At 68.1% G+C, this 56,885-nt stretch carries 54 protein-coding genes (1 of these 54 only partly in view); 30 read left to right on the forward strand and 24 right to left on the reverse strand.

Annotation, left to right across the window (positions count from 1 at the left end):
• Together LTV02_RS31055 and serS are read right to left on the reverse strand one after the other, a co-directional pair.
• Nucleotides 1-1,041, reverse strand: the 5' portion of a protein-coding gene (locus LTV02_RS31055; protein ID WP_233035297.1) for a putative bifunctional diguanylate cyclase/phosphodiesterase. It extends 810 nt beyond the left edge of the window; only the first 1,041 of its 1,851 coding nucleotides appear in the window; the start codon lies at nucleotides 1,039-1,041; the stop codon falls past the left edge of the window.
• Between the two features lie 65 nt (nucleotides 1,042-1,106).
• Entirely contained in the window at nucleotides 1,107-2,366 is a 1,260-nt protein-coding gene (serS, locus tag LTV02_RS31060) for a serine--tRNA ligase (RefSeq protein ID WP_233035298.1), read from the reverse strand.
• 311 nt (nucleotides 2,367-2,677) lie between these two features.
• On the opposite strand from serS, the gene LTV02_RS31065 reads away from it, so the two are divergent.
• From LTV02_RS31065 to LTV02_RS31090, 6 genes are all read left to right on the forward strand, one after another.
• Entirely contained in the window at nucleotides 2,678-4,267 is a 1,590-nt protein-coding gene (locus LTV02_RS31065) for a GMC family oxidoreductase (protein ID WP_233035299.1), read from the forward strand.
• A 125-nt stretch (nucleotides 4,268-4,392) separates the two neighbouring features.
• The gene (locus LTV02_RS31070; RefSeq protein ID WP_408639282.1) at nucleotides 4,393-5,535 is read left to right on the forward strand and encodes a septum formation family protein; all 1,143 of its coding nucleotides are present in this window, start codon (nucleotides 4,393-4,395) and stop codon (nucleotides 5,533-5,535) included.
• A 31-nt stretch (nucleotides 5,536-5,566) separates the two neighbouring features.
• Complete coding sequence (locus LTV02_RS31075) at nucleotides 5,567-5,920, forward strand: metallopeptidase family protein (RefSeq protein WP_233035300.1); 354 nt, start codon at nucleotides 5,567-5,569, stop codon at nucleotides 5,918-5,920.
• Between the two features lie 52 nt (nucleotides 5,921-5,972).
• Entirely contained in the window at nucleotides 5,973-6,284 is a 312-nt protein-coding gene (locus LTV02_RS31080) for a PE family protein (protein WP_233035301.1), read from the forward strand.
• A gap of 15 nt (nucleotides 6,285-6,299) precedes the next feature.
• Nucleotides 6,300-7,481: a PPE domain-containing protein gene (locus LTV02_RS31085; protein WP_233035302.1), complete on the forward strand. Its 1,182-nt coding sequence runs from the start codon at nucleotides 6,300-6,302 to the stop codon at nucleotides 7,479-7,481.
• A complete protein-coding gene (locus LTV02_RS31090) occupies nucleotides 7,478-8,317 on the forward strand; it encodes an ESX secretion-associated protein EspG (RefSeq protein ID WP_233035303.1) in 840 nt (279 codons plus the stop codon). The genes LTV02_RS31085 and LTV02_RS31090 overlap by 4 nt, the downstream gene beginning before the upstream one ends.
• A gap of 4 nt (nucleotides 8,318-8,321) precedes the next feature.
• Here the strand turns inward: LTV02_RS31090 and LTV02_RS31095 are convergent, their stop codons facing one another.
• From LTV02_RS31095 to LTV02_RS31105, 3 genes are all read right to left on the reverse strand, one after another.
• Nucleotides 8,322-8,984 (reverse strand): histidine phosphatase family protein, encoded by a 663-nt coding sequence (locus LTV02_RS31095; protein ID WP_067718013.1) that lies wholly within the window; start codon nucleotides 8,982-8,984, stop codon nucleotides 8,322-8,324.
• A complete protein-coding gene (gene pheA / locus LTV02_RS31100) occupies nucleotides 8,981-9,898 on the reverse strand; it encodes a prephenate dehydratase (RefSeq protein ID WP_233035304.1) in 918 nt (305 codons plus the stop codon). Before pheA ends, LTV02_RS31095 begins: the two co-directional genes overlap by 4 nt.
• Nucleotides 9,899-10,034: 136 nt before the next feature.
• Nucleotides 10,035-10,448, reverse strand: a complete 414-nt coding sequence (locus LTV02_RS31105) for a hypothetical protein (RefSeq protein ID WP_233035305.1) — start codon at nucleotides 10,446-10,448, stop codon at nucleotides 10,035-10,037.
• Nucleotides 10,449-10,552: 104 nt separating this feature from the next.
• On the opposite strand from LTV02_RS31105, the gene LTV02_RS31110 reads away from it, so the two are divergent.
• From LTV02_RS31110 to LTV02_RS31125, 4 genes are all read left to right on the forward strand, one after another.
• Complete coding sequence (locus tag LTV02_RS31110) at nucleotides 10,553-11,326, forward strand: DUF2470 domain-containing protein (protein WP_067718007.1); 774 nt, start codon at nucleotides 10,553-10,555, stop codon at nucleotides 11,324-11,326.
• A gap of 56 nt (nucleotides 11,327-11,382) precedes the next feature.
• Nucleotides 11,383-12,174, forward strand: a complete 792-nt coding sequence (locus tag LTV02_RS31115; protein ID WP_067718005.1) for a CPBP family intramembrane glutamic endopeptidase — start codon at nucleotides 11,383-11,385, stop codon at nucleotides 12,172-12,174.
• 84 nt (nucleotides 12,175-12,258) lie between these two features.
• Nucleotides 12,259-13,824, forward strand: a complete 1,566-nt coding sequence (locus tag LTV02_RS31120; RefSeq protein ID WP_456299810.1) for an LCP family glycopolymer transferase — start codon at nucleotides 12,259-12,261, stop codon at nucleotides 13,822-13,824.
• Between the two features lie 93 nt (nucleotides 13,825-13,917).
• Nucleotides 13,918-14,466, forward strand: coding sequence for a ferritin (locus tag LTV02_RS31125; protein ID WP_067717998.1), 549 nt, complete (start codon nucleotides 13,918-13,920; stop codon nucleotides 14,464-14,466).
• A 344-nt stretch (nucleotides 14,467-14,810) separates the two neighbouring features.
• Here the strand turns inward: LTV02_RS31125 and LTV02_RS31130 are convergent, their stop codons facing one another.
• The 4 genes from LTV02_RS31130 to LTV02_RS31145 form a co-directional block, all read right to left on the reverse strand.
• Complete coding sequence (locus tag LTV02_RS31130; RefSeq protein ID WP_233035306.1) at nucleotides 14,811-15,728, reverse strand: DUF5926 family protein; 918 nt, start codon at nucleotides 15,726-15,728, stop codon at nucleotides 14,811-14,813.
• Nucleotides 15,729-15,920: 192 nt separating this feature from the next.
• Nucleotides 15,921-16,688, reverse strand: a complete 768-nt coding sequence (locus LTV02_RS31135; protein ID WP_233035307.1) for a glycerophosphodiester phosphodiesterase — start codon at nucleotides 16,686-16,688, stop codon at nucleotides 15,921-15,923.
• Complete coding sequence (locus LTV02_RS31140) at nucleotides 16,685-17,875, reverse strand: DUF4328 domain-containing protein (RefSeq protein WP_233035308.1); 1,191 nt, start codon at nucleotides 17,873-17,875, stop codon at nucleotides 16,685-16,687. Before LTV02_RS31140 ends, LTV02_RS31135 begins: the two co-directional genes overlap by 4 nt.
• A 31-nt stretch (nucleotides 17,876-17,906) precedes the next feature.
• On the reverse strand, nucleotides 17,907-18,272 hold the full coding sequence (locus LTV02_RS31145; protein WP_408639434.1) for a rhodanese-like domain-containing protein: 366 nt from the start codon (nucleotides 18,270-18,272) through the stop codon (nucleotides 17,907-17,909).
• A 309-nt stretch (nucleotides 18,273-18,581) separates the two neighbouring features.
• Between LTV02_RS31145 and LTV02_RS31150 the strand changes: the two genes are divergently transcribed.
• From LTV02_RS31150 to LTV02_RS31165, 4 genes are all read left to right on the forward strand, one after another.
• On the forward strand, nucleotides 18,582-19,193 hold the full coding sequence (locus tag LTV02_RS31150; protein ID WP_233035310.1) for a hypothetical protein: 612 nt from the start codon (nucleotides 18,582-18,584) through the stop codon (nucleotides 19,191-19,193).
• Nucleotides 19,194-19,448: 255 nt separating this feature from the next.
• Nucleotides 19,449-20,069 (forward strand): superoxide dismutase, encoded by a 621-nt coding sequence (locus LTV02_RS31155; protein WP_233035311.1) that lies wholly within the window; start codon nucleotides 19,449-19,451, stop codon nucleotides 20,067-20,069.
• A 295-nt stretch (nucleotides 20,070-20,364) separates the two neighbouring features.
• Nucleotides 20,365-20,886 (forward strand): peptidase, encoded by a 522-nt coding sequence (locus tag LTV02_RS31160; RefSeq protein WP_233035312.1) that lies wholly within the window; start codon nucleotides 20,365-20,367, stop codon nucleotides 20,884-20,886.
• 293 nt (nucleotides 20,887-21,179) lie between these two features.
• Entirely contained in the window at nucleotides 21,180-21,926 is a 747-nt protein-coding gene (locus tag LTV02_RS31165; RefSeq protein ID WP_233035313.1) for a TMEM165/GDT1 family protein, read from the forward strand.
• On the opposite strand, the gene LTV02_RS31170 is transcribed toward LTV02_RS31165, so the two are convergent.
• Nucleotides 21,867-22,517 carry a TetR/AcrR family transcriptional regulator gene (locus LTV02_RS31170; RefSeq protein WP_067717981.1) on the reverse strand — a complete coding sequence of 217 codons (651 nt, stop codon included), beginning with the start codon at nucleotides 22,515-22,517 and terminating at the stop codon, nucleotides 21,867-21,869. The two genes, LTV02_RS31165 and LTV02_RS31170, sit on opposite strands and share 60 nt — an antisense overlap.
• Nucleotides 22,518-22,547: 30 nt before the next feature.
• A complete protein-coding gene (locus tag LTV02_RS31175) occupies nucleotides 22,548-23,477 on the reverse strand; it encodes an SDR family NAD(P)-dependent oxidoreductase (RefSeq protein ID WP_067717979.1) in 930 nt (309 codons plus the stop codon).
• Between the two features lie 153 nt (nucleotides 23,478-23,630).
• On the opposite strand from LTV02_RS31175, the gene LTV02_RS31180 reads away from it, so the two are divergent.
• Nucleotides 23,631-24,398, forward strand: a complete 768-nt coding sequence (locus LTV02_RS31180) for an SDR family NAD(P)-dependent oxidoreductase (RefSeq protein ID WP_067717976.1) — start codon at nucleotides 23,631-23,633, stop codon at nucleotides 24,396-24,398.
• Between the two features lie 348 nt (nucleotides 24,399-24,746).
• On the opposite strand, the gene LTV02_RS31185 is transcribed toward LTV02_RS31180, so the two are convergent.
• The 3 genes from LTV02_RS31185 to LTV02_RS31195 form a co-directional block, all read right to left on the reverse strand.
• Nucleotides 24,747-24,947, reverse strand: coding sequence for a cold-shock protein (locus LTV02_RS31185; protein WP_067717973.1), 201 nt, complete (start codon nucleotides 24,945-24,947; stop codon nucleotides 24,747-24,749).
• A gap of 296 nt (nucleotides 24,948-25,243) precedes the next feature.
• A complete protein-coding gene (htpG, locus tag LTV02_RS31190; protein ID WP_233035314.1) occupies nucleotides 25,244-27,196 on the reverse strand; it encodes a molecular chaperone HtpG in 1,953 nt (650 codons plus the stop codon).
• The gene (locus LTV02_RS31195) at nucleotides 27,193-28,842 is read right to left on the reverse strand and encodes a TM0106 family RecB-like putative nuclease (protein ID WP_233035315.1); all 1,650 of its coding nucleotides are present in this window, start codon (nucleotides 28,840-28,842) and stop codon (nucleotides 27,193-27,195) included. The genes htpG and LTV02_RS31195 overlap by 4 nt, the downstream gene beginning before the upstream one ends.
• A gap of 254 nt (nucleotides 28,843-29,096) precedes the next feature.
• On the opposite strand from LTV02_RS31195, the gene LTV02_RS31200 reads away from it, so the two are divergent.
• The 8 genes from LTV02_RS31200 to LTV02_RS31235 all read left to right on the forward strand — a co-directional run bounded on the left by LTV02_RS31200 (nucleotide 29,097) and on the right by LTV02_RS31235 (nucleotide 34,034).
• On the forward strand, nucleotides 29,097-29,735 hold the full coding sequence (locus LTV02_RS31200) for a DUF6474 family protein (protein ID WP_233035316.1): 639 nt from the start codon (nucleotides 29,097-29,099) through the stop codon (nucleotides 29,733-29,735).
• A 7-nt stretch (nucleotides 29,736-29,742) separates the two neighbouring features.
• Nucleotides 29,743-30,282 (forward strand): hypothetical protein, encoded by a 540-nt coding sequence (locus tag LTV02_RS31205; protein WP_233035317.1) that lies wholly within the window; start codon nucleotides 29,743-29,745, stop codon nucleotides 30,280-30,282.
• A gap of 42 nt (nucleotides 30,283-30,324) precedes the next feature.
• Nucleotides 30,325-30,978 carry a YcnI family copper-binding membrane protein gene (locus tag LTV02_RS31210; RefSeq protein ID WP_233035318.1) on the forward strand — a complete coding sequence of 218 codons (654 nt, stop codon included), beginning with the start codon at nucleotides 30,325-30,327 and terminating at the stop codon, nucleotides 30,976-30,978.
• Nucleotides 30,975-31,511 (forward strand): copper resistance CopC family protein, encoded by a 537-nt coding sequence (locus tag LTV02_RS31215; RefSeq protein ID WP_067717961.1) that lies wholly within the window; start codon nucleotides 30,975-30,977, stop codon nucleotides 31,509-31,511. Before LTV02_RS31210 ends, LTV02_RS31215 begins: the two co-directional genes overlap by 4 nt.
• The gene (locus LTV02_RS31220) at nucleotides 31,508-32,470 is read left to right on the forward strand and encodes a copper resistance D family protein (RefSeq protein ID WP_233035319.1); all 963 of its coding nucleotides are present in this window, start codon (nucleotides 31,508-31,510) and stop codon (nucleotides 32,468-32,470) included. The genes LTV02_RS31215 and LTV02_RS31220 overlap by 4 nt, the downstream gene beginning before the upstream one ends.
• Before the next feature lie 82 nt (nucleotides 32,471-32,552).
• Entirely contained in the window at nucleotides 32,553-33,014 is a 462-nt protein-coding gene (locus tag LTV02_RS31225) for an SRPBCC family protein (RefSeq protein ID WP_233035320.1), read from the forward strand.
• A 71-nt stretch (nucleotides 33,015-33,085) separates the two neighbouring features.
• Nucleotides 33,086-33,466, forward strand: a complete 381-nt coding sequence (locus tag LTV02_RS31230; protein ID WP_233035321.1) for a DUF5313 family protein — start codon at nucleotides 33,086-33,088, stop codon at nucleotides 33,464-33,466.
• A gap of 97 nt (nucleotides 33,467-33,563) precedes the next feature.
• Nucleotides 33,564-34,034, forward strand: coding sequence for a DUF1707 and DUF4190 domain-containing protein (locus tag LTV02_RS31235; RefSeq protein ID WP_233035322.1), 471 nt, complete (start codon nucleotides 33,564-33,566; stop codon nucleotides 34,032-34,034).
• Here LTV02_RS31235 and LTV02_RS31240 read toward each other — a convergent pair.
• On the reverse strand, nucleotides 34,027-36,249 hold the full coding sequence (locus LTV02_RS31240) for a serine/threonine-protein kinase (RefSeq protein ID WP_233035323.1): 2,223 nt from the start codon (nucleotides 36,247-36,249) through the stop codon (nucleotides 34,027-34,029). The genes LTV02_RS31235 and LTV02_RS31240 overlap by 8 nt on opposite strands.
• Before the next feature lie 135 nt (nucleotides 36,250-36,384).
• On the opposite strand from LTV02_RS31240, the gene LTV02_RS31245 reads away from it, so the two are divergent.
• Together LTV02_RS31245 and rraA are read left to right on the forward strand one after the other, a co-directional pair.
• Nucleotides 36,385-36,891 (forward strand): nitroreductase/quinone reductase family protein, encoded by a 507-nt coding sequence (locus LTV02_RS31245; RefSeq protein ID WP_233035324.1) that lies wholly within the window; start codon nucleotides 36,385-36,387, stop codon nucleotides 36,889-36,891.
• Between the two features lie 4 nt (nucleotides 36,892-36,895).
• Nucleotides 36,896-37,384: a ribonuclease E activity regulator RraA gene (gene rraA, locus LTV02_RS31250; RefSeq protein WP_233035325.1), complete on the forward strand. Its 489-nt coding sequence runs from the start codon at nucleotides 36,896-36,898 to the stop codon at nucleotides 37,382-37,384.
• A 280-nt stretch (nucleotides 37,385-37,664) separates the two neighbouring features.
• Here the strand turns inward: rraA and LTV02_RS31255 are convergent, their stop codons facing one another.
• Entirely contained in the window at nucleotides 37,665-37,886 is a 222-nt protein-coding gene (locus tag LTV02_RS31255) for an RNA-binding S4 domain-containing protein (RefSeq protein WP_067717944.1), read from the reverse strand.
• 130 nt (nucleotides 37,887-38,016) lie between these two features.
• Between LTV02_RS31255 and lysX the strand changes: the two genes are divergently transcribed.
• The 4 genes from lysX (at nucleotide 38,017) to LTV02_RS31275 (ending at nucleotide 42,776) form a co-directional block, all read left to right on the forward strand.
• On the forward strand, nucleotides 38,017-41,346 hold the full coding sequence (gene lysX, locus LTV02_RS31260; protein WP_408639283.1) for a bifunctional lysylphosphatidylglycerol synthetase/lysine--tRNA ligase LysX: 3,330 nt from the start codon (nucleotides 38,017-38,019) through the stop codon (nucleotides 41,344-41,346).
• Nucleotides 41,347-41,460: 114 nt separating this feature from the next.
• Nucleotides 41,461-41,679, forward strand: coding sequence for a hypothetical protein (locus tag LTV02_RS31265; RefSeq protein WP_067717940.1), 219 nt, complete (start codon nucleotides 41,461-41,463; stop codon nucleotides 41,677-41,679).
• A gap of 51 nt (nucleotides 41,680-41,730) precedes the next feature.
• Nucleotides 41,731-42,348, forward strand: a complete 618-nt coding sequence (locus LTV02_RS31270) for a histidine phosphatase family protein (RefSeq protein ID WP_233035326.1) — start codon at nucleotides 41,731-41,733, stop codon at nucleotides 42,346-42,348.
• 128 nt (nucleotides 42,349-42,476) lie between these two features.
• Complete coding sequence (locus LTV02_RS31275) at nucleotides 42,477-42,776, forward strand: hypothetical protein (RefSeq protein ID WP_233035327.1); 300 nt, start codon at nucleotides 42,477-42,479, stop codon at nucleotides 42,774-42,776.
• 128 nt (nucleotides 42,777-42,904) lie between these two features.
• Here the strand turns inward: LTV02_RS31275 and LTV02_RS31280 are convergent, their stop codons facing one another.
• The 6 genes from LTV02_RS31280 to LTV02_RS31305 form a co-directional block, all read right to left on the reverse strand.
• On the reverse strand, nucleotides 42,905-43,801 hold the full coding sequence (locus LTV02_RS31280) for a cutinase family protein (RefSeq protein WP_084535298.1): 897 nt from the start codon (nucleotides 43,799-43,801) through the stop codon (nucleotides 42,905-42,907).
• 250 nt (nucleotides 43,802-44,051) lie between these two features.
• A complete protein-coding gene (locus LTV02_RS31285) occupies nucleotides 44,052-45,062 on the reverse strand; it encodes an alpha/beta hydrolase (protein ID WP_233035328.1) in 1,011 nt (336 codons plus the stop codon).
• Nucleotides 45,063-45,097: 35 nt separating this feature from the next.
• Nucleotides 45,098-45,796, reverse strand: coding sequence for a hypothetical protein (locus LTV02_RS31290; protein WP_233035329.1), 699 nt, complete (start codon nucleotides 45,794-45,796; stop codon nucleotides 45,098-45,100).
• 157 nt (nucleotides 45,797-45,953) lie between these two features.
• Nucleotides 45,954-46,991, reverse strand: coding sequence for an adenosine deaminase (gene add / locus LTV02_RS31295; RefSeq protein WP_233035330.1), 1,038 nt, complete (start codon nucleotides 46,989-46,991; stop codon nucleotides 45,954-45,956).
• A complete protein-coding gene (locus LTV02_RS31300) occupies nucleotides 46,984-47,958 on the reverse strand; it encodes an isopenicillin N synthase family dioxygenase (RefSeq protein WP_332909542.1) in 975 nt (324 codons plus the stop codon). Before LTV02_RS31300 ends, add begins: the two co-directional genes overlap by 8 nt.
• Nucleotides 47,955-49,346, reverse strand: coding sequence for a purine-cytosine permease family protein (locus LTV02_RS31305; RefSeq protein WP_233035331.1), 1,392 nt, complete (start codon nucleotides 49,344-49,346; stop codon nucleotides 47,955-47,957). The genes LTV02_RS31300 and LTV02_RS31305 overlap by 4 nt, the downstream gene beginning before the upstream one ends.
• A 127-nt stretch (nucleotides 49,347-49,473) precedes the next feature.
• Here LTV02_RS31305 and LTV02_RS31310 point away from each other — a divergent pair, with 127 nt between their 5' ends.
• Nucleotides 49,474-50,067 (forward strand): helix-turn-helix domain-containing protein, encoded by a 594-nt coding sequence (locus LTV02_RS31310; protein WP_233035332.1) that lies wholly within the window; start codon nucleotides 49,474-49,476, stop codon nucleotides 50,065-50,067.
• Nucleotides 50,068-50,117: 50 nt separating this feature from the next.
• On the opposite strand, the gene LTV02_RS31315 is transcribed toward LTV02_RS31310, so the two are convergent.
• Together LTV02_RS31315 and gltB are read right to left on the reverse strand one after the other, a co-directional pair.
• On the reverse strand, nucleotides 50,118-51,587 hold the full coding sequence (locus LTV02_RS31315) for a glutamate synthase subunit beta (RefSeq protein ID WP_233035333.1): 1,470 nt from the start codon (nucleotides 51,585-51,587) through the stop codon (nucleotides 50,118-50,120).
• A gap of 89 nt (nucleotides 51,588-51,676) precedes the next feature.
• Complete coding sequence (gltB, locus tag LTV02_RS31320) at nucleotides 51,677-56,326, reverse strand: glutamate synthase large subunit (protein ID WP_233035334.1); 4,650 nt, start codon at nucleotides 56,324-56,326, stop codon at nucleotides 51,677-51,679.
• Nucleotides 56,327-56,885 lie beyond the last annotated feature (559 nt).

Below are 56,885 nucleotides of genomic sequence, written 5' to 3' on the forward strand. Positions count from 1 at the left end.
GGTGCCGCGATCGATGGCCTCGCGCAGCTCGACCGCCAGCGGCAGCTGCCGCGAGGACTCCAGCACGGTGCGATTGCGGCCCGCCTGCTTGGCGCGGTACAGGCCGACATCGGCGCGCGAGACCAGCAGCGAACCGGATTCGCCCGGCTGCCAGGACGTCACGCCCGCCGAACAGCCGGTGGTGACGGCGGCCCGCAATTGCTCGGTGAGCAGGATCGCGGCCTGCTCGGTGGTGTTGGGCAGCAGCACCGCGAAAGCGTCACCGCCGTAGCGGGCCAGGCGCTGATCCGGGGAGAGCAGTCCGGCCCAGGTGTCGGCCACCCGCTGCAGCACCGCGTCGCCGGCGCGGTGGCCGAGGTGATCGTTGATCTTCTGGAAGCGATCGAGGTCGACCAGCACCAGCGCCATGCCCTGCCCGGTGCGGGTGGCATGGGCGATGGCATTGCTCAGCACCCGGTCGAAACCGCGCCGATTCAGCAATCCGGTGAGCACATCGATATCCGCATTCGACGCCATACGCGTCAAAATGCCGACCACAATGCCGATTCCGACGGTGATGCCCGCCGGAATCAGACCCGACCACCACGGCAGTCCGCGGGAAGGCACCACCCACAGGCAGCACACGATCGCGAATGCCAGATGGGCGCCGAGCCAACGCCAGGAGAAGAAAATGGCGGCGTCGCAGGCGACGAACACATAGAACGCCGCCAAACTGATGGCGCCCACGGTATTCGGAAACCAATGCACCGCAATGGTCACCAGCACGGTGGCGGTTCCCACATACAGGTGATGCGCCCAATGCGGCAGGCGTGGACCCCAGATGAGCAGACTGAGACCCAACAGCAGCGCCACGAACGCAGCCGAACCCACCAGCGGTCGATTGCCCTCATCACCTGGCGCGACAGCGGTGAGGATCAGCCCCAGCGCACCGCCCATGACGTAGAACGCCCCGGTGGTCCGAGCCATGACCATTGCCGTCGCCAGCGCCGATGCCGCCCGCACCCGCGTCCGGGTATCGCCGCGCGACCCGATTCCTCGCACGCTGCCTAGCCTAAACGGTCTGCTGATTTTTGCCTCCGCTTCGCCGCGGCCGGTGTCACCGGAGCTCAGCGCGGTTCGAGAACTTCCGTACCCACGAAAGGCACCAGGGCGGCAGGGACTTTGACCGAACCGTCGGCCTGCTGGTGGTTTTCGAGAATGGAAACGATCCACCGCGTGGTCGCCAGGGTGCCGTTCAAAGTCGCGGCGGTCTGCGGTTTGTTGTTCTCGTCGCGGTAGCGCACATTCAGGCGGCGGCCCTGGAAAGTGGTGCAATTCGAGGTCGAGGTGAGCTCGCGGTAGGTCCGCTGGGTGGGGACCCAGCCCTCGCAGTCGAACTTGCGGGCGGCCGAGCTGCCCAGGTCGCCCGCGGCCACGTCGATGACCCGGTAGGGCACCTCGACGGCGGCCAGCATTTCCTTCTCCCAGGCCAGCAGGCGCTGATGTTCGGCGGCGGCGTCCTCCGGCTTGGTGTAGACGAACATCTCCACCTTGTCGAACTGGTGCACGCGGATGATGCCGCGGGTGTCCTTGCCGTAGCTGCCCGCTTCCCGGCGGAAGCACGACGACCAGCCGGCGTAGCGCTTGGCGCCGCCGCTCAGGTCCAGGATCTCGTTCGAGTGGTAGCCGGCCAGGGGCACCTCCGAGGTGCCGACCAGGTACAGGTCGTCCTCTTCCAGGTGGTAGACCTCGGCGGCGTGCTGGCCCAGGAAGCCGGTGCCGGCCATGATCTCCGGGCGCACCAGCACCGGCGGGATCATCATGGTGAAACCGTTGGCGACCGCCTTCTGCGCGGCCAGCTGCAGCAGGCCGAGCTGCAGCAGGGCGCCGTAGCCGGTGAGGAAGTAGAAGCGCGCGCCCGAGACCTTGGCGCCGCGTTCCATGTCGATGACGCCCAGCGATTCACCCAGTTCCAGGTGGTCCTTGGGCTCGAAATCGAATTCGCGCGGGGCGCCGACCGTTTCGAGCACGATGTAGTCGTCCTCGCCGCCGGCGGGCGCGCCCTCCTGCACCACGTTCGAGATGGCGCGCTGGGCGGTGTCCATGACGGCGTCGGCGGCGTTCTCCGCGGCCTCGGCTTCCTTGACCTTCGCCGACAGCTCCTGGCCGGTGGCCAGCAGGGCGGGGCGCTCCTCGGCGGACGCCTTGCCGACCTTCTTGCCGAGCGCCTTCTGTTCGGCGCGCAGACCGTCGGCCGTGGCGACCGCCGCGCGGCGGGCCACATCCGCCTCGAGCAGGGAGTCCACCAGGGCCGGGTCCTCGCCACGAGCGCGCTGCGAGGCGCGGACCACGTCTGGATTCTCCCGCAGGAATCGAAGGTCGATCATAGGTAACCAGCCTAATAGGCCCGGGGGCTGTGCTTATTTTGCCCTCCGCTTCGCTCCGGGCGGGTTCGCGGCCTTCATGTCTCGTTCTTCCCTCCTTCCGCTCCCCCGCTTCGCTCCTCCGCTCCACTCAGTCCAGAACGAGACGGCCGCGAACTGGGGCGTGGGCGTTCCGGGGGAGTTTTCGTGCGGATCCTCGCATTCCGGGGCGCGGGGACGTGCTCGCCGCCATAGTCTGTGGTCATGGGGACCGAGGCGGGCGCTAGGACGACGGCCGCTGTCCCCGTTCAGCACCTCTCCGAGGAGTCATCATCATGCCGCAATACACCCCGAGCACAACGGATTTCGTCGTCGTCGGTGCCGGATCGGCGGGAGCCGCCGTCGCCGCACGGCTGAGCGATCGACCGGGCGTCAGTGTCGTCGTCCTGGAGGCGGGCGGTGAGGACAGCGACAAGATGGCGCATATCCCCGCCGCGTTCCACACCCTGTTCCAAGGGCCCAACGACTGGAACTACCGGACCGAGCCGCAGCCGGAACTGAGTGGGCGGCAAGTCTATTGGCCGCGCGGGAAGATGCTCGGCGGCTCGTCGTCCATGAACGCCATGATGTGGGTGCGCGGGTTCGCCGCCGACTACGACGAATGGGGTCGCTACGCCGGGCCCGAATGGTCGTTCGAGCAGGTGCTGCCGTATTTCCGGCGGATGGAGAGCGTCGAGCGGGCCAGCGGGCCGAGCGAGGGCGCCGACGGGCCGCTGCACATCTCGGCGCAGCGCAGCCCGCGGCCCATCACCCACGAATACCTGCAGGCGGCCAGCCAGGCCGGTTATCCGCTGGAGCGCGCCAATCTCGATGAGCCGCAAGGGTTCACGCAGACGATGGTGAACCAGAAGCGGGGGGCGCGCTGGAGCACGGCGGACGCCTACCTGCGGCCGGCGCTGCAGCAGCACCGCGATCTCACCGTGGTCACCGACGCGCACGTGACGCGGGTGCTCTTCGAGGGCAAGCGGGCGGTCGGGGTGGAATTCCGGATCGGCGACGAGATCAAGACCATCAAGGCCAAGCGCGAGGTGGTGCTCTCCGGCGGGGCGATCAATACCCCGCAGCTGCTCATGCTGTCCGGTATCGGCGACGGGGACAAGCTGCGCGAACTGGGAATCGCGGTGCTGCAACATCTTCCGGAGGTCGGGCAGAACCTGCGCGATCACCTGGCGGCGCCGATCGTGTACCGCACCCGGGGCGGCAGCCTGTTCGGGGCCGACAAGAATCTGCTGGAACTCGGCAACTATCTGCTGCGGCGGCGCGGACAGCTCACCTCCAATGTCGGCGAGGCGTACGGATTCGTGCGCAGCCGTGAGGATCTGGACCTGCCGGATCTGGAGCTCATCTTCGGGCCCGCGCCCTATATCGGCGAGGGGCTGGGCGATCCGGACGGGCACGCGCTGACCTTCGCGGCGGTGCTGCTCAAGCCCAAGTCGATCGGCACCATCGCGCTGAACTCGCCGGATCCGTTCGAGGCGCCCCGGATCAATCCGTATTACTGCAGTGAGGCCGAGGATCGCGCGGCGCTGCTGGCGGGACTGCGGATCTGCGTGAACCTGGCCTCGCAGCCGGCGCTGAAGGAGCACATCGGCGAGCTCATGCAACCGGCGGTGCCGTCCAGCACGCCGATGGACGAGGTGCTGCGGCGCTGCCTGGAAGACCATTCGCACACGCTGTACCACCCGGTCGGCACCTGCCGGATGGCCACCGACGACAGCGGCGTGGTGGATCCGCAGCTGCGGGTGCGCGGGATCGAAGGGCTGCGCATCGCCGACACCTCGGTCATGCCGGTGATCACCCGCGGGCACACCCACGCCCCGGCGGTGCTCATCGGCGAGAAGGCCGCGGATCTGATTCTGAACTGAGCTTTTCGGACGGCTCGACTCGTGAACCGTCACGTCGGATCGAAGTACGCATCGATTCGGCGTGGCGTGCGCGAGGATCCGTAGCTCGTGGCGGCGGTGGCTCCTCGCTGCAATGATGGAGCGCGATGTCCGACGAACAGATGCCTCCGTCGCCCGAGTGGCCGTCCGACCGTCCCAAGTCCCGGGGCGGAAAATCCGGCGGTCTGCTCGGCCCGCTGCATGCCCTGCGCGCCAAGCTCGACACCAACAGCGCGCTGTCGGCCCCCACCATGCGCTGGGGTCTGCTCGCCGTCGCCGGCGGCGCGGTGCTCGCGGCCCTGCTCACCCTGGTCTTCACCGGTTTCGACTCGAATCGCATCGAGGCGCACACCCCGGGCGCGGCCCAGCCCACCGGCGCGGTCGCGGGCGCGGCCTTCGGCACCGCCTCGCAGGGCGACTGCCTGAGCTGGAGCAAGCCGAACGCCAGCGACCTGGTGAAGGTGGACTGCTCCAACAAGCATCTGTTCGAGGTCACCGAGGACGTCGACCTGAGCAAGTACCCGGGCGTCGAATTCGGGCCCGGCTCCCGCTTTCCCGATTCGCTGCGCTTCACCGAACTGCGCGACGAGCACTGCGTCAGCGCCGCCCAGTCCTATCTCGGCGGCAAACTGGACCCGCGCGGCAAGTTCGTCGTCGGCCTGATCAATCCGGGCGAGGCGGGCTGGAAGGCGGGCGAGCGCACGCTGCGCTGCGGCCTGCAGGTGGCCGGCAGCTCCGGCACCGCCACCCATCCGATCAGCGGCAGCGTGCGAGAGTCCAATCAGTCCAAGGTCTTCGACGCCGGCACCTGCGTGGGCATCAGCCGCAATCTGCCGACCGATCCGATCGACTGCGCCAAGTCGCACGCCTTCGAGATCGTCTCCACCGTGGATCTGGGCACCCGCTTCACCGGCGGCCCGCCGTCCAAGGACGAGCAGGACAAGTTCATGGAGGAGGCCTGCGCCAAGGACTCCACCGACTACCTCGGCTCCGCGGACGCGCTGCGCAACAAGACCCTCACCCTGTTCTGGGATTTCCTCGACACCCGCAGCTGGCTGGCCGGCAGCCGCAGCCTGAACTGCATGATCGGCAAGGGCGCGGACCAGGAGGGCTTCGCGGCCATCACCGGTTCGGCGCGCGGCGAGATCCTGATCGACGGCCAGGCCCCGGTGCCGCCGCCGAACAACGGCCGCTCCACGCCGTCGCCACTACCCGGCGCCGCCCCGCCCGTCATCCCGCAGCCGCGATGATCGACGGTTCGCCGGGGCGGAACGGATAGGCATGCCGGTCTCCATGTCCGACGACCGCTTCGAGGAGCTGGTCGGGGAATCGCTGGATCTGATTCCGCCGGAGCTGGCGCGGGCCATCGACAATGTGGTGGTGCTCATCGAGCCGCGCAGCGACGAGGACCCGCACCTGCTCGGGCTCTATCACGGAATAGCGCTCACCGACCGGGACTACAGCCACTATGCCGGGGCCTTGCCGGACACCATCACCATCTATCGCGAAGCCATCCTGGAGATGTGTCACAGCGAAGAAGAGGTGGTGGAGGAGGTGGCAATCACAGTGATTCACGAGATAGCGCACTATTTCGGGATTGACGACGACCGCCTTCATCAGCTGGGATGGGGCTGAAAGTCACGGCAGCTGGAAATTAGCTGGCGGGGGAATCGAAGGGAGTCCGCGCATGGTCGGCCACGTGCACGTACAGGCCGAGGTCGTCCTCGCCGCCGCTCTGGAGCTCGATCTGCTCGCCGAACGGCTGGCCGCCGCCTCGTCCTTCGCCGGACCTACCACCCACGTGCTGCCCTCGGGCACCGAAGAGGTGTCGTTCCTGGCCGCCGGGCATTTCAATCAGGCCGCGCTGAGCCATGATCGGGCCGTCGCGCAGGGCATTCTCGAACTCCATCACGCCGCCGCCACGCTGCGCGGTCAGCTCGCGCAGTACATCGCGCAGGACGCCGTGCGCGCGGTCGGCATCGCCGCCGTCCAGGTCTAGAGGGGGGAAGCTCGCATGACGCTGGGAATCACCGGGGTGTTCTGGCTGCCCCGCATGGCCGAACTGAATTCCGTCTCGCTGAACGCGGGCGCGCACGCGATTCCGATCGCGGCCGCGGGCAGTTCGTGGGGCGTGCTGACCGCCGCCTGGGTGGACGCCACCGCGACCGTGGCCCGGGTCATGGCCGAACTGGGCGTCGGACTGCAGGGCATCAACGGGCTCAATGTGCTGGGCCGGCTCACCGGGTTCAACCTGTGGGCCGAGCAGCAGGGCGTGATGGCCGCGGTGATGGCGGGTAAGGCCGCGTTCAATGCCACCGCGTACACCGTGGCGTCCATCGCCATGCCGAGCCTGCCGGAGATCGCGCTGGTCGAGGCGGCACGGGTGGCCGCGCACTCCACCGGCGGCGCGCTCAACGGGACCGCCGAAGCGGCCGAGGCGGCCAAGCTGGCCTTGGATATCCGGGCCGCACTGGTCATGGAGACCTACGAGGCGGCGACCACGTTCATGGTCACCACGCCCGGCGAGTTCCTGATGCCGCCGCCGATCGCGATGGGCGCGGGGTCGGCGAATGGCGGGGACGCGTTCGGCACCGGGGGCGGGGATCCGATTCAGATGGCCGTGACGGCGGCGACCGCGCTGGCCAACAATCCGGCCGTGATGAGTGCGCTCTCGCAGGTCGGGCAGGTGGCGGGAACCGTGGTCACCACGGGCGCGTCGAGTGTCGGGCAGGTGGCGAGCAGTGCGGTCACGGCCATCACCAATGCGGTGACGCAGACTTCCGCGGGCGGAGCGGCGCAGCTGCCGATGATGGCGGGCGCGAGCGTCGCCGCCGGTGGCGCGGCGTCGGTGAGCACGCGCGCGGCCTCCTTCGGCAGCGGCGGGGTGAGCATCGGAAACGGCGGCGGGACATTGAAACTGCCCGAGGGCTGGGGTGCGGGAGCTTCGATCGGCGGCGGCGCGCCGGCTGCCGCGCCGGTCACGGCCGTGGCGGAACCGGTCGCGGTGGCGGCGAACAACGCTGTGGCGCCGGTGCGGCCCGCCAGTTCGGGCAGTCCGCTGCTGGGTGCGCAGGCCGCCAACGACGAGGACGAGACGCACAGCGGCAATGGTTATGGCCGGTCGGTGGAGCACTTCGCCGACGGCCGGGCCATCGCGCCCGCGGTGATCGGCGGCGATCCGATGGATCAGCGGTGACGGTGCTCGGTGCGGGCCGCGGCCCGTCCCAGTTGCGGGCGGTCCTGCTGTCGCTCGACGAAATGCAGTACCTTCAGGAGGCTTTGGCGATCGACGAGCTGCCCGTGGTGCTGAATGCCATGGGGCGCTACGACAATGCGGCCGAGCACGACGCGGCCATGGTCGCGGCCGCCGCCGCGCTCACCGAACGCGGGCTGCTCGACGGTGACGAGGTGCATCCGGAATTGGCCGAGCGGCTGCGGGTGCTGTACCGGCCGCATTGGGTGGTCGCGCTGCGCTGGTACGTGGACGGGCAGGTCAACCGGGGTTGTCTCGCCAAGGGGGACGATTTCGAGGTGATCGTGTTGCGCGGCACCGAGTCCTACATGCTCGACGAAGCCGGGCACGATCTGCCGGGCACACTGCTGGCCGCGATCGGTCCGGCGGATCCGCTGGAGATCAGCGGCATGAACGCGCCCACGGCGGAGATCGCGCCCATTTTCGATGCCGCCGGGGATGTCACCACCACCGCGAATCATCTTGCCCGGGTGGGCAATCCGGCGCGGGACGCGCAGACCCTGGCCGCCGCGCTGGTGCAGGTGCACGCGCACGCCGAGATCGTGGGCGTGGTCTACGCGGACGGTGCGCGCGAGGTCACCGACAATCACGTGGCCGTGTTCGATACCCGGCACGGGCGCTTGCTGGCCACCGCGAGCCGCGCCGACGACGGAACCAAGTGGACCTCGCTGGCGAGCGGCACGCCGGGGCGGCTGCGCACCGCCTTGCAGGACCTGATCACCTCGCTGCCGCTGCGCACCGAATTCCCTGGTGCACAAGAACCGTCGGCTCAGCGCTGACCGATCAGCCCATCGGGTCGTCGCCGGTCGGCGCGATGTCATCACCGAACGGCGGTAGGTAGCGACCCCAGCGGGTGCATTCCCAGCCACCGCCCGCGACCGGTAGCAGTTCGATCGTCTCGGTATTGTCGAGATGGTTGTTGGCGGCGAAACTGCGTGGCACGCCGGTCAATTCGCGTGAGACCAGCCGCATGGCCGCGCCGTGGCTGACCAGGATGACATCCGGGGCGTCCGGATCGGTCAGGTAGTCGGCGCGGATCCGTTCCAGCGCGGGCACATAGCGATCCAGCACGTCCCGCCCGGATTCCCCGCCCGGCACCCGCAGGCTCAGATCGTCGAAATGCCAAGCGTGATAGATGTCCTGGAACGTCTCGTGCGCGTCGCGGGTGTTCAGCCCCTCCAGGTCGCCGAGCTGTACTTCCTGCAATCCTTCGAGCGCCACCAGCGGCACGCCCGTCGCCGCTTCGATATAGCTACCGGTTTGCCGGGCTCGTAATGCCTCCGACGAGAACAACCGCTGCGGCGGATCCACCAGGTTCGCCCCGAACGTCTTCGCCTGCGCCGCACCGCGTTCGGTCAGCGGCAGCCCCGGCAGCCGGGTGTCCAGGATCTTGGCCACATTGCCTTCGGTCTCACCGTGCCGCACCAGTATCAATTTGCCGGTCACAGATCAGCCACCCCCTTCTTGAGGTCGGTCAGCCAGACCGCCGCCGGTTCGTCGGGCGGCGGCGGGGTTCCGGTGGCCGAGGTCGCCGGCCAGGAACCCAGGAAGCGAATCCGGGCGGCGGTGCGGTGCAGGGCTTTCAGGGCCTCGGCGACCGCGGCATCGTCGATATGCCCGACACAGTCCAGATAGAAGCGATAGGTGCCCATCCCGGTGCGGGTGGGCCGCGATTCGATGCGCGTGAGATCGATACCGCGGGTGGCGAATTCGGCGAACGCCCGCATCAGCGAGCCCGGCTCGTTGGCCAGCTCCAGCACGATGGAGGTGCGATCCGCCCCGGTCCGCGGCGGCGCCGGTTGCGGCGGGGTCACCAGCACGAACCGGGTCACCGCTTGATCATGGTCGGCCACGCCCGAAGCCAGCACCGCCAGCCCGCGCCGCTCCCCCGCCAGCAAAGTCGACACCGCCGCATCCGCGTGCCCGGCGACCACATCGTCCGCCGCGGCCGCATTCGAAGCGGACGTATACATCTCGGCCTGCGGCATCCGATGCGCCAGCCACATCCGCACCTGCGCGGCCGCCACCGGATAGGCCGCGACGCGCTTCACGTCGTCGAGCCCGATCCCCGCCCGCCCCACGATCGTGAACGCCACATCCAGCTCGGCCTCGGCGATGATCTGCAACCGCGGCCCCACCGCCAGCGCATCGAGTGTCGGCGCGATGGACCCCTCCACCGAGCTCTCGATCGGGACCACCGCCCCTTCGACCTCCCCGGCCCGCACCAACTCGATCGCCGCGCCCTGACTCGGGGCCGGGACACGCTCGACCTGCCCACCGAATATCCCGGTGGACTCCAGTTTCGCGAGGGCCATCTCGGTGAAAGTTCCAGAGGGCCCGAAGTAGGCGATACGAGGCACGAGAACGAGATTACTTGCGTCCGCCGACCAGCCTCCACGTTTACCCAACTCCCCGGTAACTCGCCCGGTCCTCCGCTCCCGATGCGGCCGACCGGTCCATTGATCGGCCGCCGCGCACCGGTGCCGAGCGGAACCGTCAGGCGAGGGCGGCGAGGGCGGCCGTCACGTCCGGATTGTCGGATTCGATGGCGAGCAGGACGGTACGGAACGCCTCCACGGCGGGTGGCTTCAAGCCCTTCAGAAAGGCCAGATCCGGGGCGGCGAGCGCGGTGCGGATGTCTTCGCCGCAGAGGGCGGCCACCGTGGCGGCGACGATGGCGAGCGCGCGGTCGCCGGAATCGGTGCGGGCGACGAAACCGGTGTCGGCGTGGGCGATTCGGACCAGGAACTCGGAGACGGCCTCGTCATCGGCCGTCAGGTCGAGTACCTCGGCGGTGGGTGCCGCACCGGTGGGGCGAACCAGATCCTCGGTGAGACCGCGCGCGGGGGCGGGCGGCATGGACAGCGAGAGCGCGACCGGCTCGGGCGCGGGAGGCAGATCGTGCGGCACCCGTCCACCGTAGCGAGCCATCTGGTCGATTCGGGCGGGTGTGGGTTGCGCGAGCGACTTGCGTCACTTAGCTTAGGTTTACCTAATTCACGATGGAGGTGCGTATGCCACCCGCGGCTGCCCCGGTTGCCTCACCCACTACCGCCGAGCGCGTGCACAGTGCGTGCAGTAATGCCGAGAGTTCGGTGCTGGCGCTGCCGGGGCTGGATCCGGTGCCGACGTCGGTGCATCGGCTGCGGTTGTGCGGCGACATGGTGATCGCGGTGCCGGCGGAGTCGACGGCGGCGATGCTGGTGGATCGGTGCGGGACGACCGGATCGCCGGCGGTGCTGGAGCTGACCGACAACGCGCCGCTGCCTTTGCGGGAGCCGGTGCGGGCGCTGGTGTGGTTGCGCGGATGGGTGCACGCGGTGCCCTCGCATGCGCAGCGGGCGCTGGCCACGGCGGTCGCGGAAGATCATCCGCATCCGAATCTGCTGGATGTGGGGCATACGTCGGTGCTGTTGCGGCTGGTCATCGACTCGGCGGTGGTGGCGGATACGGCGGGCGCGGATTCGGTGTCGCGGGAACAGCTTCGGGCCGCTCGGCCGGATCCGTTCTGCGGGATGGAGGCAGCTTGGCTGCAGCACCTGCATGCCGATCACGCCGATGTGATCGACCGGCTGGCCCGGCATCTGCCCGCCGACATCCGCCGGGGCGCGCTGGTGCATCCACTGGCCATCGACCGGTACGGGGTCACGCTGCGGGTCGAGGCGATCGACCGCGATCACGACATCCGGCTGCCCTTCCACGCGCCGGCCGACGATGTGGAATCGCTGAGCCGCGCGGTACAGACCTTGGCGGGCAACCCCTTCCAGCGCGGCTTGCATCGCATCTGAATCCGGCACGGCACGCCCGGACCGCCGAACCGGACGACTGCCCATAGATTGGCGGCATGGTTTCGGCTGATTCCGCGTCCGCGTGGCCCGCACCCGCGTCCTCCGAGGGCGAGCGGCGGGCGATCCGGATCGAGATCGCGATCGTCCTGGTCGTCACGTTCGGGCTGAGCGGGGCCAGTGCGGCGCTGTCGTTGATCGAGAGCGCGCTCTCGCCCGGTGGGGTGGGCGGGCAGACGGTCGCGCTGAATCCGTCGCGGGCCGCGCAATCCTTTCTGGACCTGCTGTTTCAGCTGTTGAGTGTGGGGCGGCTACTGGGCTGGGCGGCGCTGGGGCTGTACCTGTTGTGGCGCAGCGGGATCGGGCCCCGGGCGATCGGATTGGCGCGGCTGCGGTGGCGTTCGGACGTGCTGCCGGGCCTGGCGCTGGCGGCGGTGATCGGCATCCCGGGGCTCGGGCTGTATCTGATCGCGCACGCGCTGGGCGTGAGCGTCACCATCGTGCCGGGCTCACTGGAACATTGGTGGCGGCTGCCGATGCTGGTGCTCAACGCCTGGGCGAACTCGGCGGCCGAAGAAGTGCTGGTGGTGGCGTATCTGATCACCCGGCTGCGGGCGCTGGGCTGGTCGGAGCACAAATCGCTGCTGGCATCGGCGCTGTTGCGGGGCAGCTATCACCTGTATCAGGGCATCGGGGGCGGGCTCGGAAACCTGGTGATGGGGTTGGTGTTCGGGCGATATTGGCAGCGGACCGACCGGTTGTGGCCGTTGCTGCTGGCGCACGCGCTCATCGACACCATCGCCTATCTCGGCTACGCCGCACTGCGCGGGCACGTGTCCTGGCTGCCGTAATCCCGGTCACGTCCGCCGAAGTCCGATCACCGTAATGCGATTGGAATGAACCGCTCGAGCGCTTCCATCAGTAGGCTTTCCTTGATGAACGGCGACGACCCCCAGCAGTTTGCACGGATGCGCCGGGAGCCGCCGCCGAGACGTTCGGGCGAGCCTCCCGTGCCGCCGCGGCAACCACGAGCAAATCCCGCGCAACCCCAGCGCGGCAATCCCGGCGGCGCGGCGCGCGCGAACGGGAATCCACCGCCCGGCGCGCAGCCCGGCCGGCCGCAGCGGCCGAATGCCGCTCCGCCGCAACGCTCCAACGCCGTGCCCCCGCAGCGCGGCAATGCGGCGCCCCCACCGCGCGGTAATCCGGCGCCACCGCAGCGCGGCAATCCGGCGCCGACACAGCGGGGTAACCCGGGCTCGCCGCAGCGCGGCAACGCGTCACCGCAGCAGCGCGGCGGCGCCCCGCAGCGATCCAATGCCGCTGCGCCGCAACGACAGCAGCGCCCGCCCGAGCGGACCCGGAAGATGTGGTCGGACGAGCAGAGTCCGCCGACGACGTACGGGGAATCCCGCGAGGCCGCGCCGGTCACGCACGCGCCGACCCAGCGCCCGGTCCCCTATCGCGAATCCACTCCCCCGCCGCCGCCCTCCCGGCCGGCCAAGCGCGGGGGGCGCGGCGAAGCACCGCGACCGAAACGGCCCAAGCGCAAACGGCACTGGTTCCGCTGGATCCTGGTGTTGCTGCTGCTGATCCTGCTCATGCCGATCGGCGCGGCCATCTATGTGGACACCCACCTGACCCGGATCGACGCGCTCACCAGCTACTCCGGCCGGCCCGGCGACACGCCCGGGACGAATTGGCTGCTGGTGGGTTCGGACAGCCGCGCCGGGCTCTCGACCGAGCAGGAACAGGAGCTGTCCACCGGCGGCGAGGTCGGGTCCGAACGGACCGACACCATCATCCTGGTGCATGTGCCGGAATCCGGTAAGCCGACGCTGGTCAGCCTGCCGCGCGACTCCTACGTGAGCATTCCGGGGCACGGAAAGGACAAGCTCAACGCCTCTTTCGCGTTCGGCGGCCCGCAATTGCTGGTGCAGACCGTGGAGGGAGCGACGGGGCTGCGCATCGACCATTACGCGCAGATCGGGTTCGGCGGCTTCGCCGGCATCGTGGACGCGGTGGGCGGCATCGACATGTGCCTGGACGAGGCCATCGACGATCCGCTGGCCGGTATCGACCTGAAGGCCGGCTGCCAGACGCTGAGCGGCAAGAACGCGCTCGGCTTCGTGCGCAGCCGCGCCACGCCGACCGCCGACCTGCAGCGCATGCTGAATCAGCGCAAGTTCCTGAGCGCCCTGCTGAAGAAGGCGTCCAGTCCGTCCACCCTGCTGAACCCCTTCCGGGCCTGGCCGCTCGTCACCGATACGACGGCCGCGCTCAAGGTCGACAATGGCGCGCACGTGTGGAATCTGGCCTCCCTCGGCCGGGCGCTGAGCGGGGATCCGGTGGCCACCACGGTCCCGGTCGGCGGGTTCACCGACGTCGACGGCAGCGGCAATGTGCTGCTGTGGGACAAGACCAAGGCGAGCAAGTTCTTCGAGGCGCTGGCGGCCGATCAGCAGATCCCGTCGGACCTGATCACCACGGTCCCGAATTAGCTGAAATTAGGCAATACTTGCCTCAATAAGGCTGGGCTCAATAAGGCTGCACTTGGATGACACGCGTTGTGACCAGGGCTAATGTCTTCTCCCATGGCCATCCGTACTCAAACCAAGCGCAGCAAGTTCCACGGTTTGCTGCAGGATCAGATCCGCAACGAATTCAATGCCGAACACCAGTACGTCGCGATCGCGACCTGGTTCGATCACGCGGATCTGCCGGTGCTCGCGAAGTACTTCTACAAGCAGGCCGTCGAAGAGCGCAATCACGCGATGATGATCGCGCAGTACCTGCTGGATCAGGATTTCGGCGTGGAAGTGCCGGCCGTCGATGCCGCGAAATCGCAATTCGAGAATGCCAAGGAGCCGATCGCCCTGGCCCTGGCCCAGGAGGAGACGGTCACCGAACAGATCGTCGCCCTCGCCCGCACCGCCCGGGAAGAAGGCGATTATCAGGGCGAGCAGTTCATGCAGTGGTTCCTGAAGGAGCAGGTCGAGGAAGTCGCCACCATGCGCACCCTCCTCACCGTCGCCGAGCGGGCCAGCGCGAACCTGTTCGATCTGGAGAATTACGTCTCGCGGGAAATGAGTTCCCCGAAGGACGCTTCCGGTTCGCCTTCCGCCGCCGGCGGTTCGCTGTAGTAAATACGAAATGGGCCCGATCCCTTGCGCTGGATCGGGCCCATTCGCATGTTATGAGCGAATTCCGCTCACTTGGCGGAGATGCTGGCGGACAGGGTGGAGACCAGGCCCTTGAGCATGGTGAGAATGGCTTCCATGATTTTCTCCTCATCTAACTCGGTGAGTCTTTCCCTCACCTCCCCCGACCTTCTGGGGTGAACCGAACTTAACCCCATCCCCGGACCGAAATGAGCATTTTTCAAAAAATTGACCGGGAAAAAATTTCGGGCCGTTCGCGGGTGGTTGGAGACCACCCGCGAACGGCCCGATAAGACCAGCTCAACGCTCCTTTCGAGGGCGGCGGATCAGCGCAGCGTGACCTGACGCGAACGCAGGCCGTCGCGCGAACGACGCTCGTCCGAGGACAGCGGGGCATCCGACTTCAGGGCCGCGGCCAGCTTGGCGCCGAACTCGCGCGCCGGGGCCTCCCATTCGGTGGCGTGCCGCTCCGGATCCAGGTCGAAGACCGGGACCAGCAGGCCGTGGGTGCGGAACGAGCCCGCGAAGCGCGAACCCTCGCCCAGGTGCAGGTCACCGGCCGCGTGCAGGCGGGCCAGGGCCAGCATCAGCTGATCCTCGTCCTCCGGGCGCACCCAGCGCAGATGCGCCTTCTCGCCGGCGTCCACCCACCAGGCCGCGCCGATGGCGTCCGCGCCCAGCTCCAGCCGCGCCGACGGCATGATGGCCTGATTGGCCTGCTCGATGGTGGCGGCGACCTGCGGGTCCGGGGTGACGCCCGCGGGCACCCACCAGTTGAAGTCCTGGTGCACGGTCAGGTCCAGGGCGGCGCCGGAATCCAGCACCTCCGAAAGGCTCGGGGCCCCATCCACATTCGCGGCGTCCAGCGATTCGCCCGGCTCGGCGGCCTGGGTCCACAGAATGGCGCTCGCCAGATCGGCGGCCGGATTCGCGGACTGGTGCTGCACCTGGGTGCCGACGAAACCGATCGCCTCGTCCCCGGCTCGCACCAGCGCGGCCACCGCGCCCGGCAGCACCGTGGCCAGCGTGACCGCGCGCTCGGCGCCGACGCTCGGCGACAGCTTCAGCGTCGCGGTCGCGGACGGCACGAATTCGCGGAGCGCGACCAGATCGCATTCCGCGGCCAAGCCCTCGAACGGGCGGGTGACCGTCTGCGCGGCCTGCTCCTGCGCGGCCTTGCGCGCGGCCAGCTTCTGCGCCCGATTACTGTCCGGCTTCGGACTGTTGCGCTTGCTCTTACCCATGAGTGGCAAACCTACAGGGTCGGCTCACACCGACCGGCGATCCCGTGGGGCTTCGCCCCACACCCCGGAAGGGAAAGGGGATTTTGGGGGCAAGCCCCCAAAACCCCGGACGGCGGAACGGGTTCGGGAGTCCTTGCCCGAACGAAGGTTCTGGGTCCACGCCCATGCAGGCGAGCCGACCCGGCCGCGCGATTACGCGGCGGGGAGCAGGCCCTTCGTGCGGCCGGGGTGGTTGGTGGCTACCCAGCTGACGCCCAGGTCGGCGCAGAGGCGGACGTCTTCGGGGTCGTCGACGGTCCAGACGTAGGTGGCGCGGCCTGCGGCGGCGGCTTTGTCGACGAGGTCGGGGTGTTCGCGGAGGGTTCGGACCGAGGGGCCGATGGCGGTGGCGCCGACGGTGGTTGCCGCGCCGCCGGAGAGGTAGAGGGAGGATTCGCCGAGCAGGACGGTGGGCAGGAGGGGTGCCGCGCGGCGGATTCGCCAGACGGCGGTGGCGGCGAAGGAGATGACTACCGCGCGGGAGTGGTCGGCGGAGGCGGGGGCGGCGATGCCGTACTTCTGAAGTTGTTCCAGGAGGGTGGTTTCCACCTGTGCGCCGTAGCGGACCGGGTGCTTGGTCTCGATGAAGAGCTTGGTGGGGCGGCTCTTCCAGTCCAGGACCAGCTGGATGAGTTCGTCGAGGGTGAGGACCGAGGCGGGTTCGCCGTCGGCGCCGAAGTCCAAGGCCCGCAACTCGTCCAGGGTCATCTCGCTGACCGCGCCGGCACCGTTGGAGGTGCGGTCCACGGTGCGGTCGTGCACGCAGACCAGTACGCCGTCCTTGGTCAGCCGGACATCGCATTCGACGCCGTCGGCGCCCTCCTGCAGGGCGAGTTCGTATGCGGCGAGGGTGTGTTCGGGTCGCGCCGCCGACGCCCCCCGGTGCGCGACCACGAACGGCGCGCGACTGGCCCGGCTCACTTCGCCAATACCTCCTCATGTTCGGATTCCGGCGCCCGCTCGGAATCGGCGAGGCCGGATTCCGAATCGGATGCGGTGGCCTCATCATTCCCGACGGCGGCCCCGGGCGCGCGTCCGGTGGAATCCGATGCCCGATCGGCGGGCTGCACCGGTTCGATCACCGGCTGCGCCGGGGCGGTCGCGGGCAGCCAGCGGGTGACGGCGGTGGGGCGGCCGCGCAGATCCTGTCCGGCGAAGGCGCGCACCAGGCCCAGGGTCAGCACCGCGACGCCCGCGGCGACCAGGTTCGTCCACATGGCGACGAGGACGCCATCGGCTTTGACCTGCAGCGAGTCCGCGAAACGGTACAGCTGGGAGATCACGACCAGCAGACCGTTGAGAACCCAAGCCGCCCACCAGATCCGGACCGTCTGCAGCAGGCGCGGATCGGCCTCCGACTCCGTGCCGGGATGCGCGGCAGCGGGACGGCGCGAAGCTCGAGTGCCCTGCGGGGTCGCGGTGTCCGCGCCGAACCCACGCAGCCGGGCGGCCTCGGTGAGGAAGACCCCCGGGAAGATCAGGTTCACGCCGGGGATCAAGCACCCCGCCGCGATCAGCCGCGGCGAACGCGGATCGTGTTGCCCCCGCGCGGCATACAGCGCATCCCGGGTGCGCACCAGCCACCCCACCAGCGCCACGGCGGTGGCCAGGGCGAATACGAGAGACAGCACCGCGGTCGCGTACACGGCGATATCCGACGCCCACAGCACGGCCGGATGGATCAGCCGGGTGCGATTGCGCAGCAGCACCCCGTAGCGGCCCAGCTCGGCGACGGCGGCCAGCACGAACAGCGCGATGGTGGCGTACAGCAGCTGGTGCAGGCGATCGGTGAACGGCGACAGCGCGTTCCGGGGCTCCGGCGCGACCGCGGCCGGCCGGTCCCGCAGGCCCCAGCGCGGAATCTCGGTGTAGCGCGGCGTCTCCCGGCTCGCGGCGGCGCGCGCCGGACCTCCCGCCGGATGACTCCTGCGGCCGGGCGGGCGCGCCACCCAGCGGTAGTTGCGCCGTTCGGCCGGCGCGTCCACCGGTGCGGGTGAGAGCAGCACGCCGTGGCAGCGGGGGCACCAGTGCAGCGGTTTGCCCTGCACGGCCCAGCGGGCGCCGCAGCGGGCACACGGCTGTACAACCGCGGATCGCGAGTCGGCCACTCGTCCCCCTGTCATCGGTGAGTCGTCGTCATCAGTAGATCTTGGCCTCGGCGCCCGCGCCGGTGAGCGGCCGCCCGGTCTGCTGCCAGGCCACCATGCCGCCGGTGACATGCACGGCTTCGTAGCCGAGTTGTTCCAGGTACTGCACCGCGGTGATGGAACGCCCGCCCTGCCGGCAGATCACGTAGATCTGGGCGTCGATATCCAGCTCGTCGATCCGTGCCGGGACGTCCACGAGCGGGATGTGCACCGCGCCCGGCGCGTGCCCGAGCTGCCATTCGTCGTCCTCGCGTACATCGAGGAGCTGGGCGGGCAGGGGCTGCGCGCCGGCCCACGGCTCGGTCGTGTCGAACTCCGCCGGGACGGCGTCGATCGGCACCGAGGGGACATGGGGCATCGTCACACTTTCGATCCTGCCACGTGGTCAAGGGCGCCGTGGAGTCCTGTGCATAGCCGGACACCAGTTATCCACATAATCCACAACCTGATCCACAGCTTCAGAGTCGTCCGGAATGTCCGGTCGGCCGATCCGGAAGTCCCCTCCACGTTCCGGAGCGGCCGACCGCACCGAGGGCCGCGCCCCGGCCCTCATCTACTCTGACGCGCCCGCTCACGCCGTGGTTCCGTTCGGATTCGAAAAAAACGACAACACTACCGAAAAACGGAAATCCTCGGCCCGGCCAGGCCGGATCGGTAGCCTGGCGCTATGACTGTGAGCAGGGGGCTACTCGACGGACTGGACATCACCGGACTCAGCACCGCGCTGTCCGAGGCGACCTGCCTCGGGATCGACGTCGACAAACAAGCCCGGACCCTACGGCTGGAACTCGACGTCCTCACCCTCCCCGTCGACGGGCCGCCGCCGGCGGACTGCGACGTCTACCTCACCCTGACCGGCGTCAGCCGGGTCGCCGCCTCGCTGCGGCGGCAGCGCTGGGACGACCTGGAACCGGTCGTGCTGCCGCTCGAACTGGACGGCCTGCACGACGCCGTCAACAGCTTCGGCGGCGGCGCGCTGCACGGCTGGGAATTCATCGACCTCGACGAGAACGCCTGGAACCAGTGGCGCAAACTGCTCAGCTTCGACACCACGATCGGCGATGACCCCGCCTCGCACATGCTGGAGTTCTCGCAGGAAGAGGGCATCGATCCGCGCGAACTGGATGTACGGGTGTGGTTCGACGGCCTCTCCGTGACCGATAAACAGGGCAATGACATTCCGCTCGACGAATTCATCGCGGGCGGGGTGCGCTGGTGGAAGGCGCACGACCTCGGCGACCCGCGCACCATGCGGCCGAATATCGTGCCGCCGCTGTAGCCCGAAAGCGGCTCGCGCAGATTCGAATCCGGCCCCGGCCCCGTTGAGGCGCCGGGGCCGGGGTATGCCCGGACCGGGAAGCCGCAGCCCGCAGCGGCCGGCGCCGGTCCATCTGCCCACTCCTCGAGACGATCGGGCCGGCGCCGGAATGTGGGGGCGAACGACCCGGTTGCACCCGAGCGGGTGTACGAATGATGGTTGGGTGCGCTCGATAGGAATCGAGGCACACAGCCCCGACACTGAGGAAGGGACATCGTGGCTGAGTACACGCTGCCGGAACTGGATTACGACTACGACGCTCTGGAGCCTTTCATCTCCGGGCAGATCAACGAGATCCACCACACCAAGCACCATGCCGCCTACGTCGCCGGCGCCAATGCCGCCGTCGAGAAGCTGGAAGCCGCCCGCGAGGCCGGCGACCACGCTGCCATCTTCCTGAACGAGAAGAACCTGGCCTTCCACCTGGGCGGCCACGTCAACCACTCCATCTGGTGGAAGAGCCTGTCGAAGGACGGCGGCGACAAGCCGGTCGGCGAGCTCGAGGCCGCCATCGACAACCAGTTCGGTTCGTTCGACAAGTTCCGCGCGCAGTTCTCCGCGGCCGCCAACGGCCTGCAGGGTTCGGGCTGGGCCTGGCTGGGCTGGGACACCCTGGGCGAGAAGCTGCTCACCTTCCAGCTCACCGACCAGCAGGGCAATGTGCCGCTCGGCATCATCCCGCTGCTCGGCCTGGACATGTGGGAGCACGCCTTCTACCTGCAGTACAAGAACGTGAAGGCGGACTACGTCAACGCGTTCTGGAACGTGGTCAACTGGGCCGAGGTTCAGGACCGCTTCGCGCGTGCCACCCAGCAGGGCAAGGGCCTCATCTTCTGATCCGCCTCTCCGGGACTTCAGCGCCCGGCTGAGAGCCGTTGACTGTTGGCAACGCGTGCCGGCGGTCGGGTGCCAACCCGATTTCGGGCGTACCCGACGAGTTACCCTCGCCGCACGAAATCAGCCGTCACGTGTGCTTAGCCCGCAGACCGATTTCGGTCTGCGGGCTTTTCGCATTTCAGGGGTCCGACTGCTAGCAGTCTTTGGTACTTGTGTGCCAGTTAGTTCGGGGTACAACCTGGACGTCCTACAACAGGATGGGCAGGGCGGCCCCGGATCGATCGGGAGGCACGCGATGAGCGAGCAGATCGGCATCATGCCGTTTCATTCGCGCGGGGCGTTGTGTGGATTCGTCATTTCGGGCCGCTGGCCGGATTCGACCAAGGAATGGGCTCAGGTGCTGGTCCTGGCCGTGCGGGTCGCGAGCCTGCCGGGCCTGCTGCCGACCTCGACGGTGTTCGGGGCGCGCGAGGAACTTCCCGATGATCCCGATCCGGGGATGGTCGGGCTGGTGATCGCCGAAGGGACCGTGCTGGGTGGGGAGGGCTTGCGGCCCGGGCAGTTTGCCGGACATGTGCCACCGGCATTGATCATGTTGCATCCGCCGCGCGAGACGCGGCCTTCGCTGCCCGAGTGCTCCGGCGCGGCATCGGGATGCCTGCTGTTGCCGGGACTCCCCCATCTCGGGCTGGAGCATCGGGCGGCGTGGGTGGAAACCGACAGCGACGGCACCGTCACCTCGATGGTTTCGCGGGTGGGTGTCGATCCGATCAGCGATCCCGACACCGCGGTTCTGGCTATGCTGCTGGCCGCGTAAGGGTTCCCGAAACCTCGCGGCAGCGTGCCCAAACTTATTGCGCGCATTGCGATTTGGGCTACACGTGTTTGCGTGCGCCCGATTTGCCGGGTAGGGTGTGCAACAGCGAAGGGGAGTAGCCCGCAATCGCGTAGTCGACATACTGATCCGCTCTCGGGTCCGGCTGCGTGAACCGGAATCCGGTGGGCGAGACCTTCGGCCGATTGCAAACCAAACCGTTTTACCGGTGCGGTGTCGGCTGAAGCGCCCCCCGCATTTCAGCCGACAGGCCGGAGACCTGGGAGCTGACCTTCATGATCGCCACGATATTGCTGAGCTTCGGCGTGCTCTTTCTCGCCGAACTGGGAGACAAATCCCAGCTCATGGCCCTGACTTTCGCCCTGCGCTACCGCTGGTGGGTGGTACTGAGCGCGATTACCGCGGCGAGCGTGCTGGTCAATCTGATCGCGGTCGGGGTCGGTCATTTCCTCGGTGCGGCACTGCCCACCGAACTCATTTCCCTGTGCGCCGCGGCCACGCTCATCGGCGTCGGCCTGTGGACCCTGCGCGAGACGCTGCCGGGAGCGGGCGCGGACGACGACGAAACGCCCGCGCCGCAGCCCAAGTCGCGGTCGGCGTTCCTGGTGGTGCTGTCCGCGTTCCTGCTCGCCGAGCTGGGCGACCGCACCATGTTCGCGACCATGGCCCTGGCCACCAAGAACGGCTGGGTGGCGGTGTGGATCGGTTCCGTCGTGGGCATGGTCGCGGCCGGCGGGCTGGCCATTCTGATCGGCGTGACGGTCGGCAAGCACATTCCGGAGCGCTTCATCGCGGTCTGCTCGGGTCTGCTGTTCCTGTACTTCGGCGCGCTGACCCTGCTGGAGGCTTTCGCCACCGGCATCGGCACCCCGATCGCCGCGGTGCTCGCGGCCGGGCTGCCCGCGCTCGCCGGTGCGGCGCTGCTCGCCCTGCGCCGCCGGGCCGCCACCCGGGTCGACGCGTCAGCCGGCGAGCGGGACGTGGCCGAAGAGATCGCCACTGCGCGCCACCAGGCCCAGTAGCGGTTCGCGCAAATTGCGCAGGCCGGTCACGTCACCGGTGGCGATGCGCGCGGTGACCATGGCGCTCATGGCCGCGACCAGGGTCTGGCAGGCGAAGCGCTGTTCCTCGGTGTCCGCGCCGAGAATGTCGGCGACCATGGCCGAGAAGGCTTCCTGCAGCGCGGCCCGGCGGGCGATGGCCTCCGGGCCGACCGCGTACACCTCGACCAGGAACAGCCGGGCGTAGGCGGGCTGGGAGGCGACCGCGTCCAGGTAGGAGCCGAGCACGCGTTCGATGCGCGCGGCCGGGGTCTCCCCCTCGAAGTCCGCGCCGGTGGCGGCGAAGATGCCGGTCAGCATGAGTTCCGCGGCCCGTTCGAAGGCGGCCTCGAAACAGTCCTCCTTGGAACGGAATTGCTCGTAGAAGGTTTCCCGTGAAACCCCGGCGCGTTTGATGACCGCCGCGACGGGCGTTCCGACATAACCGTTTTCGGCCATCGCCTCGGCCAGGGCGAGCAGGATGCGATCGCGCTGGGCGGCGATCACGGTTTCACGCGGTAGTCCGTGCCGGCCGCGGGGCAGCCGGGCGGCGGTGGTGGCCGATTCGGGCATGCGGTGAACTCCGTTGTGCCGTGGGAACTTTCAGGCGGGCTTGCGCAACCTGCGGGCCCGGGCCGGTTGGTCGGTGGTGTAGCGCGTCGCTTCGGTATCGGCGATGGCCAAGCCCGAGGCGACACCGTGCCGCAGGGTGTATTCGATCACCCGCTGGGCGAGTGGTCGCCACCACAGTACGGTGCCGACCCAGTACGGGGAGACCACTCGGCGCGAGCGGCGGGCCAGCGCGCGTTGCATGGCGTCGATGGCCGGGCCGAGGGGTGCGATGCCCGAGACGCTAGAGACGCCCCCGCCCTGGGCCTGGCCGAGAATGCTGCGCGCGGCCTCGGTGCCGAAACCGCGGCTGGTCATCTCGGTGTCGAGCTCGGCGAAATAGGCCAGGCCGACGCGGGCGCCGGTGTGCCGGAGTTCGATGCGCAGGGTTTGGCCGAGGGCTTCGACGGCGGCCTTGGAGGCGCTGTAGGCACCGGCCAGGGGTAGGTGGACGGCGGCGGCCAGCGAGGACACCAGCAGCACGTAACCGTCCGGGTGCGCGATGTGCGGGCCGGCGGCGCGCATGGTGTAGTACGCGCCGAGGACATTGACGGCGAGGGTTTCCTCGAGCACCTCGGGGTCGCCGGAGAGCAGGGCCAGCTGGCGGGCGATGCCGGCGTTGACGACGACGGCGTCCAGGCCGCCCAGCTCGGTGACCAGGGATTGCACCGCGCGGTCCACCTGGGCCGGGTCGCCGATGTCGCAATAGCGCCAGGGGGCGTCGCCGCATTCGGCGGCGGTGTCGGCCAGCAGGGCTTCCTCGATGCCGAGCAGGGCCACGCGGGCGCCGCGGCTGTGCAGCTGGCGGGCCAGGGCCGCGCCGATACCGCGGGCGGCGCCGGTGATCAGAATTCGCTTCCCGGCGACCTGGGGGGCCGGGCGGAAGAGACCACGGCGCGGTCTTTCGGCCGTGCTGGCGTTCATGTGACGACGGTACCACTAGGCGAACACTCGTGTTCGCAAACTCGACGGTCGTCTTCCGCGGACCCCGCGCGGGCACCATGATCGATCCGGATATCGTGCTTATTGACGGAGGGCCAGTGAGAGGGCCGTCCACGTTCGAGAGGACCAACCACCGTGGAGATTTCGGGCTCCGCCGCCATTGTCACCGGAGGCGCTTCCGGCCTGGGTGCGGCCACCGCCAAGCGCTTCGCCGACCTCGGCGCCACCGTGTTCGGCCTGGACCTGGCACAGTCGATCGAGCGTGCGGGCGACAGCGTCCCCGCCGGCGTCACCCTCATCCCGACCGACGTGACCAGCGCCGACGATGTCGCCGCCGCGGTCGCCAAGGTCGTGGAATCCGGTGTGCCGCTGCGCATCGTGGTCAACTGCGCGGGCGTGGGCTGGGCGGGACGCATCCTGTCCAAGAACGGGCCGCACGACCTCGAGCTGTTCCGGACCGTGATCACCGTGAACCTGCTCGGTTCCTTCAATGTGATGCGCCTGGCCGCCGACGCCATCGCCAAGACCGAACCGGTCGACGAGTACGGCCAGCGCGGCGTGGTCATCAACACCGCGTCCGTCGCGGCGTTCGAGGGCCAGATCGGGCAGATCGCCTACTCGGCGTCCAAGGGCGGCGTCGCCGGCATGACCATCCCGGCCGCTCGTGACCTGGCGCAGTTCGGCATTCGCGTCAACACCATCGCCCCCGGCATCATCGACACCCCGATGCTGGCCGGTGTCACCGAGGAGTACCGCAAGGGCCTCGAGGCCGGCGTGCCGTTCCCGTCCCGCCTGGGCCGCCCGGACGAGTACGCGCAGCTCGCGCAGTACATCACCGAGCACGACTACCTCAACGGCGAGACCATCCGCATGGACGGCGCCCTGCGCATGGCTCCGCGCTAACGCTGGGTTTCGGGGGCTTCGCCCCCAAACCCCCTGTGGGAGGGGTAATCCCGGGGGCCAAGGCCCCCGGCCCCCCGAAGCGGGCGGCGTGCGGGGTTCGTCCCCCGCGCCCCCGGCCCGCCCGAGGGAGTGGCCCGAGGGGTTCGCCGCCACTCGCCCCGATACGACAAAACCCGCGCCGTCACCGGTGCGGGTTTTGTTATTTCACAAGCGTGACAACTGATCTCGCGAGGAGAGGGTAACTCCCCGGGTACGCCCGAAATCGGGTCGGCACCCGACCGCCGGCACGCGTGCAGAATTATCGACGGCACTCAGCCGCGCGCAAAAGGCGCGGAGAGGCGGAACAGCCTACTGCGGGCGGACCGCAGCTGCCTGCGGGCCCTTCTTGCCCTCGGTGATCTCGAAGGAGACCGACTGGCCTTCCTCGAGCTGACGGTAGCCGTTGCCCTCGATCTCCGAGTAGTGGACGAAAACGTCGGGGCCGTCCTCGCGGGCGATGAAGCCGTAGCCCTTCTCCGCGTTGAACCACTTGACGGTGCCCTGAACCATTACCTTCTCCTGACGAGGTGTTTCTTTTATTGCGTGGTCACCCACTGGTGCGGTGACCGGGTCGATCAGAAGGCGGCTTGCAACTTGCCTGGCAAGGTGAAGCGACGCCCGCACGATGTTCAGCGCGAGCATGCGAAAAACACGAACACGAAAAACTTACGACCAAGACGTACAACGTACGCGTCTCGGAGGAGTTCCCGAAATCGCTCGAGGATGCCGGACGTCACATTTGCGCCACGGCGGGCATGACCGAAACCCGCCTTCGCGCAGGTAGCGAAGGCGGGTGGTCGGTTCGGTCAGAGCGTGCGGGTCAGCCGATCGGCCAGGATGCGGGCGAAGTGCGCCGGATCCTTCAGCTCGCCACCCTCGGCGAGAACCGCTGTGCCGTAGAGCAATTCGGCGGTCTCACCCAGTTCGGCGGGCTTGTCCCCGGCATCCTTCACACCCGCGTACGCGTCCCGCAGCCCGGTCACCAGCGGGTGCGCCGGGTTCAGCTCGAGAATGCGCTTGCTGTGCGGCAGGTCCTGCCCGGACGCGCGATACATACGTTCCAGCATCGGGGTGAAGTCGAACACGTCACCGACGATGCACGCCGGGGAGGTGGTGAGCCGGTTGGTCAGGCGCACCTCCTTGACGTCCGCGTCCAGGGTTTCCTTCAGCCAGCCCAGGACGTCGGCGAAATCCTTCTCCTGCTGCTCGCGCAGCTGCTCCGACGCCTGCTTCTCGTCCTCGGTCTCCAGGTCGATCTCGCCCTTGGCGATGGACTGGATCGGCTTGCCCTCGAACTCGGTGACCGCGCCGACCCACATCTCGTCGACCGGATCGGTCAGCACCAGCACCTCGAGGCCCTTGGCCTTGAAGGCTTCCATATGCGGGGAGTTCTCGATCTGCTGCCGCGATTCGCCGGTCAGGTAGTAGATCCCCTGCTGGCCCTCCTTCATGCGCTCCACGTATCCGGCGAGCGTGGTCAGCTCGGACTCGGAGTTGGTGGAGGCGAAAGACGAGACCGCCAGAATGGTTTCGCGATTGTCGGTGTCGGAGAGCAGGCCCTCCTTGAGCACCCGGCCGAACTCCGACCAGAAGGACTGGTACTTGGTCTGGTCCTCGGCGTTCTTGAGGTCCTTGACCGTGGACAGCACCTTCTTGACCAGCCGCTTGCGGATGGCCCGGATCTGCCGGTCCTGCTGCAGGATCTCGCGGGAGACATTGAGCGACAGGTCCTGCGCGTCCACCACGCCCTTGACGAAGCGCAGGTACTCCGGCATCAGCTCTTCGCAGTTGTCCATGATGAACACCCGGCGCACGTAGAGCTGCACGCCGCGCTTGTGCTCACGCGTGAACAGGTCGAACGGCGCGTGCGCCGGAATGAACAGCAGCGCTTGATATTCGAAGGTGCCCTCGGCCTTCATCGGGATGATCTCCAGCGGATCGTCCCAGGCGTGGCTGACGTGCTTGTAGAACTCGGTGTACTCCTCGTCGCTGACCTCCGACCGGGGCCGGGTCCACAGCGCCTTCTGGGAGTTCAGGGTCTGGGTTTCGGTGAGTTCCTTCTCGACCTTGTCCTCGCCCTCGCCGTCCATGACCGTGCGGGTCACGTCCATGCGGATCGGCCAGGCGATGAAATCCGAGTACTTCTTGACGATTTCGCGGAGCTTCCACTCCTGCGTGTAATCGAAGAGGTGATCGTCCTCGTCGGCGGGCTTGAGGTGCAGGGTCACCGAGGTGCCCTGCGGGGCCTCGGCGAGTTCCTCGATGGAGTAGGTCGGGCTGCCCGCGGCGGATTCCCAACGGGTGCCGGTGGTTTCGCCCGCCTTGCGGGTGGTGAGCGCGACCTTGTCGGCCACCATGAAGGTGGAATAGAAACCGATGCCGAACTGGCCGATGAGTTCCTCGGCCGCCTGATCCGGCTTGGTCTCGAGCAGCTGCTTGCGCAATTGGGCGGTGCCCGACTTGGCCAGCGTGCCGATCAGATCCACCACTTCGGCGCGCGACATGCCGATGCCGTTGTCGCGCACGGTCAGCACCCGATTGTCGCGATCGACCTCGAGTTCGATGTGCAGATCGGAGATGTCGGCGGACAGGTCCTTGTCGCGGAACGACTCCAGGCGCAGCTTGTCCAGCGCGTCCGAGGCGTTCGAGATGAGCTCGCGAAGGAACGTGTCCTTGTTCGAATACACCGAGTGAATCATCAGCTCCAGCAGCTGATGGGTCTCGGCCTGAAACTCCAGGTGTTCGATGTGTTCGGTCACGACGCGATATTACGACGGGCGAAGTCGGCGATGGAGGGAACCTCGGCATCGGCGCGATCGGTCATCCAGTCCCGCAATGTCTTGGTGGCCAGCACATCGTCCTCGTTGTATTCGAGGATGCGGGTGCGCTGCGACAGGTCCGGTTCGCCGCCGTCGTAGGCGACCGCGAGGCGGTACCAGGCCATGGACGCCTCGCCCCCGGCCTCCGGATCGCGCCAGCCGAAACCGGCGACGGGGGCGATCTTCTTGAGGCCCTTGCCGTTCGGGCAGATGAACTGGTCGGAGACGGCCTGGAACATGTCCACCCACTGCGGGCCGTCGACGAACTGCTGGATCTGCTTCTCGGTGGGGATGCCCGGCATGCCGGCGAAGCGGCGGGCCGACTCGTAGAGCCACTTGTCCTCGGCCGTGCGCGAATAGCAGTAGGCGGCAAAGGTTTTGCCGTCGGCGGCGGCCTGCGCGCGGACCTGCATGAGCCAGTTCCAGAATTCGGCGAAGGAGCGGCCCTCGTCCGTGGTGGGCAGCGGATCCCAGGTGACGAACGGGCGGTAGACGCCGTCCAGCAGGGTGCCCCACAGGTAGGCGCCGTGTTCCTGGTAGCTCTCCAGGTCCACGTCCACCTCGACGTCGGCGCGCTGCACCCGGATGGGCTCGACGCGGCGCACCAGCGGGGCGCCGGTGGCCCAGGCGCGGGCGGTCACCACGGTTTCGGTGAAGGGCTCGAAATGCCAGTCGTCCGGGTCGTCGCCGGTCCAGCCCGCCAGATCGTCGATGGTCTCCACGCCGTGCCGGCGCAGCACCTCGGCGCGCGCGCCCGGGGCGACCAGGCTGATGTCGCGGTGCGCGATCAGCCATTTCTCGCAGCTCAGGCCGCCCGCTTCGGGGGCGCGGGTCCACCAGGGGCATTGGCGGCATTCGGGGACCTTGGAGGGGACGGTGGGCAGTTCGCCGCGCACCACGGCGATGCGGTCGGCGTAGCGGCGGTCGTAGTCGTCCAGGATCGGACCGAGGTCGTGCACCAGGATGCGGTCGAAGTGGTAGCCGATGGCGCCGCCGACCAGGGCGGGGCTGGCCATGCCGTGCCGCTGCAGCATGCGGTAGAGGTGCGCGAGGCGCTGCTGGTCACGCGGTTGCGGGCGAGTGCGGACGTGCTTGTCCGGCTTGGGATTCCATTCGTACAGACCGGTCGTCAGCGGGTGATAGTCCGCCGGGTCGGGCTGCCGCGGATCGGTCACCTTGTGGTTCACCACCACCACCGGGATGTATCCGCCCCGGTCGGTATCGCGCCACAGGATCTCGCAGCCGCCGCGCCGCCCGGTGTCGGTCTCCTGCGGCAGCAGCCCGCCCCAGATCCGCTCCACGCCCGACTCCATGGCGGCCATGGTCGCCGCCGCCCGATCCCGCGCCGGCTGCCCCGGCGGGATCACCACCCACTTGCCCGGATCGGCCTCCACCAGCGTGTCGCGCACATTCTGTCTGTGCGCCGCGGCCGCCTCCCGCCGCTGCTGCACGCCGGCGTCCTCGGCAACTCCGTGCAGCACCTCCGGGTGGGTGGCGTCCAGAAGCAGCCGGTGCCGGCACCCGATCAGCGCCCGCGCGTCCAGAAACGCGGCCCGCTCGCCATGGTCACCGATGCCCGAATACACGCCTAGCAGTATGGCGTTAACCCCCGACACCGTTGGCCCCGCACCCGCGCCGCGCCGAATCGCGCCACGCCCGAGACGTTTCGGATGGGCCGGAAAAGAAGGAAAAGACGGCACGAAGCCGCGTCGAAACCGCCGGGTGCGGGCGGCCCGTGACGGGCAACGGTTAAGGTGATCGGCAAACTGTGTTTCATGGGCGGACAGGCATTCCCCCGGCCCTGTGCTGCCATGGCGAACCAGCATGACGGAGGCCATCAATGGGGTTGTTCACCAAGCGCAAGAAGCGGGTCAGCCGCCGAGCCGAGGCGAAAGCCCTCAAGCACAAGGCCGGTATGGAGGCCAAGCTCGGGGCGCGCAACGAGCGCAAGCGGAATCGGGCCGAGTCGCGGACCCAGGCCCGGGTGGCGAAGGCGGAGATCGCCAAATTGCAGGCCGAGGAGAAGGCGGCGCTGAAGCTGGCCGCCAAGGCGGAGCGGGATCCCTTCAGCGTGGCCTCGGTGCGCAAGTACCTGAGCGTGGCGCGGATTCTGGTGCCGGTACTGGCGCCGCTCGCCTACCGGGGCGCGACCATCGTGCGCGGGCAGCTGGATCAGCGGCGGGCCCAGCAGCTGGGTATCGGCGTGAACCAGCTGGGCGACTTCTCCGGACCGGGCGCGAAGCTGCAGGCCCGCCTGACCAATGTGGAAGCCACGCTGGCCGAGGTGGAGAAGAAGAACTCCGACGCGGACACCAAGAAGTTCGCCACCACCACCCGCGATCGCCTGGACAGCCTGGCCGCCGCGACCCGCACCGCCGCGCAGATGCCGGTGCAGCGCCGCCGCGCCGTGCACGCCTCCATCTCCAACGAGCTGTCGGGCATCGAATCCGATGTGCTCGCGCGTCTCGGCGTGAACTGAGTCTCCGATGCACCGCACCCGTTGGCTCCGTGGCGGTTCCGCCGGGGCGCTGACGGCGGCGCTGGCGGTGGCGGCACACGGAGCGGCCGGCGGCGGATTGCCCGGATCGACCGGTGCGACGCTGCTGGTGCTCGCGGCGGGAGCGATCGGGGCCCTGGCTGCGTCATTGCCGCGGGTTACCGCTCGCACCGCCTTGCCCGTCCTCATGGCGGCCGGGCAGCCGGTGTGTCACATCGCTTTGAGCGGACTCACGCACGGCGGGCACGGTTCGGCGACAAGTGAATTCGTCCCCCGTGGCGCCGAACTGCTCGCGGACGGCGCGATGGCGGCGGCGCACGGCATCGCGGCGATCGCCTGCGCGTTCCTGATTCTGGTTGCCGAGCGCCTGTACGAGCTTGTCTCGCAGGCGATCCGGGTGGCGTGCGCCCGGCCGGGCCCGCTGCCCGCGGAATCCGCGACCGCGGCGTGGACCTACCCGCGCATCTCACTGAAAAACCTGCTCACATCGGGTGCGGCGGGGCCGCGCGCACCCCCGGTCACGGCGTGATTCCCCATTTCACCCGTAACCCTTTGTGAGAAAAGGCTATTCATGCACACCTCTATTTCGCGTGCGCTCACCGCGAGCGGCGCGGTCGTCGGTTTGACGCTGCTCGGCGCGGGCGTGGCGGCCGCGCACGTGACCGTGGACGCGCCCGGCGCGGCGCAGGGCGGATACGCCGTCGCCACCTTCAAGGTGCCGACCGAATCGAATACCGCGTCCACCACGAAACTGACCGTGGCGGTGCCGAATCTGAAGAGCATCCGCACCGAGCCGATGGCCGGTTGGTCGGAGAAGATCGATCGCAACGACAAGGGCGAGGCGGTGTCGGTGACCTGGGCCGTGGAGCCCGGGAACGCGGGCGTGGCGCCCGGCCAGTTCCAGCGGTTCGTGCTGTCGCTGGGCCCGCTGCCCAAGCAGGAGAAGCTGAGCTTCCCCGCCACCCAGACCTACAGCGACGGCAAGGTCGTGGAGTGGAATCAGCCGGAGAACTCCGACGGTTCCGAGCCCGAGCATCCCGCTCCCGCACTGTCTTTGAGCGAGGCCGAGGGCGACGCCGACGATCACAGCATCGCCGGGGCGGGTAAGGACGCCGACGCCGGCACCGACACCACCGCCCGCTGGCTCGGCGGCATCGGCCTGGCGCTGGGTGCGCTGGGCGCGGCGCTGGGTCTGGGCAGCGTGATCCGGGGTCGCCGGTCATGATGCGCAAGATCTTCGCCGGTGTGCTCACCGGCCTGCTGGTCACCGTGCTCGCCCTGCTCAGCGGCGGTGTCGCGAACGCGCATTCGGCCGCCATCGCGTCCTCGCCCGAGGACGGCGCCAAGATCGACGCCTCGCCCGCGCGGGTGACCGTCACCTTCAACGAGGACCTGCAGGCCTCGTTCCCGTCCATGACGGTGACCGGCCCGGACGGCAATCTGTGGTCCAAGGGCCAGCCGAAGGTGGAGGGCGCCACGGTCAGCGTCGAGGTCGGCGAACTGGGCCCGGCCGGCGAATACAAGATCGCCTACCGGGTCACGTCCGCCGACGGCCATCCGGTGAAGGGAACCCGCTCCTTCACGCTCACCAAGGCCGGCAACGGCACCCCCGGCGCCAAGGCCGACAGCTCGGCCAAATCCGGCGATTCCGATAACGGCGGCGTCCCGCTGTGGGTGTTCATCGCGGGCGCGGTGGTGCTGTTCGGCGGCGGTCTGGCGTTCGCACTGCTGGGCGGCCGGGGTAAGCAGCGTAAGTGAACCGGTCCGACCGCACCGATCGCCGCGACCGCGGGGCGACCGGCGACAGTAGAACGAGATGGCTACTGCTGCTGGTCGTTCCGTGCGGCCTGCTCGGCGCGCTGCTGGCCTGGATCCTCGCCGCGAACGACCCGGTGCAGCCCGAGGCCACCGCCCGGGTCTTCGCCGATTGCGCGGGCGCGACGGTGCTCGGCCTGGCCGCGCTCCCCCGCCTGCACGATCGCCTCGAGACGCCGTGGCGGCTGCTGACCGTGCTGGCGGGCCTGTGGGCGGCAATGGAATTCAGCATGCTGGTGCTGGAAGCCGCCGAGGTGCAGGGCGTTCCGGTCCGGCAGCTCAGCGCCGATCGCTTCGGCGAGTACCTGACCGATGTGAGCGGCGGCCAGATCGGCATCGCACTGCTGGTCGGCTGCGGTGCGGTGGCGATGTACAGCGCGTTCGGTTTCCGGAATCCGGAACGCGCCACCGCCGATCTGGTGCTGGTGTTCACGGCGGTGACCATCGCGCTGCGGCCCATCACCGGGCATCTGTCGCAGCAGTTCCTCGGTTCGGTGCTGGGCGCGGTGCACGCGCTGGCGGCCTCGCTGTGGTTCGGGGCGCTGCTGGCGCTGGCGCTGGTGGTGCGCACCCGCGGCGAATGGGCGGTGCTGCTCCCCCGCTATTCGCGGTGGGCGCTGCCGCTCGCGGCCACCGTCACGGTGACCGGCGTGATCGACGGCCTGGTCCGGATCGGCGGGCTCGCACCGCTTTTCGACACCGGCTACGGCCGCATCCTACTGGCGAAGACGGTGCTGCTGGCGGCGCTGCTGGGGCTGGGCTGGTGGTGGCGGCGCACCTGGGTGCCGCTGGCGACGGACCATCGAATGGACGCGGCGGGCTCGCTGCGGCGGTCGATTTTCGAAGTGCTGGCGATGGCGGTAGTCTTCGGGTTGGCCGCGACGCTGGCGGTCACGGCGTGATTCCGGTCCGTTCGGGCCATGTCATAGATGGCATGCATCACAAGAACTGCGACGAAAACTAGAACACGTTACAGTCGTGCCCATGACCGAAGTCAAGATCGTCGCGGATTGCGCCGCCTCGGCGGAATCCGCCTTCGCCTATGTCAACGATTACCGGCACCTGCCGCGATTCATCAATGAGATCAGCGCATTCGAACCGCTCACCGAGCAGACCGAAGGCGTGGACGCCACTTTCGACGGCACCATCGGCCTCGGCCCGATCACGCTGCATTCGACCATCAAAATCGTGCGGCACGAACCGGGTAAAGCCATTGCCGTGAAGTCCATCAAGGGCTTCGAGATCGAATCCACCTTCCTGTTCCACGACCGGGGCGAGAACACCTGCACCATCGACGCCATCGTCGATTACCGGGTGCCGGGCGGCATCGCGGGCAAACTGCTCGGCAAGACCATCGAGCCGTTCGTGAAATTGGCCGTGAAGAGCTCCACCCACAATCTGACCACCCAGGTCGCCGCCTTCCACGCCGAGCGCGAGAACGCCTGACCGCCCGGGGTCGCCAAAGCCGCCGGCCCCCTGAGTTGCCCTCGCACTCCCCCGCCGAGGATCCTGGGCACATGCCCGAACGCAGCACCCCGAACCCGGCCCAGCGGCTCGGCTACATCTGCGGCCGGACCCTGCCGCCCGCCATGCACGACTGGGTGCTCAACGATCTGATCGGCCCCGGCGCGACCCGGCGCTACATGTTGCGGATCCTGATCCCGATCATTCCGGTGCTCTGCGTCTTCCTGCTCGTCCCCGGCCCGAAATGGGTGGGCCTGGCCATGATGGCGCTGCTCTACCTGCCGCTCATCTACTTCACCGCGGCGCTCACCTACGTCTTCCGCCGCAATCGGCTCATCAAGCACGGCCTCGATCCGGCCCTCGCCGACGCCGACCGCCGCGCCCGCGAGAACGCCGACCGGCAGGCCTACGAACAGCGGCACGGACGCGCCTGAGGGAACGCTGTGGTTCCGGTCTCCATCCGGGCACACCGGCATTTCCGGGAATACGCTCGTAGGCAGCAGGATTCGGCACGGTTCGACGGGGAGCCCCATGCAACCTCACTGGGCAGGCGAGCATTTCCTCGCGAGTGACGCGGATCGGGAACGCACGGTCGAGGCACTCAAACAGAATTTCCAAGCCGGGCGGATCGGGGTGGACGAATTGTCCGAACGCATCGGACAGGCACTCGCCGCACGGACTTTCGCGGACCTGGATATCGCCATGCGCGGGCTGCCGTCCATCCGGGCGAACATTCCGGTGTATCCGAATGTGCCGGGATATCCGGCCGCGCCGATGTTCTATCAACCGCCGCAGGCCAAACGGCAACGCGGCATGGGGATCACCGCATTCGTGCTCAGCCTGTTCGGGGTGCTCTGCGGTATCACCGCGGTGCCGGCGGTGGTGCTGGGATTGGTCGCGCTGGCCATCGATTCCGAACGCGACGACAAGGGGTTCGCGGTCGCCGGGGTGGCGGTCGGGATCATGTGGGCGGGGATCTTCGGGTTCTGGTTCCTCAGTTGAGCGGGGTGGACAGCGCGCGTTCGAAAGCGCGCAGATCCGCCTCCAATTGCCGGAACAGCCAATAGTTCCCGATGAAACCGAGCACGCCGAGCAGGCACAGCCAGCGGATCGGGGCCAGTACCAGCGACACCTCCTGCGAGTTCAGGAACATCAGGCTGACCACCACGCCGATCAATGGAATGGCCGCGGCGACAGCCAGATACAGGGTGCAGCGCCGGCCCAGGGCGCGCAGGGCCCGGCCGTCGTCGGCGGTCTCCCCGTGCGAGAGCAGCCGCGGATAGAAGCAGCGCACCACCGCGAAAGTCACCAGGAAGAACGGATACGCCGTGGCGATGGCGCCCGCGACCAGCAGCGTCGCGGTTAGATTCACGATGCGGTCGGCGGGCAGATCGGTGAGGACGATCAGGGCGATGGTGGACACGATCGCCGAGACCACCCACCACAGGAAGGCCAGCAGCGCCACCCGGTCGCCGTTGATCAGGGTGTCCCGGCGCGCCACCGCGAGGGCTTCCGGTTCGTAGGCGCGGCCCTTGCGCAGACCGCGCCAGACCAGGAACGCCTTGCGGCACAGGTAGTTCGTGAGCGCGACCGCGGCCGGGGTGCTGATCAGGCCGAGCCACAGCCCGACCACCTGCAACTGCGTGTGCACCTCCGGCGTGAACCAGAGCGTGAACAGCGGGCCGTTGTGCAGGTTGGCGTACAGGATGCCGAGATAGTCGCCGATGAAGGTGGCGGCGGTGACCAGCAGGATCAGCGACCACGGGCCGACGCGGGCGCGCAGGCTGCCGCTGGGCGGATCGACCAGATCGCGGGCGCGGTGATCCAGGCACAGGTCCAGCTGCTGGGCCAGCGCCGCACCGGTGGCCCAGCGGTCCTCACGCTGCGGGGCAAGGCATTTCAGCAGCACGCGGCGCAGGGTGGGCGGGGTGTCGGGCGGCAGTTCGGCCAGATGGCGCGGATCGACCTGGTGGCGGCGCAGGCGCAGCATGCGCTCCAGCGAGGATTCCGAATCGCCCGCCCGGGATTCGTCGTCGAAAGGGCGGCGGCCGGTGAGCAATTCCCACAGCACCACCCCGAGGGCGTAGATATCGCTGCGGCCGTCCAGCTGCTCGGCGGTGTCGGGCAGGCCGGGATGGCAGGCGGCCAGTTGCTCGGGCGACATGTAGGCCAGTGAGCCGCCGAAGTAGGCGAGCGGGCTGGTGCCGGCCACGTGCAGGCTGAAACTGATATTGAAATCGGCGAGTTTCGGGATGCCGTCGGCGGTGAGCAGCACGTTCGCGGGTTTGATATCGCGGTGCAGGACGCCGTTGGCGGCGGCGTAGTCCAGCGCGCGGGCCAGCCGGCTGCCCAGCCAGGCAACGGTTTCCGGCCAGGTGCGGGCGCGCATGGCGGTGCGGGTGGCCGATTCGCTGGGCACCAGGCCGCCCTTGTCGCGCATGGCGGCGTCGACCGCGTCCAGCAGCAGGCCGCCGTCGCGCTGCTCGGGCGGGCGCTCGCGGACCAGGCTCAGCACCTTCGACAGCGTGCCGCCGGGCAGGTACTGCATGTACATGAGCTTGAGTTCGCGGTCGGCCATCAGGCGCTGGTCGAAGACGCGGACGATGTTCTCGTGATCCAGCTGGGCCAGGGTCTCGGATTCGGTGCCGTGATTCTGCGAGATCTTCACCGCCACCAGGCGCTGCATGGAACGCTGGCGGGCCAGGAAGACGCGGGCGAAAGCGCCGGCGCCCAGTTCCACCAGCAGATCGAAATCGTCCACCCGGTCGCCGACCTCGATGCCGTCCAAGGCTTCCCGGGCCGCGGGGCGGGCGATCAGGGTGCTGCGGTAGTCGCGTTCGCCCCAGACCGCGGTCGGGCCGGCCTCGGTCGGATAGCCGCTCCGGTCGATGCCGCGGCCGGAGCGGCGCAGGGCGTGGAACTCCTCGTAGGCCAGATCGAGCGGGAGCGGGCCGGAACGCAATTCGTCGAATTCCAGGCGGTATTCGGCCAGGCGTTTGGGGAAGTCGTAGCGGATCCAGCGGTATTCCAGATCCACCTTGATCAGCTCGATCAGGCACAGGCGGCGCAGTTCCGGGGTCGCCTCCGGCAGGAAGCGGACCAGGTCGGGCGGGGCGGCGGCCTGCTCCCAGGCGGCGGTGAAGCGGGCCGCTACGGCGGTGAGCAGGGAGCGGGTCTCGTCGACCGCGCCCGAATCCACGGCTGGATCGACACTCATGAACTCCCCCCGATCGCCTAGCGGGTAATCGCCAGTATGCGCCCGGTTTCCGGAGCACACCGCCGAATCATTCGTCCCCTGTAGATCGTCGAGCGGGTCGGCAACGTATCGGGAACCCCGGTAAGTTTCCGATACATGAGTGAGCAGTTTCCGGACCGCATCTGGGGTTCGCGCACGGGAATCCTTAACCGCCTTGCCAGTCCGTTCGCCGCCAGCAAATTCGGCTCGCTGGTGGTCCGTAAGCTCACCCCGCTGGATCGCCGGGTGCTCGAGCGCACCGCCGGCAAGTACACCGTGCTCGGGCCGATCGGCGCGCCGCTGATCCTGCTCACCACCACCGGGCGCAAATCCGGGCAGCCGCGGACCACGCCCCTGCTGTACGTGCACGACGGGGACACGCTGTACGTGATCGGCAGCAATTTCGGGCAGGCGCAGCATCCGGCGTGGACCGGGAACCTGCTGGCCGACCCGCACGGTGAGGTCACCATCGCCGGGGAGCGGATTCCGGTCACGGCGACGCTGATCACCGATGAGGAGCGCAAGCGGGAGATCTTCGCGCGGTTCGAGGAGACCACCGAGGCGTATACGGCCTACCGCAATCGCACCACACGCGACTTGCGCATTTTCGCCCTGACAAGATGATCTCGTGACCGAATCAGCAAACGTTGTGGCGACTGCCGACCTAGCCGATGAGATCGGCCCTGAGATCCGCAGCTGCGATACCCAGTTCATTCAATTCGGCGGTGTGGAGGCTTTCGCGGGCCGCATCGTGACGATCCGTTGCTTCCAGGACAATCTCCTGGTCAAGCAGACCCTCGGCGAGCCCGGCGAAGGGCGCGTGCTCGTCGTCGACGGCGGTGCCAGCGTGCACACCGCCCTGGTCGGCGACATCATCGCGGGCCGCGGCGTGGACAACGGCTGGGCCGGAGTCGTGGTGAACGGAGCCGTCCGCGACTCCGCGATCCTGCGCACCCTGCCGATCGGCATCAAGGCGCTGGGCACCAACCCCCGCAAGTCCACCCAGACCGGAACCGGCGACAAGGACGTGCCCGTCGAATTCGGCGGCATCACCTTCGTCCCCGGGGACATGCTCTACAGCGACTCCGACGGCGTCGTGGTGCGAGCCGAGAGTTAGTCAACTCTCGTAACTCTCAGGGGCAAGCCCCTGAAACCCCATGGGAAGAGGGGGCAGTGCTCCGGGCCGCCGCCGAAACCCACGGGGTTGTGGCGCACTCTCGGGCAAGCCCCGAAGCGCTGTGGGAAGAAGGGGCGGCGTCCGCGGGCAGCCTCCGAACCCACGGGCTGCGGGGCGGACGGGCCTCGGCAACGGGCTCGCGGGCGAGCCGCGAAACTCTCATCGACGACCCGGGTTCCCGGTGTGTTCGGGGGTTCGGGGGCTTGCCCCCGAGAAACCCTTAACCGGCGGAGACTCGGGCTTTGTGGCCGGCGAGGGTGACGATGTCTCCGGTTTGCAGCTGGCGGCCGCGACGGAGTTCTACTTCGTCGTTGACTCGGACCAGTCCTTCGGCGATGACGGTCTTGGCTTCCGCACCGGAATCGATGAGGTTCGCCAGTTTCAGGAACTGGCCGAGTCGAATTACATCGTCCGCGATCGGGACATCGATTGGCTCCGACATGGGTACATCCTCACCCGCGGCTCGCGAGAGACCAAATAGGGGCCCCGCAACCGGTCGGTAGACATACGCCACGCGGACACGAACAGGGTTCTGAGTGCACATGGGCGGCGGCAACATTCACACTGGTGCGGTGACTTCGACGCAGGACCGGCAACACCAGGACATCGAGCCCAGATCGGGCGCGCGAGAATCCGAGGTGCCGCATCGCGGGCACGGGCGATTCAGCGAGGTGCCGCATATCGCGGGCCTGGTCCTGGGCGTGTTCGCCACCTTCTGCGCGCTGTGGAGCATCTCGCCGGGCCTGCGGTATCTGACCGCGGGACTGCGGCACTACGTCGACACCTACTACTTCGACGCGCCCGACACCTCGCTGGTGTGGGCGCTGGTGGTGGGCCTGCTCGCGGGCGCGACCGCCAGCCGCAAACGCATCGCCTGGTGGCTGCTGCTCGGCTACATGGCGGCGTACGCGCTCGCCAACGCCCTCGACTTCGCCTCCGAAGGCGATACCAGCGCCCTGATGGCCCTGGTCGTGCACCTGCTGGTGATCGGCCTGCTGCTGGCCTCCTGGTCCGAGTTCTACACCCACGTGCAACGCGGCGCGGTGTGGCGGGCACTGGGCGTGCTGGCCGGCGGCCTGGCGCTGGGCTGCCTGCTCGGCTGGGGACTGGTCGAACTGTTCCCCGGCAGCCTGCCCGGCGGCGCGCAACGACCGCTGTGGGCGGTCTCCCGCGTCACCGCCGCCATCCTGGTCAGCAACGACGACTTCGACGGGCATCCGCCGCATCCGGTGAACCTGCTGCTCGGCCTGTTCGGCGCCATCGCGCTGCTGGCCGCGGTGATCGTGCTGTTCCGTTCGCAGCGGGCCTCCAACGCGCTCACCGGCATCGACGAATCCGCGCTGCGCGGCCTGATCGCCCGCTCCGACGTCGAGGACTCGCTCGCCTACTTCGCCACCCGCCGCGACAAGGCGGTGGTGTTCGCGCCCAGCGGCAAGGCCGCCGTCACCTATCGCGTGGAGATGGGCGTGTGCCTGGCCTCCGGCGACCCGATCGGCATGAAGGAGGCGTGGCCGCACGCCATCGACGCCTGGCTGCGGCTGGCCGACCAGTACGGCTGGGCCCCGGCCGTGATGGGCGCCAGCGAGATCGGCGCCACCGCCTACCGCCGCGCCGGCCTGTCCGCGCTGCGCCTGGGCGACGAGGCCATTCTCGAGACCCGCACCTTCTCCCTGGCCGGACCCGAGATGAAACAGGTCCGCCAGGCCGCCAACCGCCTTGCCAAACAGGGCATCTCGGTGCGCGTGCGGCGGCACAAGGAACTCGAGCCGGAGGAGATGCGCGAGGTCATGCGCCGCGCCGACGCCTGGCGCGACACCGAGACCGAACGCGGCTTCTCCATGGCGCTGGGCCGGCTCGGCGATCCGCTGGACGGCGACTGCCTGCTGGTCGAAGCGGTCGATTCCGGCGGCCGGGTGCTGGGCATGCTGTCGCTGGTCCCGTGGGGCCGCACCGGCGTCTCGCTGGATCTCATGCGCCGCGACCGCACCAGCCCCAACGGCATCATGGAATTGATGATCTCGCGGCTGGCGCTCACCTCCGAGCAGTACGGCATCACGCGAATCTCGTTGAACTTCGCGGTCTTCCGCTCGGTCTTCGAAGAGGGCGGCCGGATCGGCGCGGGTCCGGTGCTGCGGCTGTGGCGCGGCGTGCTCATGTTCTTCTCACGCTGGTACCAACTCGAAGCCCTGTACCGCTCCAATGTGAAATACCAACCGGATTGGGTGCCGCGCTTCTCGATGTTCGAGGACCGCCGCCACCTGGTGCGGGTCGCCACCGCCAGCGCCATCGCCGAAGGCTTCCTGCCGCGCATCGGCAAGGAACCCGACGCCACCGCGCACACCGGCGTCCGCTCCTCGGTGCCCGACACCATGACCGGGCTGCACGCCGACGGCAGCCTGCCCGACCTGCCGCCGGAGGAACTCGAGGAATCCGGACCGCGCCGCCCCGAACAGGTGCGGGTGCGCATGGACAAGCTCGAGAAACTGAACGACGCGGGCATCGACGCCTACCCGGTCGCCTATCCGCCCACCCACACCGTCGCCGGGGCGCGCCGCGCACCGCAGGGCACCACGGTGCGAGTCTGCGGGCGGCTGTTGCGGATTCGCGATTACGGCGGCGTCGTGTTCGCGGTGGTGCGGGACTGGTCCGGGGAGATCCAGCTGGTCATCGACCGCGAACGGGTCGGGGCGAAGCGCAGCGACGAATTCCACGAGTTCTTCGATCTGGGCGATCTCATCGAGGTGAGCGGTCAGATCGGGCGCAGCCGCCGGGGCGAATTGTCTTTACTGGCCGCGGATTGGCGCATGCTCGGCAAGTGCCTGCACCCGCTGCCGGACAAGTGGAAGGGTCTGGCCGACCCGGAAGCCAAAGTGCGGCAACGCTACGTCGACATGGCCATCAATACCGATATCCGCGAGGTGATGGCCAAGCGCAGCGCGGTGGTGCGCTCCCTGCGCGACACCCTGCACGGCTGGGGCTTCCTGGAGGTGGAAACCCCGGTGCTGCAACAGGTCCACGGCGGCGCCAACGCCCTCCCGTTCACCACCCACATCAATGCCTACGACCTGGACCTCTACCTACGCATCGCGCCGGAACTGTATTTGAAGCGGCTGTGCGTGGGCGGGATGGAGAAGGTCTTCGAACTGGGCCGGGTGTTCCGCAACGAAGGCGTCGACTACAGCCACAACCCCGAGTTCACGATTCTGGAAGCCTATGAGGCGCACAGTGATTACGAGCGCATGATGCACGCCTGCCGCCAGCTCATCCAGGAGGCGGCGCTGGCGGCCAACGGCAAGATGGTGGCGCTGCGCACCGCCGAGGACGGCACCGTCACCGAGGTGGACATCTCCGGCGAATGGGCGGTCAAGACCGTGCACGGGGCGGTGTCGGAGAAACTGGGCGAGACCATCACCCCGGAGACCGGCGAGGACCGGCTGCGGGTGCTGTGCGACAAGGCCGGGGTGCCATGCCAATTGGGCTGGGACGCCGGGCAGATCGTGCTGGAGATGTACGAGCACCTGGTGGAAGCGACCACCGAGGAGCCCACCTTCTACATCGACTTCCCCACCTCGGTGTCGCCGCTGACCCGCGCGCACCGGCATATCGCGGGCGTCACCGAACGCTGGGATCTGGTGGCCTGGGGCGTCGAACTCGCCACCGCCTACAGCGAATTGACCGATCCGGTCGAACAGCGGCGGCGGCTCACCGAGCAGTCCATGCTGGCGGCCGGCGGCGATCCGGAGGCGATGGAACTGGACGAGGACTTCCTGCAGGCGCTCGAACACGCCATGCCGCCGACCGGTGGGCTGGGCGTGGGCGTGGACCGGGTGGTCATGCTGATCACCGGCCGCAGCATTCGTGAGACGCTGCCCTTCCCATTGGTGAAGCCGCGCAACACCTAGGGGTGAGAGTTCGCCACCTCGTAAAGAAGTTGTGCCGCAATACAGAACCGGCGGCTAACCTTTAAGACGGCCCCGGGAGGAGGCCGTCTTGCCGCTCGACCGATGGGGTTAACCATGTACCTGGAACTGATGTCCCAAGCCAACCTGCTGGACCACACCGTCTGGGCGAACCCCGACACCTGGACCACCGCCATGGAGTACACGGCGAAGAAGTCGAGCAAGAAGAAGGGCGGCAGTTTCTGGATCTTCGCCGCCGTCTGCTGCATCGGCATCGTCGCGCTGATCCTCGGCATCGTGTACCTGATGCAGAACAAAAAGAAGAACCAGGGCTGACGGGCCCGACCCGCCGCGCCAACTGATGGCACGGTGCGGCACAGTGGTGACGTGCAGTTGATCCTCGTTCGCCATGCCCAGCCGCGTCGTGTCACGGATGCCTCCGGCCCGGCCGACCCGGATCTCACCGAGATCGGATCCGAACAGGCCGGGCGGGTGCCGGCCGCGCTCGCCCACCATGCCATCGCGCGCGTGGTGAGCAGCCCGCAGCTGCGCGCCCGTGAAACCGCGCGGCCCACCGCGGAAAAGCTGGGCCTGGACATCGAAGTGCTCGACGATCTCGCCGAGTACGACCGCGATCTGCCCGCCTACATTCCGATCGAGGACGCGCAGCGCGATTTCCAGGAGGTGTACGCGCGCATCAAGGCCGGGTACATTCCCGAGCCGATCGATGCCGGCGCGTTCACCGCGCGCGTGCTGACCACGGTCGCCGAGATCGTGGCCGCCGCCGACCACACCGAGACCGTGGTCGTCTTCGCGCACGGCGGCGTGATCAATGTGCTGCTGCAGGACGTGCTCGGGCTGGCCCGGCCGCTGACCTTCCCGATCGACTACTGCTCGATCACCCGGATCCTGTACTCGCGCACCGGCACGCGCACCGCGGCCACCATCAACGAGAACGGGCACGTCTGGGACCTGCTGCCCCGCAATCGGGCGCCGCGCAGCTGAGCAGGCCGATCCGGCCTCCCAGCCAATTCCCAGCGCGATCGAACGACGTTCTCAGCGCCGGGTTCTTCGATGGGAACTCGTGAGCCCCTCCCCCCTCGCGGCTCACTCCCACGGAGAAAGGTTTCACGTTGAACACCATCTCGAAGCAGTCCCGGATCCGTCGCCTGACCGCCGGACTGACCGTCGCGGGTGCGCTCACCGCGATTCCGGTCGCGCTCATCGCGATTCCCGCCTCGGCCGCCACCCCCGACGATCCGGCGGCCATCGCCCCGATCAGCGCGCCGGACTGGAACAACGGGCACGGCGGCCGGCCGCACGACGGCGACCACCACCGGCGCGACGGCGATCGCCGCGACGGCGGACCGCGCAACGACAACCCGCTCCCGGGCCCGGGCGTGCTCCCGTCCACCGGTTCCTTCGGTGGCTGATCCCCGGAATGCCGAGGGCCGCTCTCCTTTCGGAGAGCGGCCCGGAGGTGCTTTTGTGAAGATGCCCCTGCGAAAAGGGGTTTCAGGGGAAACCCCTGAAACCCCTTTCGAACCTGAGTCCGTCGCGACTACGCGTTGGTCGCGATCCAGTTGTGCATCCAGGTGAGCGCGGTCTGCCCGCCGCCTACCGGGTAGCTGCCGTAGCTGGTGTGCTTACCGGTCTTGAAGAACTGGTCGAACTGCTTGACCCGCTCCTCGTTCGCGCCCTCACTCAGCTGTGCCTGCAGGGTCGCGATACCGCCCTGAGCCATCAGATCGTTGATGATGGAGCCGACCTCGAGCTGGTAGCGCCACAGGTTGAGCGGATTCGGGTTGGAGGTCTGCGCCAGGAAACCCGCGAACCGGGTGATGAAATCGCTTTCCTCGGTGGAGCAGTAGAGGTCGCCGACGACGCACACGGTGCGCACCTTGTCGGCGACGAAGCCGAAGCCGCCCATGCGCGCGCCGCCCGCACCCGCGCCGGGCGCGAACGGACCGACCTGGATATCGCTGGGCGAACGCCGCGGATCGGAGATCAGCGCGACGGCGGCGATGCGATCCGGCGGCACCACGCCGAGGCCGGTGCCGATCTCGGCGGCGAGATCACCGGCGGCGTCGGCGCCCTGGCTGTAGCCGGTGATGGCGATCTTCGTCGAGCCGCAGCGGGCCGCGAAGTTCTGCACCGCGGCCCGGGCGTGGGTGAGCGCCTCGTTCTTGGAGGCGCCGTAAACGTCGCCCTCCCACGGGAATGCGGTCGCGGCGTAGGTGACGTACTCGACCTCGCCGGGTAGGCCATTGGTGACGGTCGACAACATGCCGGGCTGCGGCGTCTTGTCGTGACCGGTCTCCCAGGTGCCGGGGACTGCCACCGTGTAAAGCGACGGGCACCCCGGGTCCGCTGTAACGGGGCCGCTGCCGAGAACGACTCCCGACATGAGCACACTCGCCGCTGCCCCCGCAGCGGCGACAATATTCTTCAACCGCATACTGCTCCACTTCACACATGCCTGCCCGGGACCATGTTCTGTCCCAGTCCTCATCATGGTGATATCGCCTCGTGACCTCAGGGTGCACGCTGGGTTAACGCTGGTTACCCGCCCGTTATGAAATGCGCGAACCTCGCCTACCCGACGAGATCGGCGACACACCGTGCATAACAATAAAGGCACGTTGCCGCCGCTGCCACCGAGCATCGGAAAACGTCCGAAATCATCCGATTTCCGTCCGATTCGGCGCTCACCGGACCAGCGCGGCCTCCAGGGTCGGCCAGGAGCGGTGCAGGGCGTCCTGCCAGTACCGCCAGGAATGCGTTCCGCCGGACCGGAATTCGACCTGGGCCGGGATGCCGAGTTCGCTCAGGCGGTCGGCGAGCCGGTGGGTGCACAGATTGGTGGCCGCTTCGATCATGCCGCCGAGCACGATCTGATTGGCCAGCGTGCTGGTGCGGCCGGCGATGTTCGGGGCCTCGAGGGTGTCCTCGGTACCGGGCAATCCGGTCGAGTTGGAGATGTACAGGGTGAGCCCCCGCAACTTCTCGGCATTCAGTACGGCGTCGTGCCGCGCCCAGGCCGGATCGTCGTCGGCGCCGAACATATTGCGCACGTCCGCGCCGGACCGTTCCATCACCAATCGCACGAAGGCGCGGCTGGTCTCGTCGTTCGTGGACGCGCAGCCGCTGTAGGAGCCGACCGCCCGATACAGACCGGGCGCCGCGATGGCCAGATTGAGCGCCGAGGTGGCCGCCATCGAGATGCCCGCGATGGCATTGGCTCCCGAGGTGTGCAGCGCCGCGTCGATGATGGGCGGCAGCTCCCGCGTCAGGAAGGTCTGCCACATATTGCGGCCGAGTTTGGGATCGTCGCGCTGCCAGTCGGTGTAATAGGAGAACTTGCCGCCGATCGGAATGACGACATTGACATTCTTGTCGGCGAAATACTGCACGATATCGGTCTGCTGGAACCAGGTGGCGGCATCCTCGCCGCCGCCGGCGCCATTGAGCAGATACAGCGTCGGCCGCGGCGCGCTGTTGTCGGCGGGCAGGATCACCTGCAGGGTGATGGTCTTCTCCATGGCGGCGGAATACACGTGCAGCAATTGCACCCGGCCGCCGGAGCCGTCGACGTAGAGCAGTTGCGCGCCATCGGAATCGGCGCTCGCCGCACCGATGTCACCGGTCTGCCCGGCGAATGCCAGTGCCAGCGCGAGAGCGGAGACCGCGGCCAGTCGCGACAGTTTTCGGATGAACATCGGTGCGGTCCTCATCGATTCCGGGAAAGCGGGGATCAGCTGCCGAGGAACTTCTTCAGCATGTCCGACAGGATGTCGCTGAAGGATCCGGTCGAGCTGAGCTGACCGTCGGCCGAACCGAGCCCGTTGTCGCCGAGGCTGCCCAGCACGGTCTCCCCGGCGTTGGCGCCGCGGGCGGTGAAGCAGGAGGTCAAGCCGGACATCTCATTGCTGACGCCGACGGTGCCGGCCACGCCCACGCCACCGCTGGTGACCTGCTGGCCCGACTTGATGGAGTCCTGCAGCGGGTAGGTGATGGTCAGCGTGACCGGGTTGCCGGAGTTCACGAACCAGCCGGTGCTGGTGACCTTCCAGCCGCCCGCGTTCGGCACCGCGGTGACGTCCTCGGTGCGCTGGCCGGTGCCCGCGTGGTAGGCGGTGACCGAGGTCTTGATGGGCGCGCCGAGTCCGGCGGCCGGGAAATCGGTAATGGTGTTGACGTACGGATTTCCGATTCCGGTGGTGCCGACGACGATCTTGTAGGTCACCGTGGTGCCCACGCCGATGGAATCCGCGGTCGCGTACTTCTCGTACGTGTGCGTGATTCCGACCGTGCTGATGTCTTTCTTGGTCTCGAAACTCCGGACCTCGCAACCACTCGCGGCATTCGCCGTGGCGGCGTCCAATCCGACGGTCAATCCGGCAATAACCAGAGCGGCCGAGGCCGCGGCGGCAGTCGTCCGAGTCCGGAACATGGTTTCTCCTCCGAAGAGCCCGGAATTCGTTCCGGGACAAAGAACAGCAAGCCGAGCTCTGCGGATACTCGGAGGTGATCCAGGCCACCCGAGCGCCTAGTAAACAGGTGTAACTGGTCTCCTGTCCAGGATTTCAGGAAATTGACTAGAACATGTTTCAGAACATGCTGGTCCGGGCCCTGAGCGCGGTTTTCTCACTTTCGTCGAGCCATGCCGCGGCGATCCCGGCGGCCGTGAAACGCATCAACTGCTCGGGACCGTAACCCAGCGCGCGCACCAGCGCGGTCAGATCCGCGGTCGGATCGGTGCCGAACATGGGCGGATCGTCGCCGTCGATGGTCACCGCCAGCCCGGCGTCCACCATGGCCGCGATCACCGCGTGGGTGCCGTCGCCGGAACCCGAATAGCGGCCGATATCCGAACTCACCGGGGTGCAGGTGAAGGGAATCCCCTCGTCCCGGCAGCGGCGGGTCAGCGCCGGATCGGTGACCACGTGATACCCGTGATCGATGCGCTCGCAATCCAATACGTCCAGCAGCGTGACGATATTGCGCGGCGGGCCCGATTCCGAATGCGCGGTGCGGCGCAGACCGTTCCGCTTGGCCAGCGCGAACGCCTCCGCGAACCGCTCCGGCGGGCCGGTGACCTCCTCGTAGTCCAGCCCGATGCCCACGATGTCGTCGGTGCGGTGCGCGATCACCTGCCGCACCAGCTCCACCCCGTCGGCCGGATCGGCATTGCGATTCATGGCGAAGATCAAGCGGCACTTGATGCCGTGGTCGGCCTCGGCATCGCGCAGTCCGGCGGTGATGCCCTCGATCATGGTCGAATAGGCCACCGTCGGATGCGACGGCGGGCTGATGAACATCTCCCGGTAGATGACATTGTGTTCGGCTGCCAGCGTGAGGGTTTCGTAGGTGGTGCGATGGAAGTCGTCCTGGTCGAGCATGACCGCGCCGACCAGGTCCAGCACCCGCAGGAACTCGCCGAGGTCCTCGTAGGAGGCGTGATCGTAGAGGTTCTCCGCGGTCCGGCCGTCCGGCATGGGCACGCCGTGCTTGGCCGCCAGCTCGGCCACCGTGCGCGGCTGCAGGGTGCCGGTGAGGTGGCAGTGCAGGCTGACCTTGGGCATGGCGGCTGCGAAGGCCAGCTTGTCCTCGAGGCTCGGATTTCCGGCAATGACGCTGTCAGGCAATGGAAGCCGCTTTCGCTCGTTCGGTCATGTAGTCGTGCGCGCGCACCGGCGGATAGTGCGCGCCGCCGCCGATCGGCGGGTCGAAGGGGACGATCTCCAGATCCATATCGATCTCGTAGAAGCAGATCAGCGAGATCAGATCCTCGTCCGGCGCGACGGCGGGCGGCGGCAGCACCCGGTGCCGGGTGGAGCGCCAGCGATCGCCGGTCCAGCGCGCCAGCATGTCGGCGATGTTCACGGTGAACGCGCCGGGCACGTTCGGGGCGTCGGCCCAGTGCCCGTCCCGGGTCAGCACTTGCAGTCCGCCGTAACCGATTTCGCGATCCAGGATGGTCAGGGTGCCCCAGTCGGTGTGCGCGCCGACCCGGTACTGCCCCGCGGCGGCGGGACCGGTCACCGTGATCGGCGGATAGCGGTTGATATTGATGGACTCCGCGGCCCGCCCGGCGCGGGAGACGAAATAGTCCGGCTCCAAGCCCAGCGCGACGGCGCACATCTCGAGCAGATCGTGGTACAGCACGCGGACCTGCGCGGTGTAATCCAGCACCAGATCCCGCAATTCGGGCACTTCGGCCGGCCAGACATTGGGCGGGAACCACGCCGCGTCGAGCACCGGATCGCCGGTGCTGAGCTCCCGGCCCGCCGTGATGGTCTCCTTCAGATCCGGTTTGGCGGCATCCGGCGCTTCCCCGTAGTACGAATTGGCCTCCACGCCCGTGGCCAGCCAGCCGCGCCCGCCGACCGTGGTCGCGTACGGCTGTTTCACCGCCGTGGGCAGGGTGAAGAACTTGCGTGCGGCGGTGCGGATCTCGGTCATCAGCGCGCGCTCGATGCCGTGCCCGGCGACCAGGAAGAATCCGGAATCCCGCATGGCGGTGTCCAGCCGGGCGGCCAGCGCGGCGCGCTGGGGCGGGGTCCCGGTGCGCCAGGCGGCGATATCGATGAGCGGAATGTCGGGTGCGGTCACAGCGTGATTCCTTCCGTCGCTTCGGTATTCGGGACGCTCCGGACCGGCCGGCCGCGGCGCGCCAGGAGCAGGTAGGTGAGGCCGCCGACCGCGAGCCCGGCGAACACCGACAGGTCCAGCCCGCCCAGCGCCTGGGCCGCCCAGCCCGACCAGATGGTGGTCACCAGGCACAGGCCGGACGCGGCCATGCCCAGTGCCTGAGCGATCAGCCCGGGCGTTCCCCAGCGCGCGGGCCGCTCCAGTTCCACGTCCGAGTAGCTCGCTCGCCGCAGGAAGTAGTCCACCACCAAGATGGCCGACCACGGGGCGAACCACACGATCATGAAGAGCAGGAAATTGCTGAGCGCGGTATTGAAATCGCCGGAGGCCAGCACGATTCCGGCCAACACGGTGCAGGCCACCGAATCCAGCGCGACCGCCGCGACCCGGCCCAGCGGTACGCCGGCCGCCTGCAGGGTGAGACCCGAGGAGTACAGATTCAACCCGTTCAACGATCCCAGCTGCACGATGAGCAGCAGCAGGAACGGCACCGCGAACCAGGTCGGGAAGGCGGCGGGCAGCCCCGACACCACATCGCTGGCCGCCGGGGTCAGGAATCCGACGCCCACACCCACCAGCATGAGCAGAATCTGCGGTACGCCCGCGCCCAGCGCCACCGCGCCGACCACCCGCCGCCGGTCACTGCCGACCGGCAGGTACCGCGCCACATCGGCGGCATTGGGGGTCCAGCCGAGCCCGGAACCACTGGCCACCAAGGCGATTCCGCCCAGGAACGCCGCCCAGCCCGCATCCGGCACTTCCGGCACGGTGAGACGATCGGCCGTCAGATACGCCAGCACCGCGAAACCGGCCGCGAACGGCAGGATCAGGGTGCGCACCGTGCGCAGGATGGCGGCGTGGCCGAGCAGGGGCAGCGCGCTCTGGGCGAGCGAAAGCGCCACCATCACCAGCAGTTTCCCGGTGCCGCCGATTTCCACGCCGGCCATATCCAGCAGTGCCGTCACGGCCAGCACCATCAGCACCAGATCGAGCACCTCGTACCCGACCTGCATGAGCCAGTTGAGTAGTGCCAGCGGTCGATTGCCCCAGCGGCCCATGATCGAGCGGCTGACCACGAAGGTGGGTGTGCCGGCCGCCGGGCCGATCAGGCTGACCAGTCCGGTGACGAGCCAGGTCAGATTGCCGATCAGCACCGCCAGCAGGCATTGCAGCGGGGAGAGACCGAAGCTCACCAGCAGCGCGCCGTACACGACGGTCAACGGGTTGAGCACGATGCCGCCCCATAGACCGGCCAGGTGGAAAGGGGTTCCGCGCCGTTCCCCGACGGGGACGCGGTCGATGCCGCGTTGCTCGACGGTGAACCGCCGAGTCGTTGCCGTGCCTTGCATGATGGCAACTCCTGATTACTCGATAGGCTGTGGGCAATGCCCGGAGCTGATCGCTCTGAGCAATCAGAATTGCCATATCGAGTTACGACAGCAGTCGGTGACGGTTAAGGTCAGGTGAATCCGCCCGGTGGAATCCCTCGAAGAGGACCGAGTAGCCAGATCAGTCGGCGCGCTGCTCCGTGATCTGCGCGAGAAGGCCGGGCTCTCCACCCGCGCCCTCGCCGCGAAAGCCGGTATCAGCCAGGCCTTCCTGTCGCAGCTGGAGCGCGGCGCTTCCACCCCTTCGGTTTTCACCATCTACCGATTGGCCGAAGCCCTTGGGGTATCCCCGGGAACGCTGCTCCCCGCCCCCTCCCCCGCCGCCGAACTGGTTCGCATCGTGCGCGCCGACGAAGGCGATCTGATCCCCGTGGCCGATCGTCCGGATTCCGCCATCGGCCGCTTCATGACCCTGGGCACCGATTCCCAGTTGGACATCAGTGAATACGTCATAGCCCCGGGGCAATACGCCTCCGAGTGGTGGCAGCTGGACAATGACGGCGAGGTGGCGATCTACGTCGTCCGTGGTCGACTCGACATCGAATTCGAGGGCGTCGGCACGTACAACTTCGGTCCTCGCGATGTGGTCGCTCACCCCGCGACCCTGCGCAATCGCTGGCTCCCGGTGGACGACAACCCGATTCACCTGACGGTCACCATGACCAGACCGCAGACGCCATAAAACGAAAACGCCCGTGGACCGTAAGGTCCACGGGCGCTTCGTTACTCAGCTCAGCGCTGCGCCACCATCGTGGGGGTGATCGGCGACGGCAGGGCGGTCTCGCCCTCCAGGAACTTGTCCACGGCGGCGGCCGCGGCGCGACCCTCCGCGATGGCCCACACGATCAGCGACTGGCCGCGGCCCATGTCACCGGCGACGAAGACGCCGGGAACCGTGGTGGCCCAATCGTTGTCGCGCTTGACGTTGCCGCGCTGGTCGTAACCCACGCCCAGGCCCTCGAGCAGACCGTTCTTCTGCGGTCCGACGAAGCCCATGGCCAGCAGCACCAGGTCGGCCTCGAGGGTGAAGTCGGTGCCTTCGACCTTCTCGAAGCGGCCGTTCACCATCTTGACCTCGTGCGCCTGCAGGCCGGTGACCTTGCCGTCCGCACCGACGAAACGCTCGGTGTTGACGGAGAACACGCGCTCGCCGCCTTCCTCGTGGGCCGAGGAGACGCGGTACATGAGCGGGTAGGTCGGCCACGGGGTGGAACCCGCGCGCTCGGCCGGCGGCCGCGGCATGATCTCGAACTGGTGGACCGACTCCGCGCCCTGGCGGTGCGAGGTGCCCAGGCAGTCCGCGCCGGTGTCGCCGCCGCCGATGATGACGACCTTCTTGCCGCGCGCGTTGATGCGCGGCAGGCCCTCCTCGTCGGTGATCTGGTCGCCCAGCTGCACGCGGTTGGCCAGCGGCAGGAACTCCATGGCCTGGTGGATGCCGTCCAGGTCGCGACCCGGGATGGGCAGGTCACGCGCGATGGTCGCGCCACCGGCCAGCACCACGGCGTCGAACTGCGCGCGCAGCTCGTCGGCGGTGATGTCGACGCCCACGTTCACGCCGGTCTTGAAGATGGTGCCCTCGCCCTCCATCTGGGCGATGCGGCGGTCAATGAACCGCTTCTCCATCTTGAATTCCGGAATGCCGTAGCGCAGCAGGCCGCCGATGCGGTCGTCACGCTCGAACACGGTCACGGTGTGACCGGCGCGGGTCAGCTGCTGGGCAGCCGCGAGGCCGGCCGGGCCGGAGCCCACCACGGCGACCTTCTTGCCGGTCAGGCGGGTCGGGTAGACCGGGGTGACCCAGCCCTCGTCGAAACCGTTCTCGATGATCTCGACCTCGACCTGCTTGATCGTCACCGGATCCTGGTTGATGCCCAGGACGCAGGACGCCTCGCACGGAGCCGGGCACAGGCGGCCGGTGAACTCCGGGAAGTTGTTGGTCGCGTGCAGCCGATCGAACGACTCCTTCCACGCGCCCTTGTACACCAGGTCGTTCCACTCGGGAATCAGGTTCCCGAGCGGGCAGCCGTTGTGGCAGAAGGGGATACCGCAGTCCATGCAGCGGCTGGCCTGCTTCTGGAGCGTCTCGTGGGAGAACTTCTCCTCGTAGACCTCTTTCCAGTCCAGCAGTCGCAACTCGACCGGACGGCGCTTCGGCAGTTCCCGAGACGTGTGCTTCAGGAAGCCCTGTGCGTCACCCATTAACGATCTCCTGACAATCGCGCCCAGTGGCGCACCGAACTTCAAAACTGGTGCGGCGCACAGCGATGTGCTCACCAAACAGGTTCATGTCAGCCACGAGCGGCCTCCATGATGGCCTCGTCCACATTCCGGCCGGCCTTCTCGGCCTCGGAGATGGCGAGCAGGACCTTCTTGTAGTCGCGCGGCATGACCTTGACGAACTTGGTCACCTCCTGCGACCAGTCGCCCAGAATGCGTTCGGCCACAGCGGAACCGGTCTCGGCCTTGTGCTGGCCGATGGTGTCGCGCAGCCACGCGGCCTCGTCGGCCGACAGCGCCTCGAGATCGACCAGCTCGGTGTTGAGGTTCTTCTCGAAGGTCCCGTTCGGGTTGTAGACGAACGCGATACCGCCGGACATACCCGCACCGAAGTTGCGGCCGGTCTCACCGAGGATGACCACGCGGCCACCGGTCATGTACTCGCAGGCGTGGTCGCCCACACCCTCGACGACCGCGGTCGCACCCGAGTTGCGCACCGAGAAGCGCTCGCCCGCGACACCGCGGATGAAGGCCTGGCCGCTGGTGGCGCCGAACAGGATCACGTTGCCCGCGATGATGTTCTGCTCCGCCACGTACGCCTCGGGCGCGGACTGCGCCGGGCGCACGATGATGCGGCCACCGGAAAGACCCTTGCCGACATAGTCGTTGGCGTCGCCGAAGACCCGCAGCGTGATGCCGGCCGGGACGAACGCACCGAACGAGTTACCGGCGGAACCGGTGAACGTGATGTCGATGGTGTCGTCGGGCAGGCCGACGCCGCCGTACAGCTTGGTCACTTCGTGGCCGAGCATGGTGCCGACGGTGCGGTTCACGTTGGTGATCTTGGTGTCGATCTTGACCGGCTTGCCCCGCTCGAGCGCGTCCGCGGCCTGCGCGATCAGCTCGTTGTCGAGGGCCTTGTCCAGACCGTGGTCCTGCGTCTTGGTGGCGCGGCGATCCTGGAACATGAACGCCGTCTCGACATCGTCGAGGATCGGCGACAGGTCCAGCTTGCTGGCCTTCCAGTGCGCCTTGGCCTCGGCGGTGTCGAGCAGGTCGACCCGGCCGATGGCCTCGTCCAGCGTGCGCAGACCCAGCGAAGCCAGCAGCTCACGCACCTCTTCGGCGATGAACAGCATGAAGTTCTCGACGAACTCCGGCTTACCGGTGAAACGCTCACGCAGCACCGGGTTCTGGGTCGCGACGCCCACGGGGCAGGTGTCGAGATGGCAGACGCGCATCATGATGCAGCCCGAGACCACCAGCGGCGCGGTGGCGAAGCCGTACTCCTCCGCGCCGAGCAGCGCGGCGATCATGACGTCGCGGCCGGTCTTCATCTGACCGTCCACCTGCACCACGATGCGGTCGCGCAGGCCGTTGAGCAGCAGGGTCTGCTGGGTCTCGGCCAGGCCGAGCTCCCAGGGGCCGCCCGCGTGCTTGAGCGAGGTCAGCGGCGAAGCGCCGGTGCCGCCGTCGTGGCCCGAGATGAGCACGACGTCCGCGTGCGCCTTCGACACACCCGCGGCGACGGTGCCGACGCCGGGCTCCGCGACCAGCTTCACGTGAATCCGCGCCTGCGGGTTCGCGTTCTTCAGGTCGTGGATCAGCTGCGCCAGATCCTCGATCGAGTAGATGTCGTGGTGCGGCGGCGGGGAGATCAGGCCGACGCCCGGGGTGGAGTGCCGGACCTCGGCGACCCACGGGTACACCTTGTGCGCCGGCAGCTGGCCGCCCTCGCCGGGCTTCGCGCCCTGCGCCATCTTGATCTGGATATCGGTGCAGTTGGTCAGGTAGTGCGCGGTCACGCCGAAGCGGCCGGAAGCAACCTGCTTGATCGCACTGCGCCGCCAGTCGCCGTTCTCCTCCGGCTCGAAGCGCGCCGGGTGCTCGCCGCCCTCACCGGAGTTCGAGCGACCGCCCAGGCGGTTCATCGCGACCGCGAGGGTCTCGTGCGCCTCGGCCGAGATCGAGCCGTAGGACATGGCGCCGGTCGAGAACCGCTTCACGATCTCCGAGGCCGGTTCGACCTCTTCGATCGGAATCGGGTTGCGGCCCTTGGACTTGAACTTGAACAGGCCGCGCAGCGAGGCCAGGCGCTCGGACTGGTCGTCGACCAGCTTGGTGTACTCCTTGAAGATCGAGTACTGACCCGAGCGGGTCGCGTGCTGCAGCTTGAACACCGTGTCCGGGTTGAACAGGTGGTACTCGCCCTCACGACGCCACTGGTACTCGCCGCCGACCTCGAGCTCGCGGTGCGCGCGCTCGTTGCGGTTCTCCAGGAACGCGACCTTGTGGCGCTCGGCCACCTCGCCCGCGATGTCGTCCAGGCCGATGCCGTCCAGCGGCGAGCGCAGGCCGGTGAAGTACTCGTCCACCAGCTCCTGACCCAGGCCGACGACCTGGAACAGCTGCGCGCCGCGGTAGGAGGCGATGGTGGAGATGCCCATCTTGGACATCACCTTCAGCACGCCCTTGCCGGCGGCCTTGTTGTAGTTGTAGACGGCCTTCTTGTAGTCGGCCGCGAGATCGCCGGTGCTGCCGGGCATCTGCAGCGCGCCACGCTCCAGCATGTCCTCGATCGACTCGAAGGCCATGTAGGGGTTGATGGCGGCCGCGCCGAAGCCGATCAGCAGGGCCATGTGGTGCACCTCGCGGGCGTCACCGGCCTCCACCACCAGGCCGACCTTGGTCCGGGTGCGCTCGCGCACCAGGTGGTGGTGCACGGCGGCGGTGAGCAGCAGCGACGGGATCGGCGCCAGCTTCTCGTTGGACTCGCGGTCGGACAGGATGATGATGCGCGCGCCACCGTCGATGGCGGCCGAAACCTGCTGCTGCACAGCGGCAATGGCCTTGCGCAGCCCCTTGCCGCCCTTCTTGACGGGGTACAGGCCGTGCACGACCACCGAACGCAGGCCCGGGTGCGAGCCGTCGTCGTTGATGTGGACCAGCTTGGACAGCTCGTCGTTGTCCAGGATCGGCTGGGTCAGGGTGATCTGACCGCAGGACTCCGGTCCCGGGTTCAGCAGATCGGCCTCGGGGCCGACCATGCTGCGCAGCGAGGTGACGACCTCTTCGCGGATGGCGTCCAGCGGCGGGTTGGTGACCTGCGCGAACAGCTGCGAGAAGTAGTCGAACAGCAGGCGCGGACGCGACGACAGCACCGCGATCGGGGTGTCGGTGCCCATGGAGCCGAGCGCCTCGCCACCGGTCTGCGCCATCGGCGACATCAGGATGTTGAGCTCTTCGGTGCTGTACCCGAAGATCTGCTGGCGGATCAGCACGCGATCGTGCGACATGTGCACGTGCGGGCGATCCGGCAGGTCCGACAGCTTGGTCGGGCCGTTGTCCAGCCACTCCTGGTACGGGTGCTCGTTGGCGAGCGCCGACTTGACCTCGTCATCGGAGATGATGCGGCCCTGCTCGGTGTCCACCAGGAACATGCGGCCGGGCTTGAGGCGGGTCTTCTGGACCACGGTGGCCGGGTCGATGTCCAGGACGCCGACCTCGGAGGCCATCACGACCAGGCCGTCCTCGGTGACCCAGATGCGGCCGGGGCGCAGACCGTTGCGGTCCAGCACCGCGCCGACGTAGCGGCCGTCGGTGAAGCACACCGAGGCCGGGCCGTCCCACGGCTCCATCAAGAAGGAGTGGTAGCGGTAGAAGGCGCGCTGGGCCGGGTCCATGGACTCGTGCCGTTCCCACGCCTCGGGGATCATCATGAGCACCGCGTGCGGCAGGCTGCGGCCGCCCAGGTGCAGGAGCTCCAGGACCTCGTCGAAACGAGCGGTGTCCGAAGCCCCCGGGGTACAGACGGGGAAGATCTTCTCCAGGCGGTTGTTGCCCTCGGAGTCGGTGCCGAACACATCGGAGTTCAGCAGCGCCTCGCGCGCCCGCATCCAGTTCTCGTTGCCGGAGACGGTGTTGATCTCGCCGTTGTGGGCGACGCGCCGGAAGGGGTGCGCCAGCGGCCACGACGGGAAGGTGTTGGTGGAGAAGCGGGAGTGCACGATGCCCAGCGCCGACTCCACGCGATCGTCCTGGAGGTCCAGGTAGAAGGCGCGCAGCTGCGGGGTGGTGAACATGCCCTTGTAGACGAAGGTCTCACCGGAAAGGCTCGGGAAGTAGACCGATTCCTTGCCGACGCTGCCCTCACCGGCACCCTGCTTGCCGAGCTCGTGCTCGATGCGCTTGCGGATGACGTAGGCGCGCCGCTCCAGGTCCATGCCGGAGAGCTGCTCGGCCGCGTCCTTGGGCGAGGCGATGAAGATCTGCCGGAAGGTCGGCATCGCGTCGCGGGAGAGAGCGCCCAGCGACGAACCGTCGATGGGAACTTCGCGCCACCCGAGGACCTCGAGACCCTCTTCGCGAACGATCTTCTCCACGCCGTAACCGGCGCGGGCGGCCTCGCGGCGAGCCTGCGGCAGGAAGGCGATACCGGTGGCGTAGGAGCCCTCGGCGGGAAGATCGAAGTCGACCACTGCACGGAAGAACTTGTCCGGGAGCTGGATCAGGATGCCCGCGCCGTCGCCGGAGTTCGGCTCGGCACCGGCGGCACCACGGTGCTCCAGGTTCAGCAGGGCCGTGATGGCCTTGTCGACGATGTCGCGGCTGCGACGGCCGTGCATGTCGACGACGAATGCGACACCACAGGCGTCGTGTTCGTTCGCCGGGTCATAAAGCCCGCGGGGTCCAGGGGACCTGTGGCCAGGAAGTTGCGTCATGCCTCTGCCTTCACAAAAAACAGGCCTTCGGTTTTTTGTGGCCACATGAATGCGGCCGCCGTCGAATGCCTCCGTCTAGACTGCGCCCGGACGTTTCGGAGACCAGCCGCGCTGATGGCCTTCCCGTGCAGTCAACTCTCCAGTTGTCCACCCGCTTCGGTTCACGTACGTAGTCGGGTGCTCGGCGGTAACTCAGCCCTTACGTGCTGGCTACCTGCCGTGCCGTTCTCCACCGTTAGTCTGGGCACCGATCGGGTGCCCGCCTTATGGGGAGAATTGCCGAACTTGTCGCGTTCGGCGTAAGAGCAAACGATAAGTCAGGACTCGAGCCCAACCAACTTAGGTCGCACTAATAATCGTGCCTAGCTGGGCTTCTTCATCGATCCTCCACTACCTGCGCGTTCTCCAGTGTAAAGCAGGCCGGCGATGGTCCCTCAGTTGACTGCACCACTGAAGCGAACGCGGGGACTCGGCTTCCGAGACCTACCCGACGCAGCTCCGGTAGGGCCTCTCACCTGCAATGAAACAGATTTCCCCGCAAGGGGTTCCGGCAAACCGG

This window comes from Nocardia yamanashiensis (assembly GCF_021183565.1).
GTDB classification, from domain to species: domain Bacteria; phylum Actinomycetota; class Actinomycetes; order Mycobacteriales; family Mycobacteriaceae; genus Nocardia; species Nocardia yamanashiensis.

Bases quoted from the DNA above. Each gene is read 5' to 3' on its own strand.
- LTV02_RS31255 (WP_067717944.1), bottom strand. From the start codon at position 37,886: ATGTCGGAGCCAATCGATGTCCCGATCGCGGACGATGTAATTCGACTC.
- LTV02_RS31240 (WP_233035323.1), bottom strand. From the start codon at position 36,249: ATGAGTGTCGATCCAGCCGTGGATTCGGGCGCGGTCGACGAGACCCGC.
- LTV02_RS31115 (WP_067718005.1), top strand. From the start codon at position 11,383: ATGGTTTCGGCTGATTCCGCGTCCGCGTGGCCCGCACCCGCGTCCTCC.
- LTV02_RS31315 (WP_233035333.1), bottom strand. From the start codon at position 51,587: ATGGGTGACGCACAGGGCTTCCTGAAGCACACGTCTCGGGAACTGCCG.
- LTV02_RS31230 (WP_233035321.1), top strand. From the start codon at position 33,086: ATGCCCGAACGCAGCACCCCGAACCCGGCCCAGCGGCTCGGCTACATC.
- LTV02_RS31110 (WP_067718007.1), top strand. From the start codon at position 10,553: ATGCCACCCGCGGCTGCCCCGGTTGCCTCACCCACTACCGCCGAGCGC.
- LTV02_RS31120 (WP_456299810.1), top strand. From the start codon at position 12,259: ATGAACGGCGACGACCCCCAGCAGTTTGCACGGATGCGCCGGGAGCCG.
- LTV02_RS31080 (WP_233035301.1), top strand. From the start codon at position 5,973: ATGGTCGGCCACGTGCACGTACAGGCCGAGGTCGTCCTCGCCGCCGCT.
- gltB (WP_233035334.1), bottom strand. From the start codon at position 56,326: ATGACGCAACTTCCTGGCCACAGGTCCCCTGGACCCCGCGGGCTTTAT.
- LTV02_RS31170 (WP_067717981.1), bottom strand. From the start codon at position 22,517: ATGCCCGAATCGGCCACCACCGCCGCCCGGCTGCCCCGCGGCCGGCAC.
- LTV02_RS31305 (WP_233035331.1), bottom strand. From the start codon at position 49,346: ATGCAAGGCACGGCAACGACTCGGCGGTTCACCGTCGAGCAACGCGGC.
- LTV02_RS31130 (WP_233035306.1), bottom strand. From the start codon at position 15,728: ATGGGTAAGAGCAAGCGCAACAGTCCGAAGCCGGACAGTAATCGGGCG.
- LTV02_RS31285 (WP_233035328.1), bottom strand. From the start codon at position 45,062: ATGTTCATCCGAAAACTGTCGCGACTGGCCGCGGTCTCCGCTCTCGCG.
- LTV02_RS31160 (WP_233035312.1), top strand. From the start codon at position 20,365: ATGAGCGAGCAGATCGGCATCATGCCGTTTCATTCGCGCGGGGCGTTG.
- LTV02_RS31165 (WP_233035313.1), top strand. From the start codon at position 21,180: ATGATCGCCACGATATTGCTGAGCTTCGGCGTGCTCTTTCTCGCCGAA.
- LTV02_RS31245 (WP_233035324.1), top strand. From the start codon at position 36,385: ATGAGTGAGCAGTTTCCGGACCGCATCTGGGGTTCGCGCACGGGAATC.
- LTV02_RS31280 (WP_084535298.1), bottom strand. From the start codon at position 43,801: ATGCGGTTGAAGAATATTGTCGCCGCTGCGGGGGCAGCGGCGAGTGTG.
- LTV02_RS31290 (WP_233035329.1), bottom strand. From the start codon at position 45,796: ATGTTCCGGACTCGGACGACTGCCGCCGCGGCCTCGGCCGCTCTGGTT.
- LTV02_RS31150 (WP_233035310.1), top strand. From the start codon at position 18,582: ATGACTGTGAGCAGGGGGCTACTCGACGGACTGGACATCACCGGACTC.
- LTV02_RS31065 (WP_233035299.1), top strand. From the start codon at position 2,678: ATGCCGCAATACACCCCGAGCACAACGGATTTCGTCGTCGTCGGTGCC.
- LTV02_RS31205 (WP_233035317.1), top strand. From the start codon at position 29,743: ATGCACCGCACCCGTTGGCTCCGTGGCGGTTCCGCCGGGGCGCTGACG.
- LTV02_RS31145 (WP_408639434.1), bottom strand. From the start codon at position 18,272: ATGCCCCATGTCCCCTCGGTGCCGATCGACGCCGTCCCGGCGGAGTTC.
- LTV02_RS31210 (WP_233035318.1), top strand. From the start codon at position 30,325: ATGCACACCTCTATTTCGCGTGCGCTCACCGCGAGCGGCGCGGTCGTC.
- LTV02_RS31185 (WP_067717973.1), bottom strand. From the start codon at position 24,947: ATGGTTCAGGGCACCGTCAAGTGGTTCAACGCGGAGAAGGGCTACGGC.
- serS (WP_233035298.1), bottom strand. From the start codon at position 2,366: ATGATCGACCTTCGATTCCTGCGGGAGAATCCAGACGTGGTCCGCGCC.
- LTV02_RS31175 (WP_067717979.1), bottom strand. From the start codon at position 23,477: ATGAACGCCAGCACGGCCGAAAGACCGCGCCGTGGTCTCTTCCGCCCG.
- LTV02_RS31075 (WP_233035300.1), top strand. From the start codon at position 5,567: ATGCCGGTCTCCATGTCCGACGACCGCTTCGAGGAGCTGGTCGGGGAA.
- LTV02_RS31085 (WP_233035302.1), top strand. From the start codon at position 6,300: ATGACGCTGGGAATCACCGGGGTGTTCTGGCTGCCCCGCATGGCCGAA.
- LTV02_RS31225 (WP_233035320.1), top strand. From the start codon at position 32,553: ATGACCGAAGTCAAGATCGTCGCGGATTGCGCCGCCTCGGCGGAATCC.
- LTV02_RS31265 (WP_067717940.1), top strand. From the start codon at position 41,461: ATGTACCTGGAACTGATGTCCCAAGCCAACCTGCTGGACCACACCGTC.
- LTV02_RS31200 (WP_233035316.1), top strand. From the start codon at position 29,097: ATGGGGTTGTTCACCAAGCGCAAGAAGCGGGTCAGCCGCCGAGCCGAG.
- LTV02_RS31070 (WP_408639282.1), top strand. From the start codon at position 4,393: ATGTCCGACGAACAGATGCCTCCGTCGCCCGAGTGGCCGTCCGACCGT.
- LTV02_RS31235 (WP_233035322.1), top strand. From the start codon at position 33,564: ATGCAACCTCACTGGGCAGGCGAGCATTTCCTCGCGAGTGACGCGGAT.
- LTV02_RS31125 (WP_067717998.1), top strand. From the start codon at position 13,918: ATGGCCATCCGTACTCAAACCAAGCGCAGCAAGTTCCACGGTTTGCTG.
- LTV02_RS31215 (WP_067717961.1), top strand. From the start codon at position 30,975: ATGATGCGCAAGATCTTCGCCGGTGTGCTCACCGGCCTGCTGGTCACC.